We start from the raw sequence: 57,671 nt of genomic DNA, 5'->3' as shown, positions 1-57,671 counted from the left end.
TGGACAATGCATCGCGCAATGCAGGTGAAATGATTAATAAATTGACGGTGGCTTATAATCGTCAACGTCAAGCACAGATTACCACAGAATTGATCGAAATTATTGCGGGCGCTGAAGCGCTTTAAATGGAAAAGGTAAGGATTGATGGCAAAAGCAGTAACCTCAAGTAAAGGAGCAGAAAAAGGTGAAAAAAAGAAACCAGCTGCTCGTTCCGGTGTGAAAAAAGATGCTTCGAAATCTCAAGTGAATGTAAAGATTTCGTCTGCGCCTGCGCGTAGTGCCGCTAAAGATACACCGGTGAAAAAAGAAGAGCGTGCAAAAGGCGCTGTTGGCGAGATCAAGCAGGTTATTGGTGCTGTCGTTGATGTGCAATTTGAAGGGGCATTGCCAAATATTCTCAATGCTTTGGAAACAGAGAATTTAGGCAATCGCTTAGTGTTAGAAGTTGCGCAGCATTTGGGTGAAAATACGGTGCGTACGATTGCGATGGATACGACCGATGGTCTGATGCGGGGACAAAAGGTCGTGGATACAGGTGCACAGATTAGTGTTCCTGTAGGAGAAGCGACATTGGGGCGTATTATGAATGTGATTGGAGAACCCGTGGATAATGTGGGACCAATCGCTTCAACCAAAACGCGTTCTATTCACCAAGAGGCACCTGAATATGTCGAACAATCAACTGTTTCAGAGATTCTTGTCACGGGTATTAAGGTTGTGGATTTGTTAGCCCCTTATTCTAAAGGGGGTAAAATTGGCTTGTTTGGTGGTGCTGGTGTTGGAAAAACCGTTCTCATTATGGAGCTTATCAACAATATTGCAAAGGCACATGGTGGCTATTCCGTCTTTGCTGGTGTGGGAGAACGGACACGTGAGGGAAATGATCTTTATTACGAAATGATCGAAAGCCGCGTGAATGTGAATCCAAAAGAAAACAATGGTTCAACAGAAGGCTCAAAATGTGCGCTTGTTTATGGGCAAATGAATGAACCACCAGGAGCACGTGCGCGTGTGGCTCTTTCAGGATTGACCATTGCAGAAAGCTTCCGTGATGAAGGACAAGATGTTCTCTTCTTTGTGGATAATATTTTCCGGTTTACACAAGCAGGGGCTGAGGTATCTGCTCTTTTAGGTCGTATTCCCTCTGCTGTGGGGTATCAGCCTACTTTGGCAACGGATATGGGGGCTTTGCAAGAACGTATTACCAGTACAAAAATAGGCTCTATTACTTCTGTTCAGGCTATTTATGTTCCGGCTGATGACTTGACAGATCCTGCGCCGGCAACGTCTTTTGCCCATTTGGATGCCACAACCGTTCTTTCGCGCTCTATTGCGGAAAAGGGAATTTATCCAGCCGTGGATCCGCTTGATTCTTTCTCGCGTATGTTGGATCCATTGATTGTGGGGGAAGAGCATTATACGGTTGCTTGTCAAGTGCAAACCATTTTACAACGTTATAGAGCGCTTCAGGATATTATTGCTATTCTTGGAATGGATGAACTTTCTGAAGATGACAAATTGTTGGTGGGACGGGCGCGTAAAATTGAACGTTTCCTTTCGCAACCTTTCCATGTGGCGGAAGCCTTTACGGGTTCGCCAGGAAAACTTGTTCCTTTGGAAGACACAATCAAAGGCTTTAAAGGTCTTTGTGCGGGCGATTATGATGATTTGCCAGAAGCTGCTTTTTATATGGTGGGTTCGATTGATGAAGCCATTGAAAAAGGAAAACGTCTCATGGCAGAGGCTTCTTGAATTAGAAGCTTCTTACTTGAGGAAAAATCTGTCGTGAATATTTGTCGTTAAATAAGGGCAAGTTGTTGAAAAAGATAAGTTGGTAAAGAGGGCGGAGAGTCCTTCAGGGTATTGTGGAGACTTTTGTGGAAAACAATAGAGAAGAGCGTTTTTTGTTTGAGCTTGTTTCGCCTGAAAAGATGGTGTTTTCAGAGCAGGTGGTGTCTGTTGTTCTTCCTTCCGCTTCTGGTGCTTTGACTGTTATGGCACATCATGCACCATTGGTGGCAAGCATTGTGTTGGGGGCTGTTCGTGTTCGCACCTCTGTGGGAGAAAAGCTCTTTGCTGTTTACGGAGGTGTTGCAAATATTACCTTTTCGGGTTGCTCTTTATTGGTCGAGCATGTTGTGGCTGTGGAGCATCTTTCTTTTGATGCCTTAGAACAGCAGATTTTGCAGGTTCAAGCAACATTAGAGGGGGGAACGAGTGATGCGGACAATCCTAAAATCGAGGCTTTTTTCCAACAATTGTCAGCTGATGGTTCTGTGTTGATAGAAGCGTAGCAGGGTATATTAGGAAAAGGTGACATGAGCGGAAAAAGAAGTACGGTTATGTCTGCCAAAAGGGGCGGAAAGCCTTTTCCTCGTCCTGGTCGTGTTTTTGCGGGACCTTTGCCGAAATGTTTTGTTTATATTTTCGCTTCTCTTATTTTGCAATGGGCTTATGGCTTAGGAGCCAATATTGTTCAGTCTAATATTGTCCATCTGACCGGTGATTTTCATGCAACTTTAGCCGAGACGACATGGTTGGTTGCAGCCTATATGGCACCAAATGTCAGTGTGGCGATTATGTTGATCAAAATTCGCTATCAATTTGGTTTGCGTGCTTTTGCTGAACTGTCGATCCTTGGCTTCGTTTTGGTTTGCGCGTTGCAGCTCTTTGTGACCGATTTGCGTTCTGCGCTGATTATTCGCTTTTTTGCTGGGATCGCTGCTGCGCCTTTGGCTTCGCTTGCGTTACTTTATATGATGGAGGCTTTTGCGCCAGCGAAAAAGTTTACTGTTGGTCTTAGTTTGAATTATATGAATGCGGCTTTAGCAGCACCTTTATCGCATTTGATTTCTCCTGATTTGTTGGAAAATGGCGGATTTTCCAGTCTTTCTGCTTTGGAAATGGGGTTGGTTCTCATCAGTTTGGTCTGTATCTATACGTTGCCTCTGACCCCTGTTGTCCGGAGTAAGGTTATTCAAAAGTTAGATTGGATAAGCTATGGTTTGATTGCTCTTGGTCTTGGTCTTAATGCTGTGATTATGTCTGTTGGCATCTTGTATTGGTGGTATGAAACACCGTGGATTGGTTGGGGGCTTGCACTGGCTATTTTCTCTTTGGCTGTTGCTATTATGATTGAGCTTAATAGAGAAAAACCATTGATTGATCTGCGTTGGATTTTCAGTAAAGAAATGATTCAATCTGTTTTTATTTTATTGATTTTTCATGTTTTCTTGTTGGAACGATCCAATTTGCCCTTCGGTTTTTTTAATCTTTTTGGTTTGCTCAATCGCGAGATGGCACCCATGTATTTTGCAGTGACATTGGGGACTCTGTTAGGGGGGGCTGTTTGTGTGTTTTTTTTACGGGCAGGGCGTGAGGATTATTTTTATTTGTTATCTTTGGGTTGTTTGGCTCTTGGCGCTTATTTAGATAGTCGTGTAAACCATTTAACGCGTCCACAAGATATGATGTTGAGCCAAGGATTGGTGAGTTTTAGTTATGCACTTTTTTTGCCTCCTGCGCTTTTTAAAGGGTTTGTGATCGCTGGTGAGCGAGGACCGCGTTATGTTTTGAGTTTTATTGCTGTTTTTTTACTCACACAAGTAACGGGGGGATTGATGGGGTCGGCTTTTTTTGGCAGCCTGCAGTTTTATTTTGCCCATAAGAACTTTGAGTCCTTAACACAAAATATTGTTGTGACTGATCCGCTTATTTCTGGTGAGATGAATACTTTATTTTCGCCTTCTTATGGTGCTTCTGTTGCTCATGGCTTGGGAAGTGATCAGGGGACTTCTCTATTGATAGAGAAATTTAAGTTAACAGCAAATATTTTTGCTTATGATGACGTTTTTCGGCTTTATTTTTATATTTCAATGGTTGTATTCGTTATTTTTCTTGTCACAATGATTGTTAAGTCATGCTCTGTGCGTGCATTAGAAAAAGAGTGATGTCATAGAAGAGGGGTGCAAAAAATGATAAAAGCATTACGGTCAAAGGCTACGATTGTTGCATTCCTGTCAGGTATTATGGGGGTTTTGCTGATTTTGTGGGCTTGGAGACTTCCTCCTTTTGTGAGCAATATTCAAATAACGGATAATGCTTCCATTAAAGGCGATGTTACTTTGGTTAGTTCACAGATCTCTGGGGTGATCGCACGGATTTATGTGCAAGATTATCAACGCGTTGAAAAGGGAATGCTGCTTTTTGAGCTTGATGATTCTCTTTTTCGTCAGCAGCTTGCACGCGCACAGGCTGTTCTCGATTCAAAAAATGCAAAATTGGCCAGTATTGAATTGCAAGCACAGCTTTTGCAGGGTGAAATTAATACAGCAGAAGTCGAATTGGCCCGTTCACGAGCATTCTCCAATGTTGTTCCTGATAAAAAGTTAGGCTTTGGTGATGCGGCAAGTGCTGTTTCTCGTCCTCTTTCACAACTCTTGGCAGCATTGGAAACAAAACGGCAATTGCAAAAACAATTAAATCTTGAACGGCAAAGTTTACAGTCAGAAGTTGCGGGCGCAAAGGTGGGGGTTGAGTTGGCAAAACTCAATCTCGATCATACAAAGATTTTATCGCCTCGAACAGGCTATATTGGATTGGTTGGCGCTAGGGTAGGACAATATGTTATGCCGGGAACGCAATTGGTCTCCGTTATTTCTGATGATATTTGGATTATTGCTAATTATAAAGAAACGCAACTTTCTCAGATGCGTGTGGGACAACCGGTTGTTTTTTCTGTTGATGCATTGAACAACAAAAAGTTAACAGGGCGTGTGGTTCGTTTTGCTCCTGCGACAGGTTCAGAGTTTTCATTGTTAAAAACGGATACGACAATTGGTAATTTTATTAAAATTGCGCAACGTATTTCCGTACGGATTGCTTTAGATCCTGGACAGGAAGGAATCGAAAAACTCATTCCTGGGATGTCTGTAGTTACGTATGTGGACACTTCGCAGCGGGTTGATTCTGGAGGATAAAATTTTGGGTTTTTTCAATTTAATTTTTATACCGTTTTCTTATAGTAAGTGGTTGTTCACTTTAGAAGATTTCGTTTGGTTTGTGATGCTCTATCTTTTAAAGCTCTTAAAACTCTTATTGGTCATGATGTAAAATAATGCTCTAAAAAACATTAAAGCGCATGTCTCTTTAATTCCTTCCATTTCTTTTGAAATAACTCAGTCACAAGAGGATGAGAGGGGGATGGAATAATACGTAAAAGCTTGCTTGTCGTCTCTTACCATGCTGTTCTTTTAGATGTGGTGGTGTGGATTGCATGCGTGCAGTAATCCCTGCTCGATCAAAAGCTGAATGATAGACTGTGGGGTGAAAAATTTATCTTTTGGGCGCGTAAGGTTAGGGGACGTAAAGTATTGTGCTTTATCAGTAATAAAAAAATGCCCGCTTTGAGTCGGGCATTAAAAGGGGGAAGATTGTTGGTATTAGTAATTTTTGCGGATCAGCAAGAAGCTTGCCAAAACGACTCCTGCAGCTAATGCGAGGGTTTTTTTAGGATTTTCTTTCGCTTTTTTCTTTAATTCTGTTGCATGTTCGTTAAGGTGGTAAAGTGCGTGACGCCCCTTTTGTTTCCATGTGTTAAACAGCTCAGAAATGTTTTCAAAGCCATCATTTTGAGAACTCCAATGATTTACGGGGACCAGTTCTCTTTTTAATTGTGCAATACGTTTTTTAATTTTAGCATTTTTAGCGTTGGTTGAAAATAGATGCATTTGTTGACTCCTTCATGTGTTAAATTGTGTGCATGATCGTTGGAATTGTGTTTGGGGTTTTGCTATAACGGCTTAAAAATTGAAAGGTTGCATTGATGATGCGACTTGGGGTGGATTGTGTTTTGGGAGTGAGGTGAAAATTAAGCGTTTGGGTTTAATAAGGCATTTTTTAAATATGCTTGCGTCCATTTCATGATGGGGAGTGTAAAGGGTATAAGGTACAATCTTCTGCAAAGGATAATTTCTTCGTCAAGGCTATCAAGCTCGTTGCGCATTCCCATCTTTATTTCATCAAGGTATCAAGCTGGTCGTTTTATTTTCTTATCCTTGTTTCACAGTTTGGAGACAATTCTTCAAGCATTTTTACTTTTTTTCGTTTTTATCTCCATGGTTGTTTATCTCCATGGTTGCTTGTAGTGTGCAGGGGACATGGCTTTGATTGATGATGAACAGGTTTGAAATGAGAGAAGCTTACGATGTTTTGGTTTTTCAGCAAATTTGTAAAATAAATGATTATAAATCAATATGTTGTCTTGATTTGATGGTATGTTCTGTGTGTTTTTTAACATTTTTAAAAATTGTACTTTGATAAGCGTTATCTGTTGTGTTGTAAAATATTGTTCTTCGATGACGTTGATGTAAGGTATAGGTGTAAAAATACAGTTTTGCCTCTGTCTGATTTTAGTTTCTTTTTGAAGAAACTAAGTGTAAAAGTGTGAATGAGAACAGGAGTGGTGGGACTTTATCCGGGGCATCTGTGAAATGAATCTCTCTTATGAGCTGAATTGCATCAGGGGGTAACAGATGAAGCTTTAAGCAATCTGTTAAGATTGGTGGGTGGTGTTATTTTCGTTTTCGTCTTTTGAGGCGTGGAGGAGGTCGATGTAAATGATGGTTGAGAGTGCAGGTTTTAAAAATTTGAGGACTTGATGAGCGCGACCTATTCTTTGTCGAAACCTCTTGAGCGCCGTCGCTCTGTTGGTGTTTCTGTTGGTGATGTAATGGTTGGGGGGCAGAGCCCAGTTGTTGTACAGTCAATGACCAATACAGATACTGCTGATGTTGATGCAACCGTTTCTCAAGTGGCTGCTCTTTGGCAAGCGGGTTCACAATTGGTTCGGATTACTGTTGATCGTGATGAAGCAGCAGCAGCTGTACCAAAAATACGGGAGCGATTGGAAAGATTAGGTTTTTCTATCCCATTGGTTGGGGATTTTCATTATATTGGCCATAAGCTTTTATCAGAGCATCCAGCGTGTGCTGAGGCACTTGCAAAATATCGCATCAATCCTGGAAATGTAGGTTTTGGCGCAAAAAAAGATCGTCAATTTGCAGAAATTATTGAGATTGCTTGTCGGTATCATAAACCTATTCGCATTGGCGTGAATTGGGGATCTCTTGATAACGCGTTGTTGACACAGCTTATGAATGAAAATGCACAGCAAGAAAATCCCTTATCGGTGGCTGAAGTGATGCGAGAAACTGTTGTGCAGTCGGCTTTGCTTTCGGCGGCTTTAGCAGAAGAGTTGGGGTTGGGACGGGATAAAATTATTCTTTCTGCTAAAGTGAGTGATGTTCAAGATCTTATTGCTGTCTATACCACCTTAGCAGAGCGTTGTGATTATGCTCTTCATTTGGGGTTAACGGAAGCAGGGATGGGGACAAAGGGGGTTGTGGCTTCTTCGGTGGCTTTGGGCATTTTATTACAGCAGGGGATTGGCGATACGATACGAATTTCATTAACGCCTGAACCTGGTGGTGATCGAACACGAGAAGTAAAAGTGGGGCAGGAACTTTTACAAGTGATGGGGTTTCGGCAATTTCTCCCCGTGGTTGCAGCTTGCCCTGGATGTGGGCGTACAACTTCAACGGTCTTTCAGCAATTGGCGCAAAAAATTGAAGCGGATTTACACAAAAATATGCCCGTTTGGCGTGAAAAATATCCTGGGGTTGAAAGTTTGAAGGTGGCTGTGATGGGATGTATCGTCAATGGACCGGGGGAATCAAAACATGCGGATATTGGAATTTCATTGCCTGGCGTGGGTGAAAGCCCAGCGGCTCCTGTTTTTATTGAAGGAAAAAAAGTAAAAACCTTGCGTGGTGATCACATTGCTGAAGAATTCGAAGAGCTTTTGAGTGATTATATTCATACACGCTTTGGGCAGGGTTAAACAATGACACAAGGTTGAAGTAAAGAGCTTGCGTTGTTTTAAAGAAAGGTCTCTTAAGGCATCCCATTTCTCAATAGCGTTTATGAATGCTATAATGGTAAAGTTCTCGTGAAGTGTATAAAACTTATAGAACACCTTTTAAGTTTAATAAAAGAGCGCAAACCGGCAATATCACGCACTTAGTATCACGCACGTGGGAGTCTGTTTCCATATAGTTCTTAATACTTGAGACGGACCATAAGAGGCATTTTTGCTCCACACTTTAACTATTTTTTATTCCCTATGGGATTATTTTATTCCACGTGGGCTCTCCCGCTTGTGACGTGGAAAATGTGGCGTGTAAAAGATTTTGATGCAACATAAACAGCTTTAGAATGAAAGAATCTTACAATATTCAGGATGCTCATTCGATATGCAAAACAATGAATACTTTTTGTAAATATTGTTATGTGCTGCTTTGGCTATGGTGAAAGCTATTGGACCGCTTATGATCTCAAGAAAAACCAGCCGTTATGCATGCTATGAATCAAAAGCCTATGATCGATATCGATGCGTTTGAGTTTTTTGAGAATATTAAGCAAAACTCTATGAATAGTGTGATAGATCCATAGATATTGTTGCTGGTTCTTTGGCGATTCTTGAAGCAGTGAGATATTTGACGCATTTTGAAAAATGTCCAATTATAGAAAAAACATGATTCATTCATTCTTCCGTCATTTTCGAGCATTTTCCGGATATCAAAGTGATAGGACTGGAGATCTGTACGGTGGTTATGGCTTCATTTGTTGTAAAATGTAAGCTTTTGTATTGATCTAAAATGATGTATAGGGGTACCTTTTTTGGGCGTTATTGGGGGAATGCATGACAAATATATTAGCCTTTGGCTTTTTATTTAATGGTATAAGAATTTTAACAGGCGCCTTTATTGTCTTTTATATGCTTGAAAAAGGCTTAACGCTTATTGATATCGGGATCATTAAGTCATTTCAGGCTTTTATTATAATGGTTACCGATATTCCTCTGGGGTATTTTGCCGATCGAAAAAGTTATAAAATATCGATCGTCTTGGCGGCGGCTTTTGCTGCTACATGGCTCTTTCTTATGGGCGTTTCTACAAGTTTTTACGGTTTTCTTTTAGCAGAGTCTTTTAATGCCTTGTCACTGACATTGATTGCGGGGGCTTATAATGCTTTACTTGTGCAATACGCAAAAGCAAAATTGACATCGACTAAAAAAGTGCTGGGATTAAGTTCTCAATATAATTACGTTGGCATGTTTATATTTAGTTTGATTGGCGCCTATTTTGCTGATTATTCGAGCCAATATATATGGTATATTGCGGTATTTTTAATGTTGATGACAACACTCTTTGGTTTGTTTTGTCTTGATGACCTCAAAGGACAGAGAAAACCAAGTCATGGAAATGCTCTTCAGAAAAATTCTCTCATTTGTGAAGCTAAAGAGATGGTCTCTATTTTTGTTAAAGTTCCTTACATTTCTTTATGCTTTTATTTTTCATTGATTTTTTTCAATATATTTTCGCAATATTGGCAGTGGATCTTTAAAGATCATCATATTCATGTCACTTATTTTGATCTTGGTGTGACATTTTCACTGATCTTGCTCTCGCAGCTTCTGGCTAGTTTTCTCTTTACAAAACTCAGTGAGACAATAAATTTTGTTTTATTGCTATTTCTTTCAGTTTCCATGATTTTTACAGTCGCTTTTTTTGAACCAAGAAAAGAAATTGCTGTCATTTTAGTCTGTATGATTTTTTATCTCATTAAGTATACCTATCTTCGTGTGGAAGTTATTCTCCATGATCGTATTAGTGATCATTTCAGGGCTACATATGAGTCTTTCTTGTCAACTGTTGGAAGATTGAGTCTCTTGGTGTTTTTTTACATGAGTGCCTCTATGGTCAATAGGTTTGGCTTTTTCTCTCTCGTTTATATTTTTGCTCTTTATTTATTGATTTACTTATTGGCAGTATTTTTTTTAGAAGAAACACGCAAAAAATTTCAATGAGATTATTATTACACGTGTGTTTTATAAATTCATGTGCTTGTTTTAATGGACCTCTTCAAGGTTTGTCATATCCATTGAATGATGGGACCAATAATATCATGGAGATCAATGGTAAGATTTTTGAAAAAATCTCTTGGAGATTTAACAAAAAGGATGGTGTAGGCTGTGTACAATAGAGCGGAATGTAATAGGGCGGATGACGTTAATTTTTGCGTGTTGCACTAAAGCGAGCTGCTTGTTGGAGAGGGAGTGCTTTGATACCAAAAGGGTGTAAGAGGGCTTCTGCTTTTGTGATGAGGGAATCTCGCTTTTTTTCTGTTTCTTCAATGCCATAAAGGCGAACAAAAGTTGCCTTTTGTGCTGTTTCATCTTTCCCAGCGGTTTTTCCTAAAGTCTGTGTGTTGGCAGTAACATCAAGAAGATCATCCGTTAATTGAAAGGCTAGACCAAGGTAGATTCCAAAAGCCGTCAACTTTGTTAATAATTCTTCTGACGCATTGCCAATGATGGCGCCTGCTTGGCAAGCAAAGCTTATCAGAGAAGCTGTTTTCATGCGTTGTAGGGTGATGATGTCAGTACTTTCTTGTGGTCTTTTTTCTGCTTCAATGTCAAGCATCTGACCACCTATCATACCACAAAGTCCTGATGCTTTTGCAAGTGCTGTGATCAATTTTATTCTCATCTCTGTAGACAGCGCATTGGCTTTATGGGCAATGATTTCAAAGGCAAATGTCAAGAGAGCATTGCCTGCTAGAATTGCTGTTGCTTCATCAAATTCTATGTGGACGGTGGGTTTTCCACGTCGGAGGGTATCGTTATCCATGGCTGGAAGATCATCGTGAATGAGCGAATAACAGTGAACACATTCTAAGGCACATGCAATATCAAGCGAATGCTCTACAGGGATATCAAAAAGTGCAGCACTTTGAATCACAAGAAAAGGTCGCAAGCGTTTTCCACCGTTTAGCACCCCATAGCGCATGGCTTTGATGAGGTTTTCAGGGCGTGCAATTTCACCAGTTTGGATGTGATCACTGAGCAAGGTTCTCAGTCGACTTTCAACGCTTTGACCATGTTTTGCAAGAAGGGTGGTAAATTCGTGCATTCTTGCTTCCTTTGTTTTTACAAAAATGAAATGATGATGTTCAAAAAGAGAGGCTATTGCTTTTTCTTATTTTCATCAATAGGCGTAGGTTGTTATTAAAAATCAATTTCTCTTTATTATGCGTATCTTTACTGTATGCGCAAATCCCTTTTAAAGCTCAATAAGATAATGCCAAATAAAAAATTAAATGTTAGCCTTATGAAAATACTTTCATGGGTGTATAAAACGCATAAATTTTGTGGTGCTTTTGCTCTTCATTTGCTCATTGTGACATCCTTTTTGATAAAAGAAAGGTTATTTTTGCTAAGAGGAAGATCATTTTGACATTGCCTCTTCTTTTTTATCAGTATATAATGCCCTCAAATTTTATGGTGTTTTTAAATGAAGCATTGTCATTTTTGACATTGCTTTTTCTGTTTTAATGGATTTGGAGTGTCTTTTTATGGCTGTACCTAAACGAAAAACCTCTCCAGCGAAGAGGGGCATGCGCCGTTCGGCTGATGCTCTGAAGGCGCCGACTTATATCGAGGATAAAAATTCTGGTGAGTTGCGTCGCCCTCATCACATTGATTTGAAAACGGGAATGTATCGTGGACGTTCCGTTTTAGTGGTTAAGGATTGAGTATTTTATCTCTCTTCTATGCTTAGGTTTCCTTTGATTTCTTGGTGAATGCATGCTCTCGAGTTGTGCATTTGCATTTTAAGATGGCTGTCGAGGTGACCTGGCGTTGCTCTCATGCTATTGATTTGAAAACGGCCTATTGACTTGAAAGCGAAAATGTATCGTGGACGTTCCGTTTTAGGGATTAAGGCTTTAGTCTTTTATCTCTCTGTCTGTGCTGGTTAAGTTTCTTTTGATTTATGGGTGAATGTGCGTTCTTGAGCGTGCATTTTTTGCTATTCCCTAGAATAGAGGGTAAGGTTTTTTCGTAAAAAGATGATTCTATTGGGGTGGGGTGTTTTTTTGTTTTCTTGAGAGACAATAAAGGATGGTTTGTGTGCAGTGTCTTTTAAAGAATGGAGATGATGGTTTGTTTCATGCTTTTCTTGTTCTTTGATGAAGATTACAGCCATCATATAAATAAAACGCTCCAAATCGAATATACTGGTGTTGTACATCTACGCGTTTTTTAAAAATATCTCTCTCAGCGTGCTTTTCAGACCATTTCGCGACAGTACTTCGTGAAGGGTATAATGATAAAGCCCCATGAAAGAATATAAAATTTATTTGCCTTTAAGCTGCATAAAAGTGCAAGCGAGCGCTGTCACACTTTGCGAGCTCGTGGGTGTGCAAATAGCTTTTGACTTTTGAAGCGGTTCATAAGAGATATGCTTTTTTTGTAAAGTTTTTACTCACGCAACCTCTCCGCTTGTAATGGGTAAGCGAGTGTTTTTAATTGATTCAACATGGAATAGGTTGGAAATAAAAGAATCTTACGATAGTCGAGATTTTAATTCAATATAAGACAAAATGATAAATTATCTTTATAAATAAATATCTTGAATTACATGGGATGTGTGAGGGGACATTTGAATGGTTTATGGGAGAGAAGCTTCCTGTATTTAGACTGATGATTGAAGATAAAAATGATATCTTATAATATAATGATGAGTCAATGAGCTCGCTATGAAGTAAAACACATGAAGCGGTGGCGATTGTGATTTGTCGAAAAGTTAGAGTGTTGATTGGTGCTTGAAGAAACTTTATTCTTGAGAATACAGAGGATTATAAAAAAATAAAACCAGCGAAAAGCTGGTTTTATCAAAATATCTTGTTGTTATGAAAGAGTGTATAGAGTGTATTATGCAGCGTAGACAGCTTCGCTGTTTTCAGCTGTTTCTTCTCTTTCAGTTTTAAATTCGCGTTTTGGCTTGTTGGAGAGGTGCATCTCGATGAGATTAATCGCTTCTGTTTCAGAAAGGCTATTAATAACCGCAATTTCGCGGGCCATTCTTTCAAGAGCAGCGGTATAAAGTTGACGCTCAGAGTAGGATTGTTCAGGCTGTAGGTTAGAGCGAAAAAGATCACGGACTACTTCAGCGATACAAATAAGATCTCCTGAGTTGATTTTAGCATCATATTCTTGAGCGCGGCGGGACCACATGGTTCGTTTAACGCGTGCTTTTCCGCGTAAAACTTTTAACGCGCGTTCGACGGAATCTCCAGCAGATAATTTACGCATTCCAACGGAAAGGGCTTTGGCAATAGGGACTTTGACATCCATTTTATCTTTCGCAAAATGAATGACAAAAAGCTTTAATTTATGTCCTGCAACTTCTTGATCTTCAATCGCTATAATTTGTCCTACACCATGCGTGGGGTAGACGATATATTCAGAGGTTGCAAATTCTTTAGTCTTTGAGGACGTTCCATGTTGGGATGCCATAATTTTAGTTTACTCCCTTATGATCAACAAATGCATCGGAAAACAGGTTATAAACCTGAGGGTTGAGTTTTCTTTAACCAAGTATATTTACCAATTAAGTGAGCATAAAAGCCGAGTACTTTTAAATCCAAAAAAAATACATTGCTTTAATAAAAAAGCAAAGAAAAATACTTAGAAAGATGATCATGCTAGAATAACACTAACATCAAACTTCAAAAGAATCAATCATTTCGCTTGGGGATTTTTTATTTTTACAAGAGAAGTCTTTCAATTGTTGAAGGAGAGCACGGTACACTGTATCATTACTCTTCTCCACTTCCTGGATTTTCTGAAAAATACTTTTCTAGTTTATTGGGAACGCCATCCATTTCTTTTGCTTGAGGTAAAGGGTCTTTTTTTGTGGTTAAATTGGGCCATTTGTTTGCATAATGAAGATTAAGTTCTAACCATTTTTCTAGTCCTGGTTCTGTATCAGGTACAATGGCTTCTGCTGGGCATTCTGGCACACAAACACCACAGTCGATGCATTCATCAGGATGAATGACCAACATATTTTCACCTTCATAAAAACAATCGACAGGACAAACTTCAACGCAATCTGTATATTTGCAGTGAATGCAGTTGTCGGTTACTACGTGGGTCAAGATCAAACTCCATTTGTTACTTTAATGCTCTTTAGAAGAAACTGTGTGCGTGTTTTTATGATTGGAGAGTTGATCGCGTAGTACAGCTAATTTCGCAAAAGGTGAATCAGGGTTCAAACGCTTTTCCTTTTGAAAAGGTTTATAATTTGCGCGTTTGTCTTGGGATTTATGGAACTTATGAGAACGTTTTGTTTGTGATGATGCTTCTTGAGGGAAATTTCGATTCGCATTGCCCTCTTTTTGTACAGTACTCTTCGGTTTATTTTTCCATTTATGTCCAGATTTATCTCGTTTTTTTTGTGTGTGATGGTGAAATTGATGCTTATAATGCCATAATAAAATAACTTTATCTTCTGCTTTAGAGAGGGCGGGCTTGGCAAAGTTTCCAATAGGTTCAGCGGCTGGTAAAAAATTGGTTTTATGGGGGGCTGCAATATGAGAGGATAAAGTCTTCAGGGATGAGGTATTTGTTTCTTCGTGTATTGTTTCTGAAATTCTGATTGTTTTCCATAGACTACCAACGCATTCTGCGGGCCGAGCCTCTTGTGTTGTCGCAGCCACAGGAAAAGAGCTTTGCTCTGCAAGAAGATTTTGTTCAAAAACACTATTGCTTATGCTGTATGATTGGTAGCCAAGTCCTTTGAGGATTTCTTCCATATCATTCCCATTGGCTCCAAGAATGGACATCATGGCTGGGGTCACAAAAAAACTTTTACCATCATAGGCACCATCAGGTTTGGAATCACTCCCTTGTTTCCACTGAAGGGCAGGGCGGATGAGATTGGCAAGACGTTCTAAAATATCAACCCGTACGGCACGTTGTCCTAAGATTCGGTAACCGGCTAATTGATAAAATTGACGGTTATAGGTAGGGTCAACAATTAAAGAGGTACGACCAGCAGATAATGCTGTAAAAATTTCACCCAAACCCGTTTGGTTTTGTTCTGCATTTTGAAGGTTCCACAAAAGGGTAATGGCTTGAACCGGAGCGGGCTTAAGCATTCCGGCAACATAGATATGAAAAGCACCAAAACGCACACCTAGACGCCGAAGCACAGCACGGGATTCTTGCGCAAGGTTTTTGACAAGGTCTAAAACTTCGCGGCGGGGTAAAACCCCTAAAGCGTTAACCAGTTGTAAAGCAAGATTGTTGGTTGAATCTGTCAAATTATCGGCATTGCGCAAATCAAATAGGGGCTTTAAAGCCGTTTCAAAATGAAAGGTTACAAAACGCTCTAATCGTTTTATGACGTTATCGCGGGATTCTCCGATGAGTTGTGTGTCTGCTAAAACGATCAGTTTGGGTTTGAAAAAATCTTCTGTCGCAACAAGTTGCCCCACAGGTTGACCAATCCAGCGCACAATGCTATCAGAACTGAGGGTAAAATCACCATTTGCACAAGCACAAAAACGCGTCGCGCGTTTGGAAAACGCAAGAATCAAATTTTCATTCTCTATTGAGCATTGTTGCTCAACTGTTTGATCGGTATTGTTTTTGTTGGCATAAAAACGAAAACCTTCAAATTTACCCCTTCCGTATTTCTCAATGAGAATATCATCCTGAAGAATCTCATTCTGTTGAACAATCTTGCTATCCATGATCATTTTCTTTCTCAGTGTGACACTGGTAAAAGCCTTTTGCGACAACTCCATAATGCTGTTCTTCCTTTAACACGTTTGTTGCGCTTGCTTCAATCATTCTTGTCGTTTTTTGATGTTTCTTTTTGCGTCTTTAAAAACTTAGAGCCTGCTTTTTATTCAGTTTTTATTCAGTTGGGATGTTTTATATTTGTAGATTACACTTATTAGTTGTAATGTAAAGCTGAAAGCGTAAAAAGCATAAACAGATTCTCTAAAATTAAAAGGAAATGGAATCGGTCATCAAAAAAGTAGCATGTGTTTTGTTTGATCACTTTTTTTTTGCCGTTTTGTCATGAAAAGTGAAGAGAAAGTTTTTTTCAAATATTTCATAGGCTAAAAGGCATATTGTAGGGGCATTTTGCAGGTGAAATTATGTCTTATGACAAGAAGTTTTACCATGATCATGAAAAAAACAATTGCGATTATAAATTTACACGCTAAAGTAGTGAGACAAAAGTGGACAACTTTCGCGTTCTTTTTTAAGAAATAACAATGATGTCGTTACCAAATCAATTTTGATAATTTTAATCGCAAGGGGTTATTATGGGTAATCTTTCAAATGCTGTTTATAAAAGCAGCAAAAATTATAGCGATGCAGACAAAAGCTTAGGACGGAATATGATGCGTTCTGCTATGCAAGCACCTTATCTTGAACGACAAAAAGAGCATGATTTGGCTCTGCGATGGAAAGATAAACGCGATGATGATGCCATGCATCAAATTGCCGCAGCTCATATGCGCCTGGTGATTGCTATTGCGAACCGTTTTAAACGTTTCAAAATGCCCTTAGGGGATTTGGTACAAGAAGGGTATGTGGGACTGTTGGAAGCTGCTGCGCGTTTTGAACCTGATCGTGAAGTGCGTTTTTCAACTTATGCAACATGGTGGATACGGGCTTCTATTCAAGATTATATTTTGCGAAACTGGTCAATTGTTCGAGGGGGAACTAGTTCTTCGCAAAAAGCACTTTTCTTTAATTTGCGGCGTTTGCGCGCAAAATTGGTGCAAGATGATAGTGCTTTGTCAAAACAGGATATTTTTCGTACAATCGCTGAAAAGCTCGGTGTTTCCGTACGCGATGTTGAAACAATGGATTTTCGTTTTTCCAGTTCGGATAATTCCTTGAGCGTTTCTGTTTCTGAGAACAGTGACAATCCCATTGCGAAGATGGATGTTTTGGTTGATGAGAGCCCTCTTCCTGATGCTTTAATTGAGCAAGTGATTGATGGTCAACGACGTACGCAATGGCTTTATGATGCGTTACAAATTCTCAACGAACGGGAGCTGGAAATTATTCGCTTTCGTCGTTTAAATGAAGAGGGAGCTACTCTAGAAGTTTTGGGTGAAAAATTAGGAATTTCGAAAGAACGCGTGCGTCAAATTGAAGCACGGGCTTTACAGAAATTACGTTCTGCTCTCCTTACGGTTCATTCAGAAGATGCTTACGATATATAAGCCATGAAAGACTTTGTGAGGGGGTAGGTGCGGGGGCGTAGGGCGTGATGAAGCTGGTTGAGGGATTGCTCGCTTTATCAAGCCATACGCCTCCTTCTGGGGTGCATTGAACCGTTCTTCATGAGCAGAAGAAGATTGGGGGGTGATGTTTGTTTGAGAAGATCTATGCAGAAATTGCGCTCTATTCTCTTTGACACATTCATTTTAGAAGATCTTTAAGATATAGAAGCCATGAAAGACTTTGTGAGGGGGGGGGTAGCTGCCGGGGCGTAGGGCATGGTAAGGCTGGTTGCATTTGCCAATAGGCTTGAGGAGGGCGCGATTAAAGACAGACAAAGAATCAAGATTGCCAGATGAAAAAGAAAACTTATTCGGTGATAATTTTTACTTTTGTACCAGCATGTAACGTTTGTTGAGTTGGTGAGAGGGCATTGAGAATCCGAAAGAGTTTCTCTTTGTTTGGTGTGTGTTGCATTTTATGGGCAAGGTTTGCAACATTTTCTCCTTGTTTAACGCGGACAATACTGATCTTTAATGGTTTCAATTTTTTTAACTCTAAAGTTGAAAGAGGGTGAAAACTTTGGACCGTTTTTTGGGCAATTTCTGCAAAATTTTGAGAATTATAGGGCGCTGCCGTCAGAAAACGAAAAATATGATTATTAAACAGAATGACAACCACATCAAATTGCCATTGCTCGTAAGTCGCACGGGCTTGTGCTGCAAGTAAATTTTGGCTTAAGTGTTCTTGATGGGGGGCGGCTTGAATTGTGAGGGGGTGGATAGATGATGGGTCTAGACCGATAATCCCCCCGCTTTTTAAATAATCACTTGCAGACATTCTTGCTGGACGGGGAATGGCATCAAAGCGAATCGCAATTTTATTGGGACCACTCGCCCAAACGGTTTGTGCGGAATGTTCTATTGTAAAATTATTGGGAATAGAAAAAGCGATACGCCATTGCGGATGAATAAATTCATTGCCACGTACAAACCCTGTGTAAAAGCTTCCTCCAAAAGTCATGCCATCAATGCTTTTGAGAAAAGAATCACGATCAGTATTTCCACTATTTTGTTGATTGATTTTACGGGCTTTTTTTATCGCAAGTCGAATGCGTTGAGGGGTGGTGGGGTGAGAGGCTAGAAAGTCTAAGGAGGCATTTGAGGTGCCAGAAATATTCTGAAACGCACTATAGGCTTCCATTGTTTGAAGAAAGCGCGGGGAAGCAAAGGGATCATATCCTGCTTGTTGGAGCATTTCGAGGGCAAGGGAATCAGCTTCTAGCTCTTGATTGCGGGAAAATTGTGCAAGTTGTTGCTTGTTGTGTACGGGATTGTGATTTTTGCCCATAGTAGAAAAAAGACGAGGAGACATATGATGTGTCATCTTCTTTAATTGGGCTTCTTTTTGTAGGCGTAAAATGCCATGATTAGCTCTGATATGGGCCATCTCATGGGCTAAAATGGCCGCAACTTCTGAAGAATCATTGGCGAGTGCTAGCATACCACGGGTGATGTAGATCGAGCCATTGGGGAGTGCAAATGCATTGACATTTTCTGAGTTTAAAATTGTGACAGAATAGCTTTGAGGAGAATGGTGGGAGGCAATGGTTAGTTTACGAATAATTTTTGCTAAAAAGCGTTCAAGTGTTGCATCATGATAAGCGCCACCATACATTTGCAAAATACGGGGGTGTTGCAGAGCGCTTAATGTGACATAGATATTATGATTGTCAGTATGTTTGATTATTTCAGAAGAACTGGAAGAGAGCCTATCATTTTGAGAAAGAGGGATGTGACAAGCTGAAAGGAGAAGCATTAAACTGATGAAAGTTGCTTTATAAGGCAGAGAGCGAAAAAGAAAATTTCGTTGAAAAATGGCGTGTATTGGATCGCGAGGCAGGTTATTTCTGCGGTGTAATATGGCAAATTTCATGTGTATCTTTATATCGTGTGTTTTTTTAAGAGAAGCTTTAAGGATTCGTTTGGCTATATCACGGTTATCGTTTATAAAAAAAAGGCAAAATATGGCATGACAACATTTACGATATTGTTAAATGGAGATCTTTTTATCACTGATCGTTTGCTTAATCAAATTCAAAACAGTCGGGTGATTGCTGCAGATGGTGGGATGCGTCATGCGGCAGTACTTAACGTGATGCCTGAGTTGTGGTTAGGGGATTTTGATTCATCTGATCAGACTCTGATCGACAAATATAGTCATGTTCCGCGTGAGGTTTTTCCCTCTGATAAAGATATGACAGATAGTGCTTTGGCTTGTGAAAGAGCGCTACAAAAGGGGGCTAAAAAGCTGATTTTGTGCGGGGCTTTGGGAGGGGAGCGAAGTGATCATAGCCTTTCTCATATGACGCAAGCATTGATGATGGCTGAGAAAGGCATTTCAGTGTTGTTGACAAGCGGTTTGGAAGAAGGTTGGCCGGTTGTGCCTAAACTTGCGTTGTATGATTTGCCTCAAGAGTGTTTGTTTAGTCTTATCGGTTTTTCTGACTTACAAGGCTTAACGCTTGAAGGGGTAAAATGGCCAATTTGTGATAAAAATGTGTCATTTGGCTCTTCTTTAACACTTTCTAACCGTATTTGTGGAACCTTTTCTTGCCATTTAGGTTCTGGAAAAGCTATATTGTTAGCGTCTGTGCCTATTCCGTAAAGCTCTTCCAATATATTTTGAATAAGGCAGGGGGGGGCTGAGTGATTAAGTGCCGACATAACTGATATATTATGTATTGATCTTGAGAAGGAAAGGTTTTGCTATGTTCAAATCAATTTTAAAAGTAGCCGTCGTTTCTGCGATTGGTTTCAGTTCGGTGGCTTGTACGACAACTGATGAACGCGTTGCGCGTTACGGTGTAGGGGGAGCAGCAATCGGGGCCTTGGCTGGAACAGCTATTGCTGGAAGTACACCTGGAGCAGCGCTTACTGGTGCGGCATTTGGTGCTTTGGCTGGAACCATAACGGGTGAGGCTGTAAATCAAAGAAGACAACAAAGACAAGCTTCACAATTGTGCACATATCGCTCTCGCAGAGGACATGTTTACCAAGCACCTTGTGCGCAAAGAGTCCCAGTACGTCAATTATGTACTTATCGTGATGCAAGAGGGGTGATGTATCAAGCACCTTGTCCGCTCCGCGTTCGTTAATGGCGGTGCCATTGCTGCGGCTTGACCGCATTTCCCTAGCCTTTGGGATAACGCCTTTGCTCAACCAAGCCTGTTTATCGGTTGAGCAGGGAGCGCGTATTGCGTTGGTAGGCCGTAATGGTTGTGGAAAATCAACCCTGTTAAAGATTGCCGCAGGAATATTAGAGCCTCATGGTGGCGAAATTTTTCGCCACCCTCGCGTAACACTTCGTTATGTCGCTCAAAATCCGGATTGTTCAGGTTTTGAGGATATTAATGCTTATATGGAAGCAGGATTGGATCAGACATCTGATGTTCAGTGGATCAATATGCTTCGCACAAATTTAGGGTTTTCGGGCGCGGAAAAATTAGAAACGCTTTCGGGCGGTGAAAAGAGGCGTGTTTCATTATTACGGGCCATTGCAGCAAAGCCGGATATTTTGTTCTTAGATGAACCAACCAATCATCTTGATTTACCAACCATTGAATGGTTGGAAGGCGTGTTGTTTTCTTTGCGTTCGGCGATTGTGGTGATTTCTCATGATCGACGATTTTTAGAAAATGTCACGCGTTCAACGGTATGGCTTGATCGTGGGACAACCAAAAGACTGGAAAAGCATTTTTCAGAATTTGAGAATTGGCGCGATAAAACACTGGAAGAAGAAGCACTCGAGCAGCATAAATTGGGGCGTCAAATTGTCCGTGAAGAGCAATGGTTGCGTTATGGGGTAACAGCACGGCGTAAGCGTAATGTACGGCGCTTGAGCGAATTAAAAAACTTAAGACAGCGTCATCAAACCTATCAGGGGCAGCCTGGAAGTGCACTGTTGACAGCAGCAAAAACTCATGATTCTGGTCAATTGGTGCTCGAAGCAAAAAAAATTTCAAAATCCTATGGGGATCGCGTTATCGTGAAAGATTTTTCTTTACGCATTCAGAGGGGGGATCGAATTGGTTTGGTAGGACCTAATGGGATTGGAAAGACAACGCTTCTTTCCGCATTGATTGGGCAAAAAACCGTGGATAGTGGGACGGTGAGGCATGGTTATAACCTCTCCATGGCATTGCTTGATCAGCAACGTATTCTCAATGAAGAAGAAACTTTGGCGCACTATTTAACGGGGGGAAGGGGCGATACTCTTGTGATCAATGGACAAGAACGGCATGTGGTTTCTTATATGAAAGACTTTTTATTTTTGCCGGAACAAGCGCGCACCCCCCTTAAAGAATTTTCGGGAGGAGAAAGAGCACGACTCATGCTTGCACGCCTTCTTTCTCGTCCGGCAAACTTTTTAATTCTTGATGAACCAACCAATGATTTGGATATGGAAACTTTGGATTTGTTGCAAGAATTTATCGCTGATTTTGCGGGAACTGTGTTGTTGGTAAGCCATGACAGAGATTTTTTAGATCGTACTGTAACGCATATGTTGGCACCGGAGGGCGATGGTCATTGGGTTTTATATGCGGGCGGCTATAGTGATATGATGGCGCAAAATAAACAGGCTTTGACATTTCAACGTAAAGAAATAGAATTATCGCACCGTAAAATATCTGCAAAATCTTGCGCAGGGGTGGGCGGAAAATATGCTTCATCAAAAGATTCTAGTTTGGATAGTGCGGGAGAGAAAAAAACACGAAGAAAATTGTCTTATAAGCAGGTTTATGCATTGGAAAAATTGCCTGAAGAAATCGCTGTTTTGCAAAATGAAATAAAAAAAATTGAACAAGAGCTCTCTGACCCAACTCTTTATTGCAATGATAAAGAACGTTTTGAGCGTTTATCAACAGCGTTGGAAAAAAAGAAAATGATTTGCACACAAAAGCAAGAAGAATGGCTAGAACTTGAAATTTTACGCGAAGAAATAGAAGTTTATTCACATTAATGTTTCTCATCATCTCTCAGCATTTATAAGAGATTCCTATTGTTTCATCGCTTTCTGTAGAGCACTTGGACATATTAAAGAATAACCACAGTGTCTTATGAATGCATAAAGAGCCGATTGTAGAAAAATACTTTTGACAGCGGTTCAAAGTCATAGGGCTGATTAATGGGATTTGGAAGCAAGCTTGACTGTATATGTTTGGCTTTTTTGCACAATTCTTGATAAAAGAGATCTTGATAAAGAAAAAATTATTGGTGCGGTGCGTTTTTCAAAATGCTCTGTATGCAAGCAGGGCAATACACTCACACGCTTTGCCAGTTCCCAATGTTGCTATCACCCGTGGCTCTTGAGCGCATTTATAAAAAGCATTCTCTTGTCTTTACCTTATATTCTAACCAAGCACCCACGCTTATGAAGAAACAAGCAAATGAGCCTCATTGATTCTCATGTGAGAAGCGTTGTGATGCGAAAAAGCGTAAGGTATTCGATGTTACGGGTTAAGGTTAAAAATGATGATATGTCAGGACAAATCAACGTGTTATTGTAACATTTCTAGGAGGAGAAAATGATGGCAATTAAAACAAAGCGAACAATTTCCACATTGATTGGTTTAGAAGATGCCGCTTCATTGTCTGCTTATTACTTGCGGAATGCGAATTATCTGCGCCCTTTTGAACCGTTGAGAACTGATGATTACCACAGCCTAACAGCTTGGGAAACACGCGCCGATGCATTTGCTTATGAAAGCGCACAAGGGCAAGCCTATCGATATGCCGTACGACTCAAAAATGAAAACACAATCATCGGTGTTGTGAACTTTACAAATGTGGTTCGTGGTGTTTTTCAAGCCTGTCATCTTGGCTTTTCTCTTGATGAGAAAAAACAAGGCAAAGGCCTTATGTTTGAGAGTTTATCGGCTCTTATACGCCATATCTTTCAAGTCTATCACCTGCATAGAGTGATGGCAAATTATAGACCTGAGAACATAAAAAGCAAACTTTTATTAAAGCGCCTTCATTTTGAAAAAGAAGGCTATGCCAAAGATTATTTGATGATTTCTGGAAAATGGAGAGATCATATTCTAACCTCTCGAATCAATGACCTTTATGAGCCCGTCAATAGATTTGAATAAAAGATTTTAATAAAGCTAGGGCCTTTTTACCAGATGTCTAAATATGCCCAACTTTTCACAATCTTAACAAGATGAAGATCCTTAAATCTCTCTTCTGTAAACAGTTTAGGACCTTTGTTTAGTGAATTTCAGCTGCTGACCCCTTTAAATGTTTTTCATCCTAGATAATGAATTGATTGATCATCTTATTCATTGTTTTGCAATTTGAATAAAAGTCTTCAATAGCGCAAGATTCTCTCTATTTTACACCTGTTTTTAGGTTGAAGGACTCAAAAACGCTTTGCTGGCATGTATGAGTGGGGTTGGCTTACAAGGGAGATCCGTATAGATAAAATACCCTCCCTATGGATACAAACGCCCCTGTGGATAGAAATAATTGAAGGATAAGACGTAAAAATGCGCTTTTCATGAATTCTTTCACTTTTTATGAATTCTTTCAAATGTGAGGGCTGTTAAAATGTTACGCATCCTGTGAAGTCGTCTCGTCACAGGTTACATAAATTTTTGTTATTTTGCATAAACTGCTCACGGTGGGCAGAATTTTTGTGCATTCACGCGTTTTTTTCCATTTTCTTAAGAAAAATTCCAATGTTATCAATGTTGTTAATTCATTCCAAGCGCATTTTTATAAAGTTCAATGATGGCTTCTTCTTCCATTCGTTCGTGCTCTTCTTTTTTACGCAACCGTATAATGCTTCGAACAGCTTTGCTATCAAACCCAGAGCCTTTAAGTTCCGTGTAGACGTCTTTAATATCATCGGAAATGGTTTTTTTTTCTTCTTCTAGTCGTTCAATTCGTTCGATAAAAGAGCGTAATTGATTGACGGATATAGCGTGTGTTTGATCGGTTACTGTATCATTCATTGTATTTTCTCCAGGTTATATGTTGTACGTTATTTTTTCGATGACCAATTTATGTCGAAAAAGCTTGAAAAATAAAAAATCAATCAAGTACCACAGTTTTTTTACAAATTGACTTTAAATATTTTGTAAAGTTTTTAAGATATATGTATTGATAAAAGGGCTATAAAAAGAAAAATATAAAAATATGTGTTCTAGATTTGAAAGGCTTTTGAAAAAACAATTGAAAAAAAAGATGTATGATTTGTTTTGAGAATTGACATTATAGAGGAAGTTTTGTGATTTTGAAAAAACAATATTGGGCATTTCAGAAAAGATTAAAGGTTTTTCTCGTGAGCATTTTGCTCTTATTTCCCCTTGTTGTTTTTGCAAAGGCTGACTTTAGGGTGTGTAACACAACCCAACAGTCTGTAGGGGTTGCTCTTGGGTATCGTACGTTTTCAGGGTGGGTGAGCGAAGGCTGGTGGGTGGTTCCCGTGACAGAATGTAAAACTTTAATCGAAGGACCTCTTGCTTCGCGGTTTTATTATTTTTATGCAGAAGGAGCACAAAAAAAAGGAAGCTGGGCAGGTTCTGTCACCATGTGTGTGCAAGATAGCCAATTTACTATTCAAGGGGTTCATGATTGTTTCCCTCGAGGATATCAAAAGGCTGAGTTTAAGGAAATCGATACCGGTAATCAAACCAGTTGGATGGTACAGTTGACGGATGATTCTTTGTTCAACAATTCAGTTTCCTCTTCTCTTTCAGGAAATTCTCCACCGTGAAACGAGCCCGTAAAGTAAAAATTATTGCGACTCTTGGTCCTTCTTCTTTTTCTTGTGTAATGATTGAGAAGCTTTTTAGGGCAGGAGCAGATGTTTTTCGCCTTAATATGAGTCATACGGATCGTGACACATTGGGCGATTTGGTCAAGTCGATACGGGAGGTTGAAAAAACGGTTCAACGGCCCATCGGTATTTTGGTGGATCTTCAGGGACCAAAACTGCGTATTGGTCATTTTGCCAAAGGTCAAGAAGATTTGCGTGTCGGGCAAAGCTTTACATTAGATCATCGCGATGTGGCTGGTGATGCACGGCGTGTTTTTTTCCCCCATGAGGATGTCTTTTTGGCACTTAAACCAGGGGATCGGTTGTTGATTGATGATGGAAGGGTGGAACTGCGCGCTGAAGTGTGTGATGATCATTTTGTTCAGTGTCGCGTGGTTGCTGGAACCCGTATTTCTGATCGAAAAGGTGTGAGTTTTCCTGATACAGTTTTGCCTTTTGATTCGATGACCTCAAAAGATAAGGCTGATCTTCAGGCGCTGTTACAGCAGCCTGTTGATTGGGTTGCCCTTTCTTTTATTCAGCGTCCAGAAGATATTATAGCGGTGCGCAGATTGACAAAAAGCAAGGTGTCTTTGATGGCTAAAATCGAAAAGCCTCAAGCCTTGGAACATATAGAAAAGATTATTGAAGTCTCTGATGGTATTATGATTGCGCGCGGAGATCTCGGGGTGGAAATGCCTCTGGAAAGAGTTCCTGCACTTCAGATGGAGTTGATCAAAGCTTGCCGTTTAGCCGGAAAACCGGTGGTGGTGGCGACACAAATGCTCGAATCAATGATCACATCTCCTGTGCCAACGCGTGCAGAAGTATCCGATGTTGCTACAGCGGTTTATGCTGGAACAGATGCCGTGATGTTGTCGGCTGAATCTGCTTCTGGTCGTTATCCGGAAGAAGCGGTGCTTATGATGGATAAAATCGCGCGGCAAATTGAACAAGATCATACTTATGCTGCTCAGGTTGGAGCACAACATCCTGCACCGGAAACGACAGGGACAGATGCGATTTCTCTTGCAGCGCGTCAGATTGCTGAAACACTTTCACTCTCCGCGATCGTTGCCTATACGGCTTCAGGAACAACAGGGGTGCGCGCCTCTCGTGAACGTCCCAATAGACCGATTATTGCTTTATCGCCCATTGTGGAAACAGCGCGGCGTTTGGCTCTCATTTGGGGGCTTCATTGTGTGGTGACTGATGATGCAAAGAATTTAGAGGATATGGTTGATCGTGCAGCTACCATTGCCTTTCAGGAAGGTTTTTGCCAAGGGGGAGATCGCTTCCTTGTGACAGCCGGTGTTCCCCTTGGAACGCCTGGCGCAACAAACCTTTTGCGTATTGTTTCTGTCTCTCAAGATGGAACGAAGGGGATTTGATCCGTTTACGCATGTGTTTTTTCATACGCCTTTAAACAGGCTTCAGGAACAACAGGGGAGCGCTTCTCGTGAACGTCCCAATAGACCGATTTCGCTTTGATCTTCCCTTGTGGAAACAGCGCGGCGTTTGGCTCTCATTTGGGGGCTTCATTCGTGTGGTGACTGATGATGCAAAGAATTTAGAGGATATGGTTGATCGTGCAGCTACCATTGCCTTTCAGGAAGGTTTTTGCCAAGGGGGAGATCGCTTCCTTGTGACAGCCGGTGTTCCCCTTGGAACGCCTGGCGCAACAAACCTTTTGCGTATTGTTTCTGTCTCTCAAGATGGAACGAAGGGGATTTGATCCGTTTACGCATGTGTTTTTTCATACGCCTTTAAACAGGCTTCAGGAACAACAGGGGTGCGCGCCTCTCGTGAACGTCCCAATAGACCGATTATTGCTTTATCGCCCATTGTGGAAACAGCGCGGCGTTTGGCTCTCATTTGGGGGCTTCATTCGTGTGGTGACTGATGATGCAAAGAATTTAGAGGATATGGTTGATCGTGCAGCTACCATTGCCTTTCAGGAAGGTTTTTGCCAAGGGGGAGATCGCTTCCTTGTGACAGCCGGTGTTCCCCTTGGAACGCCTGGCGCAACAAACCTTTTGCGTATTGCTTCTGTCTCTCAAGATGGAACGAAGGGGATTTGATCCGTTTACGCATGTGTTTTTTCATACGCCTTTAAACAGGCTTCAGGAACAACAGGGGTGCGCGCTTCTCGTGAACGTCCCAATAGACCGATTTCGCTTTGATCTTCCATTGTGGAAATAGTATGGTCGTATGGGGTTTGGGTATTAGATTTTGGGGTTGGGATGCGGTGATGTTGTAATTTTATCGTTCGTTTTGAAGATGGTTGCCTATGGTGGAAGATTTTTTCTATCATCTTTTTAGATCTGTTTCAGATCGTTTTATTGATGTCTTATAAGCGAGAGATTCATTGATCATGAAGATGCATCCTTTTGCTGTTTGAATGAGAACTTTAAAATTTTTCTCACTTTAAGCTTTTGTGAATGGATGAAACTTTTGCAAGCAGAATTGAATAAAATTATGCGTCCTCAAAAATCATGAAGGTCAGGCATGAGAATAAAGTGATCGATGAATGTGTTCTAAAAAATAGGCTGTTTATGTGTCGTTTTTATGTAAAAGCAGTTGGCTTTATGCATTATGATTTTTTTACAATAGCGTTGGTTTTGGTCGTTTGTTGTGCAAGATATTTCATTGGAAGCGCAGTGGTATAAAGCGGATCCTTTGATCTATGAAATGTTTGTGTGTCAGTGAAATATTTAAGGTTTTTTTTGATCAGACTTTAAGCCAATTCCATGAGAGCCATGCGTGATCAGTTATTGGAATCCTCTTGATAAAAAATCGAATTGTTTATGCGTATGCATTTTTTAGAGTTTTTTGTTCTGTTGGGCGCGGAAGGTAAGTTAAATCGGCTTGCTGAGTGCGCGATGATGCATGTTTAAAAGTCTTCCTGTTCTTGTTCTTGAATGTTTTTGCTGTTTTGATCATCTTTGAGCAATTGGTTGGTGAGTTTTTCAATGCGGTGTGTGGTGTCACGCATAATTCTTCCCATGGCGCGCTCCTTTTCATTGTGGAGTCGTAAAAGAGCATCGTAGCTTTCTTGTAATTTTTTATTTTCTCGTTTTATTTCTTCCATTTCATCGATAATCATTATGCCCGCCATGACCGATAAACGATGGTCGCCAATTTCTCCAAAATTTTTCTTTAGATGAGTGATATATTGATCCAATTGTGCTGCAAGCGCAATAAGATGACTTTCTTGTCCTTTATTACAAGCCATGCGATAATTCTTACCATCAATGGTAACGGAAACTGTTTCCATACATTCAAACCTTTATCTATCAATGACGATACGAATCGTTTCCATTGCTTTAATAAGACGTTTGGAAACTTCTTTGTTAACAGATTCTAAGCGTTCAATTTGGGCTTCAGCTTTGTCAAGTGCTTGGGCAAGATGGCTGCGGTCAGCATTCATTCGTTGAATTTCTTCTTCCCATTCGTTATTTTTATCAATAACGGCGTTGCGGTTTATTATGGTGATCTCTAAGGTTCTAAGTGCTTTTTCTAGGTGTTCTAGAGCATCTTGCAGAACCGTAGTCTCTTGGTTCATTGCTTTTGTCCTTTGGGTAATTGTATCCTTTATCAATGCGTTATGCAAAAACGAATCACTTACATTCTTATAATATGTCTCTCTCATTTTTAAGTATGTAGGATATTTTAGCAAGCAAAGCAGGGGATGGATATAAATTAAAAGCTGGATTTTTTGCGCGTATTGGCATAAATGACATGGTTGTACAGGATGCGTGAGGGGAATGTGTTATTAATGTTATGGAAGTGGTGACAAAAGTCTCACGCTGATGGGTAAAAGAGTATTTCTTAAGGAACTTTAAGACAATACGGAAAAAACAACAGAATAATGTATTAAAAAAAATGGTCGATCATTCATGACAAACACCCTCCAACAGAATCAGATGGCTAATGCTATCCGTTTTCTAGCTATTGATGCGATTGAAAAAGCCAATTCTGGTCATCCGGGCTTGCCAATGGGAGCCGCTGATATTGCGACGGTTCTTTATACACAATTCCTTGCTCATGATCCCAAAAATCCTCGTTGGCCTAACCGTGATCGTTTTGTCTTATCAGCAGGGCATGGATCGATGTTGCTTTATGCTCTGCTGTATCTTTCAGGTTATGAAGATATCTGTATTGAGGATCTTAAAAATTTTCGCCAATTAGGAGCAAAGCTTGCAGGACATCCAGAATATGGGCATGCAGCAGGAATTGAAACAACCACTGGACCTCTCGGACAAGGGTTGGCGAATGCCGTGGGAATGGCTCTTGCAGAACGGTTGCAAAATGCTCGTTTTGGCGATCTTATCAACCATTACACTTATGCATTGGTGGGGGATGGATGCCTGATGGAAGGCATTTCGCAAGAAGCACTTTCCTTAGCTGGGCATTTAAAACTTCACAAGCTTATCGTGTTGTGGGATGATAATAATATTTCTATCGATGGAGAAATTTCTCTTGCGGATAGTACAGATCAGTGCGCGCGTTTTAAAGCATCGGGTTGGAATACACTCAAAGTCGATGGACATAGCCAAACAGCCATTGCACATGCCATTGAAGAGGCGAAAAATTCTGATAAACCAACTTTAATCGCTTGTAAAACAACAATCGGTTTTGGAGCACCGAATAAAGCGGGAAGCAATAAAGTTCATGGAGCTCCTCTAGGTGTGCGAGAAATTGCTGAGACCCGTATCGCCTTGGGGTGGGAGGCAGAGCCTTTCGTTATTCCAGCCGATATTCTCGATAATTGGCGTTTAGCAGGGCTTAATGCCGCTAAAAGGCGACAAAAATGGGAAGAAAAATTGGCGGATCTTCCTGTCTCAGAACGGCTGGAATTTGAAAGATTGATGCGTGGTGATCTCGTGGGGGGATTTGATAGCGCTGTCGATGCTTATAAACAGAAACTTGTTGAAGAGTCTCCTGTTGTAGCTACGCGTAAAGCTTCGGAAATGGCTTTGGAAGTGATCAATGAGGTCGTTCATGAGACCATTGGTGGTTCTGCTGATTTGACCGGCTCTAATAATACAAAAAGCAGCCAGATGAAGAGTATCACGGCAGATGATTTTTCAGGGCGCTATCTCCATTATGGCATTCGTGAACATGCCATGGGCGCTATCATGAATGGGCTTGCTCTCCATGGAGGCTTTATTCCTTACGGGGGAACATTTTTATGCTTTTCTGACTATATGCGTCCTGCCATGCGTTTGTCTTCTCTTATGGGGTTGCGGGTGGTTTATGTCATGACCCATGATTCTATTGGGCTTGGTGAAGATGGACCGACCCATCAACCCGTGGAACATTTAGCTTGCTTGCGCGCTATGCCTAATCATCTGGTGTTCCGCCCTGCTGATGCTATGGAAACCGTTGAGTGTTGGCAATTGGCTTTGAAAGCACGCGGGACGCCTTCTACCTTGGCTTTGAGCCGACAAAATCTGCCGCTACTGCGTCAAGAGTATGAAGAAGAAAATCTCTGTACGCTTGGGGCTTATGAATTGTTAACAGCCAGTGATGAGGCGCAAGTGACTTTGTTTGCTTCCGGTTCAGAATTGCAAATTGCGGTCAAAGCACGTGAAGTCTTAGAAGAAAAAGGCATCCCAACCCGTGTGGTTTCTGTGCCTTGTTTTGAACTCTTTTCTCAACAGTCTCGCTCCTATCAACGGGCTCTCATTGGCGATGCGCCGATTAAAATCGCGATTGAAGCTGCTGTTGCTCAAGGATGGGACCGTTTTATTGGCTGTGACGGGGTGTTTATTGGTATGGAGAGCTTTGGGGCAAGTGGAACAATTGATGACCTTTATACACATTTTGGTCTTACTTCTGAAAATGTCGTTGCGACTGTTGAAAGAGAGCTGGAAAAGATCGAAGAGGAAAAGACAAAATGACAGCTTGTATTGTCATGCGTGGGGGTGTCTGTAAGGTATCACACTCTGCACGGTGTTGTGGATAGTGTTGTGCATTATTGTGGATAAGTGATTGATTGATCGAGATACTGGTGTCTTGGGAATTCATAGTTTGGGATTGGAAAATGCCCATTTGTTGTGTTTTAAATGTTATGCTTTTAAAAATTAGATGAGGAAACATGTGAAATGACAGTTCGTGTTGCAATTAATGGGTTTGGTCGTATTGGACGCAATATTTTACGTGCTCTTATAGAAAGTGGACGAAAAGATATTGAAGTGGTTGCAATTAATGATTTAGGATCGGTGGAAACAAACGCCCATTTATTGCGCTATGATTCAGTTCATGGGCGTTTTTCTGGGGACGTTAAGGTAGTGGGGGATGCCATTGATGTGGGGAGTGGTTTAATAAAGGTATGCGCTGAGCGTGATCCTGTACAATTGCCTTGGAAAGATTTAGATATCGATATTGCGTTGGAATGTACGGGCATTTTTACGGCGCGTGATAAAGCAAAGGCGCATTTGGAAGCGGGGGCAAAGCGTGTGCTTGTTTCTGCGCCTTCTGAAGGAGCCGATCTTACCGTGGTGTACGGGGTTAATCATCAATCTTTAAATAAAGAGCATCGCGTTGTTTCAAATGCTTCTTGTACAACCAATTGCTTAGCCCCTGTTGCACAAGTTTTGCACAACACGGTGGGTATCGAAAATGGATTCATGACAACAATCCATTCTTATACGGGTGATCAACCTGTGTTGGATACCATGCATCGTGATCTTTATCGGGCGCGTGCGTCCGCTCTTTCGATGATTCCTACTTCAACCGGGGCAGCAAAAGCTGTGGGATTGGTTTTGCCAGAATTAAAGGGATTGCTTGATGGAGTGTCCATTCGTGTTCCAACCCCTAATGTTTCTGTAGTAGATTTGACATTTACTGCTAAGCGTTCCACAACAATTGAAGAAATTAATACGGCTATTGCGACTGCTGCACGCGGTTCCTTAAAGGGAATTTTGGACACTACGCAAGAAAAGCTTGTGAGTTGTGATTTTAATCATAATCCTCATTCAGCCATTTTCCATAATGATCAAACCAAAGTGATTGATGGTAAGCTCTGTCGTGTTCTGGTTTGGTATGATAATGAATGGGGCTTTTCTAACCGTATGAGTGATACGGCTGTGGCTTTTGCCAAGACAATATAAATACTCTAAGAAGGACCCTCGGGTCCTTTTCCTTTATGAGGAAAAGCCTCGTTTTTGTACAAATTAAGGCGCATTCTTTTGAGAAAAATAGAGAGAAGTTGTCGCTTTTATGCGCTAGAGAGAAGATGCTGTTAAGGATTGATGGTGTTTTTTTAAGTGCAAGGCAGTATATGATTTTAAAAGCCGCTTGAAAGAGTAAACTTTGAAAAAGGAACATCTGAACGAGATAACGTTTGAAAAAACGTCAGAAGATGAAAAATGTAAACACTTTTTCATAGAAGTAAAGAAGCGTTTTAGTAGAAATAAAATTGAGCCAATGCATTTGTTTGCAACAATGGATTATGAAGATTAAGAACAATGAGAGGCTTTTGTACACTTGATGATGGAGGCTTTGAATTTTCAAGTAGAGGGGAGAGAAGGGTGGTTTTTCGTGGGTTTCTTTTATGAAAAAATAAAGATGTGGCATACACAAGCAAAGTAGGGGCATGCAAAAGCAAAGAAGAGATTTTAGAGGAAAGAAAATTAAGCAGGTTTGTTTGATGCGTTTTTATTTGAAACAATGGAAAGTGAAGAGGAAACAGTGATGGTGTTTCGTACGCTTGATGATGTTGATGTTTTGGGCAAACGTGTTCTTGTGCGCGTGGATTTTAATGTTCCTATGGCATTGGGTAAAGTTTGTGATGAGACGCGTCTTGTTCGCCATAAAGAAACACTCGTTGAGCTGCAAAAGCGTGGCGCTAAGCTTATTTTGCTTTCTCATTGTGGTCGCCCTAAAGGAAAGATCGAGCCGGAATTTTCACTCCGTCCTGTTGTGTCAGTGCTGGAAAAAATCATTAATCAGCCGGTTGCTTTTGTTCCTGACTGTATGGGTTCGGCGGTGCAGGTGGCGGTGGAGGCATTGCAAAACGGGGGTGTTTTACTACTCGAAAATATTCGTTTTTATGCCGATGAGGAAAAGAATGATTGTTCTTTTGCCGAAGCTTTGGCCCATAATGGGGATCTTTATGTCAATGATGCTTTTTCGGTTTCTCATCGTGCTCATGCTTCAGTGGAGGGAATAACGCATTTGTTGCCCTCTTATGCGGGGCGATCGCTGCAAGGTGAGTTGCAGGCTTTAGAAAAAGGGCTTGGAAATCCAACGCGTCCTGTCGTTGCACTGGTGGGAGGGGCAAAAGTTTCCAGTAAGCTTTTTGTTCTCAATCATTTGGTGGAAAAAGTCGACTCCTTGGTGATTGGGGGTGGGATGGCCAATAGTTTTTTAGCTGCGCAAGGTATTCATGTGGGGAAGTCACTGTGTGAACACGAATTGATGGAAACGGTCAAAAAAATCATTAAAAAAGCGCAAGAATGTCACTGTAAACTTCTACTCCCTGTGGATGCTATCGTTGGATTTCGCTTTGAAAAAAATGCGCCGCATCGTCTTTATGATATTGGCGATATTCCTGAGGATGGTATGATATTGGATATTGGAACGCGCTCTATTGCTCATATCAAGAGCGCAATAGATAAGGCTGCTACCCTTGTGTGGAATGGACCCCTTGGTGTTTTTGAGATGTCTCCTTTTGATAAAGGAACAATTGCTGTTGCACGACATGCCGCAGAACGCAGTTTGACGGGCAAGTTGGTTTCAATTGCGGGAGGAGGCGATACGGTTTTTGCTCTTAATCATGCTGGTGTTGCTAATGATTTTACTTATCTCTCAACTGCAGGAGGGGCTTTTTTGGAATGGATGGAAGGGAAGGTTCTGCCTGGGATTCTCGCCCTTATGCAGCCTTAAAGGGATTATGCGAAAAGCAGCTTTAAAGCTGTGTGTCATTTGTGTAGGGTGTGTTCAAGCGTATGGCGCACTGTTGGAAGACTTTGAGACAAGATGAAATTTTAAGACAAAATAGAGAAAATAAAGAGGAATTTTTTTATGATGGAACGGCTTGAAGATATTGCACTTTCTCTTGTGCAGGCAGGTAAAGGTATTTTGGCAGCAGATGAAAGTACGGCGACAATAGGCAAGCGGTTTGAAAGCATTGGGGTTGAATCCAATGAAGATAGACGCCGTGCTTACCGTGAAATGCTTTTTAGTACAAAAGAAGCTATGGAAAGTGCTATTTCTGGAGTGATTTTATTTGATGAAACCATTCGACAAAAAGCATCAACAGGGCAAATGTTGACGGATCTTATTCGGGATGCTGGCGCTTTGCCAGGAATTAAAGTTGATACGGGTGCGAAACCCTTAGCTGCTTTTCCCCAAGAGACAATTACCGAAGGGTTGGATGGTCTTCGTGAACGGTTAAAAGACTATTATACTTTGGGCGCACGTTTTGCTAAGTGGCGGGCGGTGATTGCCATTAATGCAGATACCTTACCAACAAGAGGCGCTATCAATCAAAATGCACACGCTCTCGCGCGTTATGCTGCTTTATGTCAGGAACTCAATATTGTGCCGATTGTGGAGCCGGAGGTGCTGATGGATGGACCGTCGTGCGGGCATTCCATTGCGCGTTGCTTTGAGGTGACACAAGCTGTTTTACACACTGTCTTTAAAGAATTGTTTGAAGCCCGTGTTGTTTTAGAGGCGATGATTTTAAAACCCAATATGGTGATTGATGGCAAGGATGCGCGCAAGGCTGGTGTTGAAGAGGTGGCTGAAAAGACTGTTCGTGTGCTTAAACAAACTGTCCCTTCTGCTGTTCCAGGAATTGCTTTTCTCTCTGGTGGGCAGTCAGATCAGGAAGCAACGGCGCATTTATCAGCCATGAATAGTTTGGGTGCATTGCCTTGGAAATTGACCTTTTCCTATGGACGTGCTTTGCAAGCGGCTGCTTTAAAAGCATGGGCTGGAAAAGATGAAAATATTGCTGTTGCGCAAAAGGCATTTCATCATCGTGTGCGGATGAACCATCTTGCGGCTTTAGGACAATGGACAAAGAGCCAAGAAAAAGTGAGCGCTTGAATTGCTATAGACTTGAATTCCCATAAGGGGATGCAGTGATTGTCCTTGATGTGAACGCTTTGCTAGCCAAGAGGGCAATCAAAATGCATAAGCTCTTGCGCATTATGCTCTTTGATAAAGAATATAGTTCTTTTTTTGGGTTTAACAATTTCAAGATTGGATTGTGCCGATTGTAGAGCCGGAAGTGCTGATGGATGGACCATCGTGTCAGCATTCCATTGCGCGTTGTGTGTGAGGGGACATGTGCCGTTTGGCAAATTTTTATAACACTATTTGAAGCTCGTGTTGTTTTAGAGGGGATGATTTTAAAACCCAATAGGGGCATTGATGGCAAGGATGCGCGCAAGGCTGGTGTTGAAGAGGTGGCTGAAAAGACTGTTCGTGTGCTTAAACAAACTGTCCCTTCCACTGTTCTTAAGAATTGCTTTTCTTGTCTTGCGGGCAGTCAGATTAGGAAGCAACGGCGCATTTTTCTGCCCCATTTATTCACGATCAATGCTTTGGGTGCATTGCCTTGGAAATTGACCTTTTCTTGATCGACGTGCTTTGCAAGCGGCTGCTTTAAAAGCATGGGCTGGAAAAGATGAAAATATTGCTGTTGCGCAAAAGGCATTTCATCATCGTGTGCGGATGAACCATCTTGTGGCTTTAGGACAATGGACAAAGAGCAGGGGACAAAAGAGCAGGGGACAAAAGAGCCAAGAAAAAGTGAGCGCTTGAAGTACAAGCTCTATGCCTAAATGCGGAAAGATTTTGCATGTTTCTGCGTGATTGGGAAAACCTCATCATGATAAAAATGATGGGGGTATTTTAGGCTTGAAAGCTTTCTCAGAGCGTTTTCTCCTTGGATATTTTATAAAGTCTTTATGAATTGCATCGAGAGATAAGATTGCGGGAGAGGTGCGATTGTAAGAAGGGGAGATGGTGCTTTAAAGGAAATTCGTGAATGCGCAGTATCTTCGTTGTGTTATGGTTCGTGAGGTGGACTCTTATTTTTTGAAGTGAAAATCATAAAGTTGGTACTATCTTAAGAAGAGTTTGATATTGTGATATTTTCTCTTTATTCATGTTATTATTGCTTGTCATCAGCACAATCCATTTGAGTGCAATCTCAAAAGTTGGGTAAGCGGGTCGATTGAAGAGTTGTGATTTCTGATTGGATTAGACATATAGCTTATGAAGCTTTTGTGCTTCAGGATAGCTTCTTCTTCAAGGGGGTGTCTTTTTATTAACGAGCGGATTTAGTTGCTTTTGCTAACAAAAATAGATTTGTATTTCAATAAAACACCTCTTTTTTCATTAAAATGAATAAATTTTTCTTGTATTTTGTTATGATATCATTATAGAAAATTAATCTCGTAGCATTTTGGCTTTAAAATCGAGGGGGGGAGTTGTGGACAGCATATCTTCTAAGAATACAAGCATCAAAAAAATCGATACGCAGAGCAGAGCGTTTCTGCAATTATGATGCGAAAATTTTGCCATATCGTACGTGGGATATTCGCTGGAATATTCGGAGTGTTTTTTTTCATAATTTTTCTTATCTTATTCAACATGCGTGGACTGGTTCATGCCGTACTAAGCTTCTTTACGGGAGCGAGTGGACTCACGTGCTTTTTCTTTTTTGTCGGATACTACTTACAACGCCGCGAAGCAACAGCAGATGAAGCCGCTATATCGTTCACACTACTCATAGCAATTGGTGAAGGCGTTTTTTCTATTTGCTGCATGTCTGCTATGTGGGGGTATGATGCTCTCTTATACCGTTTAGCACCTGAAGGGTATGTTCTTATTCTCCCTGAATAAAGAGAGCGCACTTTGGTTGTGTATAAATCAAAATGAGAGGTGGACAGTCTCTCAAATTCTTAAGAATTGTTCTCAAAAATCATGACATTAGAGCTGCATTTAATGAAGGGACTATAACAAACCTTGGTCTTTAAGCACAATGGAAATCTTGTAGAGCGGAAGTCTTGTAGGGTGGACTCACTGCGTCCTTGACCTTAAGACACCCAAACGGCTTGTTTTGTCTTTTTCACGCGGCTTATGAAGTCATGATATAAGGGGAAAGCTTCTTAGGGGGGCTCAATGGTATGTTACCGTGTGCTAAATGGAAAAATGAGAAAGCATCTTTATGCAATATAATCCAATTATGATTTTGTGATTTAAATATAAAGGGTTCAAAGCCTTCTACAAAACTGATACGCTATAAGGGGAAAAAGCACCTATATTTAGCCACTAAGGCGTATTTTAGGTGCTCTTGATAGAGCTATATCACAAAATGATTTTTGAATTAAAAAAAAACGCAACCATCACGATTTATAAGGGGTTGAGACCGATCTATTTCTGTTGGATGCGTTTTTAAATCACTCTTTAAAGTGCACTCCATTACAGCACAAAAAAAGCCTCATAACTCTAATGAGGCAATCGTTTGGTTTAAAATCTTTGTACCTCACGAGGATGAGGTTTTTACATACCAATATTGCCAAAACGATTTTTGAACTTAGAAAGGCGACCGCCACGGTCTACAAGTGTCTGGGACCCACCTGTCCATGCTGGATGTGTTCTTGGATCAATATCTAGATTGAGCGTATCCCCTTCTTTTCCCCAAGTGGAGCGCGTTGTATATTGAGTTCCATCCGTCATAACAACGGTAATTTTGTGATAGTTAGGATGAATATTCGCTTTCATGCGTCAAACCTTTTACGTTTACAGAATGAAAGAACACTTACTCGATTTTTTAAGTGCGCTTCCTTTGTCTTTTTGATACATTGATTAAAGTATCTATTCCTATAGCTGAGCACGCATTAAAAAACAAGTGTTCAAGATACATCATTTTGTCAAGTTTTATAAATCCTTTAATAGTTTTATAAATCCTTTAATATAGTGAGCGAAGTTTTATGAAATTATATCGTCATTCAGAAAAATCTACAAAATCCTCTCTTGAGAAATCTTCCTTTTCTTCACTTGCCATTTTTGTTCCTTATCTTTTGCGCTATCGTTGGTTGTTTATCTTTGCCTTTCTTGCTTTGTCTGTTGCAGCTCTTGTTACATTAGCTTTACCCATAGCGATCCGCCAAATGTTTGATCATGGATTTTCTCGCTCAAGCCATGGACATATCAATTTTTACTTTGGCATTTTGTTTTTATTAGCCTTGATTCTCGCATTTTCTTCAGCTTGCCGTTATTATTGTGTCATCACCTTGGGAGAACGGATTGTTGCCGATTTACGGCGGGATGTGTTTATCCATATTATGAAACTTTCGCCAGCTTTTTTTGATCGGTCGCATTCAGGTGAGATTGTTTCAAGACTTCTAACAGATACGACACAAATAAAATTGGCCGTTGGTTCAACCGCCTCTACCGCTTTGCGTCAGTTGATTATCGTGATCGGGGCTGTCGTGATGATGGTGATCACCAATGCTAAATTATCTTTGCTGGTTCTGGCTGCTATTCCTGTTGTGGCAATTCCTTTGGTGGCTTTTGGACGCAGGGTACGTACACGCACACGCGCGGCGCAAGATCGTGTCGCCGATGCTAATGCTGTTGCAACAGAACAGGTTAGCGCTATTCGTACGGTACAAGCTTTTACCGCTGAAAAATTTGTTGCGACACGTTTTTCACGGATGATAGAACGCGCCTTTCAGACAGCACGGGCTTCTGTAATTTTGCGTTCCTTTTTTACTGGTTTTGCGATTTTTTTGGTTTTTAGCAGTGTGGTGGCTGTTTTGTGGATTGGATCGCATGATGTTTTGAATGGGACGATGACAGGGGGGACATTAGGGCAATTTGTCCTTTATGCCGTTTTTGGAGCTTCAACCTTTGCCCAATTATCAGAACTGGGGGCAGAACTCATTCAAGCAGCAGGTGCGGCTGAACGATTGGCCGAATTGTTGCAGGAAAAACCTATGATTTTAGCACCTAAAAATCCTTTATCATTGGAGCGCCCTGTTCGAGGCGAACTTATTTTTGATCATGTTGATTTTACCTATCCTTCTCGACCTCAAGAGAAGATTTTACGCTCGCTTTCCTTTTCTATCAAAGCCGGTGAAACAGTTGCTTTTGTTGGTGCTTCAGGAGCGGGGAAAAGTACCATTTTTTCTTTAATCCTGCGTTTTTATGACCCAACAAGTGGAAAAATTCGGCTGGATGGTCTGGAAATTGATCGCCTTTCTCTGCAAGATTTACGTGGTGCAATCTCTTATGTTCCGCAAGATGTTGCTATTTTTGATGGTACATTGCGCGATAATATTGTTTTTGGAACTGAAAATGCCCTGGAAGAGGAAATTATTGCGGCTGCTAAAGCAGCCAATGCCTTTGAATTTATTGAAAATTTGCCTGATGGCTTGGATACAGAAGTGGGAGAACGCGGTACCATGCTTTCTGGAGGGCAAAAACAGCGCATTGGTATTGCACGGGCGATTTTAAGAAATGCACCGCTCTTGCTGCTTGATGAAGCGACATCTGCTTTAGATGCAAAAAGTGAAAAACTCGTGCAAGAAGCCTTAGAAGGTTTGATGCAAAACCGTACAACATTGGTGATTGCGCACCGTTTGGCAACCATTTTAAAAGCGGATCGTATTCTCGTGATGGATAAAGGCGCCCTTGTGGAAGAAGGAACCCATGCCGAACTTGTGGCAAAAAATGGTGTTTATGCTTATCTTGCAAAATTGCAATTTTCACCTGAATAAGGGCTCTTAATACAAGAGCAGTAACTGGGGGAAATACCATTTTTATAAGCAGAGGATGATCATTTAAGGGCTCATGGGAAAAAGAGAGGCAAGAATTAAGATAAAAAAGAGGGGCAAAAATTGAGGCGTTTTTCTTTTTGAATTCTGGTTGTGCTTTTTTATGCTTGAAAGGGAGCATCTTTATAAAAATGCTTTCTTTATGTAGAATATAAAACGATGCCAAGTTAATATTTATTAATTGACAACGCATTAATTTATATAGATAATTCAACCTTATTCATATCGAATGAGAGTCCCGAATATCGTAAGATTCTCTCATTTCAAATCTGTTTATCTTGAATCAATTAACATCACTTGCTTGCACGTCATAAGCGGGAGGAGTGTGTGGATCAAATGTGTATAAGAAAAGACTAAAAATGGTTCTTATGAACGCTCTCAAATGCCAAGAGCTGTATCGCAACACCCACGGGCTGGTAAAGTGTGTGATGGTGCCGGTTTGCTTCTTCATAAACGTAAAGATGGAGGTGCTCAATGGATTTATCGTTATACCCTTCACGGGCGCCGTCGTGAAATGGGATTGGGTGCGCTTTGAGACATGTCTCTTTAAAACAAGCCCGTGAATTGGCAACTGGGTGGCGTTCTGTTTTGCGTGAAGGGCGTGACCCCATTAAAGAACGTGAAAAACAAAAGCGTGAGGCAATAAGCAATCTCCATTATTTAAAAGATATTGCTTTGGATACTTTTGAAAGCCGTAAAGCTGAATTAAAAAGAGATGGGAAAAATGGAGATTGGTTTTCGCCTTTACAACTTCATATTCTCCCTAAATTAGGATGTTTGCCCATTTCAGAAATTACACAAACAGAGATACGTGATACCTTTGCTCCCATTTGGCATACAAAAGCAGCAACAGCTAATAGAGCTCTTAGTCGTCTTAATATTTGTCTCAAACATGTGGCTGCTTTGGGATTAAATGTTGATTTACAAGCAGTAGAAAAAGCACGCGCTCTCTTAGGTAAACAACTCTATAAAACCATTAATAGACCAGCTATGAATTGAAGGGAATCGCTCTCTTTATAACTGTCTTCACGTTGATTTATAAGGATAATTCATTGTTTTCCACGTTGGATGAGAGCTTCTAAAATCATAGGATTTTCTTATTTTAAACCTATGATGGTGAATCAATTAAAATCATGTCTCTTGCATGTAAAAAGTAGGGAAGTCTGTATGGCGTAAAACACTTGAGAAAGAACAATGCTTCTTATGAATCCTCTCAAGTTTTAAGGGTTGTAGCAACATTGGAGGGTGGCAAAATGTGTGATGGTGCCGGCTTATGGAAAAAGAGCCGATAAATGGGCTGAGAAATGCTTTTTATCGATTTTACAAAACAGAGCTAAGAGAGCACGCAGCCATGTTTTGCTGTGTTAGGCTTTTGAGTACTTTGAACCACTCTATCGGGGAAGTTCATTTTAAGAGTTATAAAGCTTTTCTTTAAAGCGTATAAAGCACAAGAGCAGTATAATTAAAATACGAATTGTTTGTATTTATCAATATTATTATCTATATTTTGTATGCTATTTTTGTTAACGCAGAATATATAGAAAACTTTGAATCCGTTATATACATATTGATACAATATCGAGGAGCCGATAAGAGAGCTGTGTGAAATGTCGGTGAGGAGAAAAAGGAGCGAGGATGGGTAATTACGATACTTTCATAGTTATAGTAGGAATATTTATAGCAGGGGGCATAATCTGTAGTCTTTGGTTAGCAAATCATCAAAAAAAGCAATTAAGTGAACAACTTGAGAAATGTGAGAAATTACTGCAGCTGAAAGATCGAGAGTGCGCGATATATCGAAATATTATTGCACAATGGGAACAAAAGCTTTTTCAAAAAACTCAAAGAATACCGAAAGAATGGATTAAACAATGGGATGAAGAAGTAAGATATTGGGAAAGGAGTATATTAGGGATAAAAAAAATTGGGCACATTTCTGAATCTAAAGAACAGCAGCATCCAATGATACGAGATATTTGTGCTCAAGGATATGCAGATACGTTTTTTCTCTATGAAAAGGCGATGGAAGTGGAATTTACTGCTGAGCACATCGAAAGAATAAATGAATTAATGAAGCGTCCAATTTTTAAGGAAACTTATCCTAAAGTTGTGCGATTGATGAGAAAGAACAGGATAATTATTGAAAAGTTTGTAGATCCTCTGACGAGAAAAAAGCGCTATAAGCCTACAATGCTGTTGTTTCATTGGTGGTTATATATGATTGATGATATGATTACAGCGGAATATAAACAGCAACAAAAAGATAAGGCTTCAGGGCTCTATCGTGACTTAGCATCTCTGGAAATTTGGTTTGAAGATATACCTAAATATACAGAATATGAAACGCTAAAAAAGATACTGCGAGGATTTGGGACCATGCCTGGTGACTGTGATGTACTATGCGTTTGTAAAAGAGAACTTTTATCATTATTGTATGATGTTTCCAGTGATTATAAGGCGGCGAGAGAGACTTTTATTTACTATAAGCAGCTTATTGATACGGTGAAAGAAGGATATATGGCCTTTGAGGAAAATTGTCGTTACTCCACGGTTGAAAAGGCAATGAAGGCTTGTAGAAAGAGAGATAAAGAAGAGAAAAAAGACCTAGTAGTCCTTAATGAAAAGATACCGACATTTGAAGAAGCTTATAAATTAGGCATTAAAGAATGGATGAAATCATCAAATGAGAAATGCGATAACCGGTTGATTTTTTGGGAGCAGCTTACCAGACAAACAAAATTAAAAGCTATCTTCGGTGAAGAGAAGGTAAAGAAATTGGAAGAGGCTATCGAAAAAGATCAAAAACAGTTCGAGAATGAAATACAGGAAGCGGTTCTTGCAAATAGATATTTGAATTACAATAAATCTTACGCCTATTTGATAAATACGTTGGAATAATGCTTGAAAGAAGGAGAGGTCGGTAACAGTTATATATTAGTATATTAATGGAAATTTGCATAATGGCGTATTTTTGTGAAGAGCAGTGAAACGCAATGAAAGGTATAGGCGGCAGCTCTTAAAAAAGAGGGGTGTTTTTAGAGTCGATTTTTTTTCGGCAGTGTAAGGGTGATTTCTTAAAAAGGGTAGGGGAGGTTTTTGCAGCAGGTGTATTTATTGTTTTTGAGAGCGTTTTGTTGTGATGGTGATTTTTGTTTTCTGGTTTGTTTGTAGGGGAACTGAGGGGAACAACAGTGTCAATAATATTGGCTAGGCTGTCATTGTATCTTTAGGTTTTTTGGGGGGCTTGATCGTTGGTGATTGTTTTGTGAACCCTTTGTATGCGGGGTGTTCTATTGCAAATTTGCAGGTTGTCTTCCCAATAGCCATCAGTTCTTCCAGCCGCAACATAGGCTAAATCAAGGGATGCTGCGCCAAAACGGCGAAGTCCAGCAACTTCCATCATCATATTGCGTAATTCAATAAGGTAGGTTCCATGACCTGGGCGTCCAAAATGAGGCATGCCGGTGGCAATGACACAATCTTCTAATCTTTTCCGTGCGGAAACGCGGCAGCGCCGGTCGTTGAAAAAAGCACCACTGCCCCGTTCTGCGGTAAAGAGCTCATCATTCACGGGGTTGTAAATGACAGCTGCAACGATTTTGCCTTGGCTTTCTAAAGCAATGGAAACAGCAAAAAAAGGAATGCCATGGAGAAAATTTGTGGTGCCATCTAAAGGGTCAACAATAAAACGATGTTGTGAATCCTCTCCAATGATTTCCTCAGACTCTTCCATCAGAAAACCGAATTTGGGGCGCACTTTGCTTAGTTAATTGAAAATAATTTTTTCTACTTTGCGATCGGTTTGGTTGACGTAATCTGGTGGTTTTAAGATTTTTTTTTGAGAGCTAAATGCCTTTTTTGAGAACTTTTTCTAGTTTGGTGCGAATGTGTTCATTGCCGGCGAGGATATTTTTTTTGCGGAAGATATCATCCCCCCCTTCTTTATCGGTGACAAAACCACCGGCTTCGCGAACCATTAAGATTCCAGCAGCCATATCCCAAATTTGCAGGTTGTCTTCCCAATAGCCATCAGTTCTTCCAGCAGCAACATAGGCTAAATCAAGGGATGCTGCGCCAAAACGGCGAAGTCCAGCAACTTCCATCATCATATTGCGTAATTCAATAAGGTAGGTTCCATGACCTGGGCGTCCAAAATGAGGCATGCCGGTGGCAATGACACAATCTTCTAATCTTTTCCGTGCGGAAACGCGGCAGCGCCGGTCGTTGAAAAAAGCACCACTGCCCCGTTCTGCGGTAAAGAGCTCATCACTTACCGGATTGTAAATGACACCCGCAACGATTTTGCCTTGGCTTTCTAAAGCAATGGAAACAGCAAAAAAAGGAATGCCATGGAGAAAATTTGTGGTACCATCTAAAGGGTCAACAATAAAACGATGTTGTGAATCCTCTCCAATGATTTCCTCAGACTCTTCCATCAGAAAACCGAATTTGGGGCGTGCTTTGCTCAGTTCAGTGAAAATAATTTTTTCTGCTTTACGGTCTGCTTGACTGACGTAATCGGCTGGTCCTTTTAAGGACACTTGCAAATTTTGCACTTCACCGTAATCACGCACCAACGAGCGTCCTGCTTTCATGGCAGCTTGCACCATGACATTCATGATTGCAGAATGGGCCATCTTGTTATTCCTTTATTTATCTTTTTCATTTGCACGACGCAAATAGATCAACTCGTTGGTGTCGACAATGATACGCTCACCGGCATTCATAAAAGGGGGCACAAGAATACGAATCCCGTTTTCAAGAATGGCGGGTTTATAAGAGGAGGTCACCGTTTGTCCTTTAAGAGCTGGATCAGCTTCCACAATCGTGACAGCAACTTGATCAGGTAGGGAGATGCCGATAGGCTTTTCTTGATAAAGTTCAACTGTGACAGTCATCCCATCTTGCAAGAAAGCAGCGCGTTCACCAACAAAGTCTTTTTGCAATTCCAATTGTTCATAAGACTCTGAATCCATAAAGACCAAAGCATCCCCTTGTTGATAAAGAAAGGTAAAATCTTTTTGTTCAAGGCGGACCCTTTCAACCGTTTCAGCGGCACGAAAGCGTTCATTGAGTTTTGTACCATCCAGTAAATTTTTCAGTTCAACTTGATTAAATGCACCACCTTTTCCAGGCTTTACAGCGTTGCATTTGACGGCAACCCACAAACTTCCTTGATGCTCTATCACATTCCCGGGGCGAATTTCATTACCATTAATTTTCATCGTTTCTGTCCAATTCTCTTCTTGCAAAAAGAGTTCTCTTACTTTGTCCTTACGGCGCTTTTCTTTGCTGCCTTAACAGTGAACTCTTTTGTTGTTTTTAGGTTCAAAATTTCTTGTTTGTTTTGCGGTTCCCTCATGGTCTTTGTGTGCTTTTCATCTGTCTTACCATGGATTTTCTCATGGGGTTTTCTCATAAGTTTTCTTATGAGCTTTGCAGAGAAAAGCTTAAGGACAAAAAGGACCTTGATGTATTCTTGCTTTTCAGTTCTTTGCAAGACCATAAAAAGTGCCAAGACGCAAGCTTTTTAAAAATTTGCACAAAATTTTTTGAGATTTTTGAGGATTTGGGGGAAATTTATCCCGTTGTGTTGTAAAATCTCATTGAGACGGATGATAGAAATTTTGTAAATCTATGAGGCGTTGTTTTATGAGAATGACGCGTGGATATTGTGTGGGGAAACTTGTCCGAATAATCTTGTGAAATCAACCCCATGAAACGGAAAGCGGAGTTTCGTTCTGAGAAGCCTGATTGCTGAGAAATTGGATCGAGAAAGGGCTTTGTGTCCTTTAAAGGTGTATGAGGTAAGAACAGAGAGCGTGTAGGCTCTATGAGTGTGTTGCGCGTTATAGAGAATGTGGTGCGCTCGTGCGTGGTGTTAGCTTGCATTCTCATCCATGATAAGCTGTAGAATGGCTTTTTGTTTTATCGAGGTGAGCGTTCTAAATCTTTTGAGCAACAGGTATTCTTCAGTATTCGAAATAACTTCATCGTGATGGTGTGGAGGCTGTTGTTTTGTGATGATATCCGCATAAAAAAAGGAAATCGGAACATTCAAAATATCGGAAATTTGCATTAACCGCCCCGCGCTGACACGATTTAAGCCTTTTTCGTATTTTTGAATTTGTTGAAAGCTTACACCTAGAGCATGCCCTAAAGTTGTTTGAGACATTTTTAGCATTTGTCGTCTCAAGCGAATTTTTTTGCCAACAAAAAGATCAATATTAAGATTTTGAGATTGCATTTTACCCTCCCGCCGGTTGCGAGCGCCCTCGCACGAGTATTCCGGGAGTCAAAAATACTGACCTCGAATCAGCTTTTTTGCTTTTAGTGCTAGAGCGCACCTGGACATAGCAAAAACTCCCGGAATTCCGGGATACCCACAGAGTGGGACAAATTAATGTACGAGGTTTCGGGTTTTTGAATCCCTATTGGTCGTTGCGTATGCGACCAAAACACCTTTTAACTCATAAAGTAATTTCAGCAGATTGGCAATAAAAAACAGTTTTTTGAATAAGAAGCGGTGTGTTTTTTTATGAAAGTAATATAAAGCATTCATATCGAGGGAGTATGGCTTTGAACAACGCGTATCGCATTATCGAGAGTGTGGTGCGCTCGTGCGTGGTGTTAGCTTGCATTCTCATCCATGGTAAGCTGTAGAATGGCTCTTTGTTTTATCGAAGTGAGTGTTCTAAATCTTTTGAGCAACAGGTATTCTTCAGTATTCGAAATAACTTCATCGTGATGGTGTGGAGGCTGTTGTTTTGTGATGATATCCGCATAAAAAAAGGAAATCGGAACATTCAAAATATCGGAAATTTGCATTAACCGCCCTGCGCTGACACGATTTAAGCCTTTTTCGTATTTTTGAATTTGTTGGAAGCTTATTCCTAAAGCGTTTCCTAAAGTTGTTTGAGACATCTTTAGTATTTGTCGTCTTAAGCGAATTCTTTTGCCGACCAGAAGATCAATATTAAGATTGTTGGTTTGCATTTTACCCTCCCGCCGGTTGCGAGCGCCCTCGCATAGTATTCCGGGAGTTAAAAACACTGAGTCCGAGTCAGCATTTTGCTTTTAGTGCGGACAAGCACCTGGACATAGCAAAATCTCCCGGAATTCCGGGATACCCACAAAGTGGGTTTATTTTTACGCTAGGGTTTTAGGATTTTCAGTTCCCTATTGGTCGTTGCGTAGGCGACCAAAACACCTTTTAACTCATAAAGGAATTTCAGCAGATTGGCAATAAAAAACAGTTTTTTTAACCAGAGGTGGTGTTTTTCTCATGAAAGAAATAAACCCTCTATATCGAGGGAGTATGGCTTTGAACAACGCGTATCGCATTATCGAGAGTGTGGTGTGCACTATCACATGAGGTTAGATTACATTGTCCCCGCCAAGTGCGAGCGTCCTTTTATGCGTATTCCGGGAGCTTGAAAATACTGAAACCTAATCAGCCTTTTTTGCTTTTAGTACGGACAAGCACTTGGACAGAGCAAAATCTCCCGGAATTTCTATCAACTTTATCTCTTTGAAGCAAAGAATAGCATTTTTCTCAAGCGTTTTTATAAAAATAAAAATGTGTTTTATGAATTTTCTTAAGGGTTAAAGGATTCTACAATATTGAGGATTGGCAAAGCCTATGATGGTGCGTGTTCGTATTTTTATGAAGTAAAGAAGGGGCATGAAGTAAAGAAGGGATAGAGGGGGAGCATTCTTTTAAGATCAGGGGCTTTTTGCCTTCTTTAGCCGCTAGAGCATGGCGTTGTTGGTATAGAGCATGGCGCTGTTCTTGTGCCTGCTGCCTTCTGTGTCTTGAAGTATCATTTTGTTTATTCTTTTGATAAAGCCTTTTTGAGAGAAATTTGTGCTAAGCAAAATTTAAGTTTGTTAAGTGCTTTTTAAAAAACAGGAAGGAGCTTTATGGCTTCTGTTTGCGCCTTTTCTTGTTGTTTTTTGTCCATACCTTGGAGCATTATTTCAAGATCAGGGGCTTGCATTTTTGCCTCCTTTGCAAGAAGATACCATGCTGCTGCCATGATCGTATCGCCTTTTGTTCCGATACCGTCTCGATAAAGTCTTGCAAGGGAAATTTGTGCTGGGGGGACCATGTGGGTGGCATTGTGAAGCAGCAAATGAAAAGCACGGTCAAAATCTTTTTCTCCTCCACGTCCCTGTATAAGCCATTGTGCTAAATGAAGTTGCGCTTGTAAGTGGTTGTTTTGGGCTGCAACTTCCAGCAGTCTACGGGCATTACGCTCATCCTTTGGTCGATGTAAAGTGCCTAAGGAGAGAATTTTTGCCGCTGCAAAAGCAGCTTCTGCATCCCCAAGAGCAGCCCCTTTTAAGTGCCATTTTAAAGCTTGCTCGATGGCTTCATTTTCACGGCTTTGAGAAGAGACACCAGGAAGATTTTGTTTTTCCTGTGAGGCTTTATAAAGAAGAAGTTGTCCATAATAAAAATAGGCTTCCTTAACACCTGCCTTGACAGATTTTTGAATATACTGTTCACCAAGTTCTTGATTTTGTTTTACAAAATGTCCATCAAACAACATAAGCCCATAGCGAAGTTGGGCTTGGGGTTCCCCTTGTTTTGCTGCGCGTTCAAACCATAAAGCAGCCCGCGCCCCGTCAACAGGAACAGCGCATCCTTCCATATAAATTCGGGCAAGAAGCGTTTGCGCAAAAGGATCATTTTTTTCAGCACGGCGGAGAGCTTCTTGAAAAGCTTTTAAATAATAGCCTTGAATGTAATAGTCATAAGCTTGGTCATAGTCTCCAGCTTTTAAGGGCTGAAAAGGTTCTTCTGGGTTTGAAGATTCTTGAATTGTATTGAAAGAGTGTTCAAAATCTGAGAGTTCATCAGTGTTTCCAGCAGAATTTAAAACAGAACTTGCAAGCCCTATCATTCCTAGGATAAGCAGTTGAACACTTCTTTTGATCATCAATTTCTCCTTCTCATTACCAAACAGAATTTTCACATTTTTTTTTCATCATTACAAGCCGAATCCCATTGCTCTCTTATTTTTCATTTCCGTTAAGAGAGGTTTCGGTCCCTTTATAAAGATAGCATTAACGTTGATCAGAACCACACTGTTTTAAACAGTGCTATTTTAAACACCTTTAAACAACGATAATGAAAGAATGATCCAGAGAGACTACCTTCTCTTGTCAAGACTTTATCACCCTAAAATAAAAAAGCGTCTATGATGAGGCTACTTTTTAAAATATGTGACGAATTGCTTATGAAAAATGCGAAATGTTGAGAAAAAGAGAGCGTGTCGGAGCACTTGTTAGATCCGTTAAAATGAGGTGCAAATTTCTTTATCTTTTGCAAAAAATTTTAAGTCTTTATGTTCGAAATAGAGAGAATGTCCATCTTCAAAGAGCGGGTTTATTTATTCTGATAAATACGTAGATAATAACTTGGTTCTCCCGACCAATCATACTGAAGCACAGAAATTATATGTTCATCATCCTTTGGTGTTCGTGTGTAAAACAATCCCACACCCATGTTTTGCTGCTTTTGGGGTTGATCTGTATAAATCACATTCTATCCCGTTCGCCGCAACAGATCGATAAATAAAGGCGTAAAGTTGTCTATTGTATCACTTTGATAAGAGGAGAAGTGTGGTTGGATTGATTGGTAAAGATCTTTTGACATCGTTAGAAAAATCGTATACTTTTAAATCCGCCACCCTCTTCTCCGCCACAAGATTTTCATCAACATAATTTGATACATAGTTCCCTGGAGAGGCACAACCAGCCACTAACAAAAGTTGTGACAGAAATAAATATTTTGACATCTTCATTCCCCCCCTCTATCATTTTTCTTTTTTCTGACTCGTTTTTTCTTAAGAAAGTTCTTGCACAAGATAAGACAAGAACCTTTTCTATCGTTATACTATCACGTATCGGTATCTTAGAAAGTATTTATTTATCAATATTTACACATTATTAAAAAAACTGCCATCATCTTTCATGGTATTTAAAACTTATGCTTAACAGACAAAGTCAAATGATTGCATGGGGTGCTCCTGCAGATTGATCCAATAAATTTTCAAGCGCTGCTCTTTGCGGGGATGTTTGTGATGTATGCAGATGCACAGAGTCTGTAGGGTAAACAGAGCCTGTCGTATTCACGTGATATTAAAAGCTTTCATTGGGTTCAGAGAATAATTGTAAAATGGCTCTTTGTTTTATCGAAGTGAGCGTTCTAAATCTTTTAAGCAGCAGATATTCTTCTGTGTTCGAGATGATTTCATCGTGAGAGGAGAGGGCATGTTGTTTTGTGATGATATCTGCATAAAAAAAGGAAATCGGCACAGTCAAAATATCGGAAATTTCCTTTAATCGCCCCGCGCTTACGCGATTTAAGCCTTTTTCATATTTTTGAATTTGTTGGAAGCTTATTCCTAAAGCGTGCCCTAAAGTTGTTTGAGACATCTTTAGCCTTTTTCGTCTTAAGCGAATTCTTTTGCCGACCAGAAGATCAATATTAAGAGTGTTGGTTTGCATTGTCCCCACCGGTTGCGAGCGCCCTCGCATAAGTATTCCGGGAGTCTAAAAACACTGAACTCGAATCAGCATTTTGCTTTTAGTGCTAAAGAGCACCTGGACATAGCAAAATCTCCCGGAATTCCGGGACACCCACAGAGTGGGACAAATTAATGTATCGAGCTTTCGGGTTTTTAGATCCCTATTGGTCGTTGCGTATGCGACCAAGACACCTTTTAACTCATAAAGTAATTTCATGAGGTTGGCAATAAAAAATAGTTTTTAATGAGAGTCCGTGTGGTTTTGATGCAAGTAATTTTGATGCAAGTAATAAAGCATAACTATTTTTCTTACTGGAGATTGTTTGCGCGGGTAAATGATATAGTGTGTTTTCTTTGCCAATGAAAATGTCGTTAATTAAGCTTGTTGGTTTGCATTGTTCCCCACCAAGTGCGCACCTTCTCATGCGTATTCCGGGAGTCAAAAATACTGAACTCAAATCAGCATTTTGCTTTTAGTGCGGACAAGCACCTGGACAGAGCAAAATCTCCCGGAATTTCAGGACACCCGAAAAGTAGGTCAATTCATGTTTGAGTTTTCAGGCTTTAGAGCTTTCTTTCTTGTTGTGTATGCAATCAAAACATCTCTCAATTCATAAAGTAATTTTTAGGGGAATGGTAATAAAAAAGAGCGTTTCTTAACGTATAGGGTTTGTAAAGCGAAAGGCAGCGTGTTTTTTGATGCAAGCAATATAAGGCGTTCACAAAAGGGGTGACTTTGAATAGAGCGTAGTGTGCGCTATCGCATGATTTTAGCTTGCATTCTCATCAGAGAGTAACTGCAAAATGGCTTTCTTTTTTATCGTGGTCAAAACTCTAAATTTTTTGAGCAGTTGGTATTCTTCTGTGTTCGAGATGATTTCATCATGGTGGGGCTGTCGTTTTGGCATGATATCCGCATAAAAAAAGGAAACTGGAACATTAAGAATATCGGAAATTTCCTTTAATCGCCCCGCGCTTACGCGATTTAAGCCTTTTTCATATTTTTGAATTTGTTGGAAGCTTATTCCTAAAGCGTTTCCTAAAGTTGTTTGAGACATCTTTAGTATTTGTCGTCTTAAGCGAATTCTTTTGCCGACCAGAAGATCAATATTAAGATTGTTGGTTTGCATTTTACCCTCCCGCCGGTTGCGAGCGCCCTCGCATAGTATTCCGGGAGTTAAAAACACTGAGTCCGAGTCAGCATTTTGCTTTTAGTGCGGACAAGCACCTGGACAGAGCAAAATCTCCCGGAATTCCGGGACACCCACAGAGTGGGTTTATTTTTATGTATCGGACTTAGGGTTTTTAATCCCTATTGGTCGTTGCGTATGCGACCAAAATACCTTTTAACTCATAAAGTAATTTCATGAGGTTGGCAATAAAAAATAGTTTTTAATGAGAGTCCGTGTGGTTTTGATGCAAGTAATTTTGATGCAAGTAATAAAGCATAACTATTTTTCTTTTCTTACTGGAGATTGTTTGCGCGGGTAAATGATATAGTGTGTTTTCTTTGCCAATGAAAATGTCGTTAATTAAGCTTGTTGGTTTGCATTGTTCCCCACCAAGTGCGCACCTTCTCATGCGTATTCCGGGAGTCAAAAATACTGAACTCAAATCAGCATTTTGCTTTTAGTGCGGACAAGCACCTGGACAGAGCAAAATCTCCCGGAATTTCAGGACACCCGCAAAGCGGGATCAATTCATGTTTAGGTTTCAGGCTTTAGAGCCCTCTTGATCGTTGCATATGCGACCAAGAGACCTTTTGATTCATAAAGGAATTTGAGACAATTTACAATAAAAGATAGTTTTTTAATGAGAGCCTATCCGCCTTTTAATCTCTCTGAAACGATAACCAAAATCATGATATCAGAGCCGTGCTTATCAAAAGGTCTAAAATGATTTTTTTCACGGTAATGAATTCACAAGCGGTTTCTTTATTAAAATTTGTACCATCGCTTGGCTATTGAACAAGAGCAGGGGGCGACTGTTTCTTTGTCTTTAAAGAACGTGGGGGGCTATGAGATGCGGTGGAGTGCCATGGTTTTTTTGGGGGGGCGTGCGTTTTAAAAACTAAAGATAAGTGTTATTCAAATAGAACTTAATGCACAAGGAATGGCATCTTGACTAAAAGGGACCTCCGCTTCTTTTAAGCGCTTAATAAGTTTGGGAAATGTCTCTTGTACGTGTTTTTCAAAAGAAAGGTAGTAAACTCCATTAACATCTGAAGGTATTTCAATGCCTTCTTTGTATAAAATAGCTATTTTATCAAAAGGAAGTATGGAGATTAACATTCCCATCTCGAGAACAACATTTTGTCGCGCGCGGAATTGTGCTTTTGTTTCACCGTCAGATATAGCATAGCCTTTATCATCGGGCGTCAGCAGTACAATGCCAAATTCTATAGAACCTTTACAAATTTCTCTTTTCAAAGTTTCAATAATGGGTAAGCCATTCCCGCCAGTATTTTGTAAGATGTATGGTTTAAGCTCAAGCTTGAGAAGAGCATTTTCAAGGTCCTTTAAGGCATAACGATCATGACCATGAACGATAAAAACTTTTTTATTTGAGGTATTGGAAGCCGTTTTGGGGGAAGGAGTCGCTGATTTTGTTTCTATATATTGAACTAAATCTTCTATTAACTTTTGTTTTGTGTTTTCTTTGCCTTGAAAGTTGATTGTTCCTGTACTTTCGTACCAATTAATAATTCCTCCATCGCAGGTTTTGATCTGATATCCTCCAGAAGAATTAAGTGATAGAGACTTAATTTCTTTGATTTTATATCCACACTTGCAAACTATGTTTTGAAGATCTTCAAACGTTCCTCTGTATTTCATTTTTTATGTCCCCTGCATATTTCCATCATTCGTTGTTGGTATGCATTAACCAATATCAACAATGATGAGTTTCCCCAATCATAATGGCTTCTTTTTATAAGACATTGAACTAGAAAGTTTTGATGATTCTTCTCTATATGTTATGTAAAAAAAACGCTAGCTTTTTCATCTCATTTGATAGAATTGTGGAAAGAAAAACACATTTTTATCCCCTTTAATCTGTTGTTGTGTATTCTATATAAGTAATATGGTGGCGGGTGTTCGGATTTTTATTAACACTTAATTTATGAATTCCCCTCCCACATTACAAGGGGGTGTTTTCACATTTTTCTTGCATTGTTTTTAGGAGGGGTAAGGGGGTGTCGTTCCCCAAAATAACTTCTTCTACAGCAATGAATTCACATCCAGTCTTTAAGGCTTCATCAAAGGTTGCGAAATCGCTTCCGGCTTGGATAATGGCAGGGGTTTCCATAATCTCTGCCCACCACGCAGCTAATTGGAGATTGCGGGGATGCGCCTGGGGTTTTTTATCAGCTCCTAATTTGCCAAACAGAAGATAGTCAACACCTGTTTCTGCTACAAGCATGGCACTATGACGATTGCGTAGATTGCCAAAGCCTAAGATTTTTTGTTCCTTTTGCTGATTTTTAAAGCTTTCAAGTGCGTTAAAATCATCTTCTATGTGCAAACCATCAGCCTTTATGCGTCCCGCAATGCGGCTGTCATCAGCGATAAGAAGAGCAGCGTCATTGTTTTGAATATCTTCTGCGTAAATTTGTGCTTGTTTTTGTAAAAAAGAGCTATCATCTTTTTGCTTTTCAGAATCGTAAAGAATGACGCATGCAAAAGACTTTGTTTGCAAAATGGGACGCAAAAAGCCGTGTGGAATATTGCGTCGAATATCGAGGGTTAAAACCAATTGGGGAAAAAGAGGCGGTTCAATCGGTTTATTTGTTTGTTGTGTCATGCCATATCCCTGATTTTTATAAAAAAATGATTCTTAAAAGTTAAAGTTTTATCCTATTCATGCTTGTTTGCGATGAGGGTAAACACTATTTTTCCATGATTTCAAGGGGAGACGTGTGGGAGTGCATTGATATGAAATACAAGATGTTTGAAATACCAAGCTGTTGTTGAGCATAATACACAACCTTTTCGTCGTCATACACGCATGGGTGTTTTTCATTCTTTTGCCTTAAAAAAAATAACACTTAAAAAGAAACTTGACTCTTAAAAGTGAAAGTTTCATCATATCCTCTTTGTGATGAGCGTAACGACTTTTTTATGTGACTTAGGGGCTTTGTGACGTGTGGGAGTCCATTGATGAAATATCAAGCCGTTGTTGATCATAATATGCAGCCTTTTCGTCGTGATACACGTATTGATGTGTTTCGTTCTTTAGCCTTATTGACGATTTTCATCAACCATATTCCCGGAACGCTCTATGAACATATGACCCATAAAAATTTTGGTTTTTCTGATTCTGCAGAGATTTTTGTTTTGCTTTCAGGCATTTCGCTGGGGTTAAGTTTTCATGGGCGGTTACAGCAGAAGCCTTTTGCTTTTATTATCCGAAAATATTGGCAGAGGGCTTTGCAGCTCTACGGAGCGTATCTTTTGACCACTTTTGTTACGTTAAGCCTGTTTTTAGGAGCTTTTTTCTTATGGCGAACAGAAAAGCTGTTAACGATGAATAATGTGGAGCTCTTTTTTACAGAGCCTGTTATCGCACTTTTAAGCACTTTAAGTTTTGGGCATCAATTGGGCTATAATAATATTCTGCCACTTTATATCGTTTTGATGTTTTTTGCACCTTTCATCCTTTATTTGAGTTGTAAACAGACAACATGGCTGCTTTGGGGCTCGTTTATACTCTATCTTACTTGCGGACTGTATAAAATTGCGCCTCCTTCTTATCCTATAGAGGGAAAGTGGTTTTTAAACCCTCTTTCTTGGCAATTCTTATTTGTCATAGGCTTGACTAGCACTTTAGCACTCAAACAAGGTAAAACAATCGCTTTTCAGTCTTTTTGGCTGGTTTGTGCGGTAGGGTATCTCTTGTTGGCACTGTTATGGGTTCGCTTAAATTGGTGGGGCATTTTGGGATGGCTCGGCTGGTCTTCTCCGTTGATCAACTTTAATAAAACCTTTTTAAGCTTGCCGCGTTTGCTCCATGTTCTTGCATTATCCTTCCTCATTCTATGCTTACCACGCGTCAATAAATGGTTTTATGTTTCAGAGAAACATCCTTTAGCAATCTTAGGAAAACATAGTTTACCGGTCTTTGTAACGGGAACCATTTTTGCGATGTTTGGACAAATTGTAAAAACAGTGATGACAGGAACGTTTTTTTCCGATAGCCTCTTAATGATAACGGGCATCGCTCTGCAATTTGGGGTTGCCTATTATTGTGAAAGACGGCGGTCTTTACAGGAGGCTTTTGCAAGAAAACTGATCCGCTTATAAGAAAAACGCGCTCCCGCGGTCCTTGTGTGGCTGCGTTAACCTTAGTATAAAAAGCGCATTGCACAAAAAAATTAAAAGAGGTAGTCATTTCAAAAAAAGCATTCTATACAGTAACAAAAGAAACTTTTTAAGACTCTGTTCGTTGAGTGGTGTGGTTTTGTGCTGATATTTGGAGTATAAAAGCGTGAGCGTACATAAACGTCCCTATGATGAACCTATTATCATGATTGAGCATAATGCTTTTAATCGTCTTTATGAAGAGACAATGGCGCTGATTGAAAAAACAGCAGCCTATATCGATTCAGAAGGGAAAGTCGTTGCGCGTTCCCTTTCGACAGAAATTTCTGCACTCTATGCAAAAGAAGCAATGTATTTAAGTACACGACTTATGCAAATTGCCTCTCAACTTCTCCTTCTCCGGGCAGAGCGCGAAGGGGAAATGTCATCAGAACAAATAAAAAAAGAAATCGTGAAAGTCTCCCTTCATACACCGACCTTAGAATTTGAAACCGCTCATTGGGACGAACTCCCAGAAATTTTCCGCCAATTTGTTGCTCATTCACTGCGTTTAGAAGCACGTATCAAGTATATGCGCGCAGGGTGGGAGACGGCTGCTTCCTGTGACTTGAGTGATGAAAATCCAGTAGGAAAACAAATCGAATTGCTGAAAACTGCCTTTGGGCGTTCTTAGAGGATATTTTCTTACTTTGCGCAAAGGAGAAATGTCATCCGAACAAATAAAAAAAGAAATCGTAAAAGTCTCCCTTCATACACCGACCTTAGAATTTGAAATCGCTCATTGGGACGAACTCCCAGAAATTTTCCGCCAATTTGTTGCTCATTCACTCTCGTTTGAGAGGCACGCATCAAGTATATGCGCGCAGGGTGGGAGACGGCTGCTTCCTGTGACTTGAGTGATGAAAATCTGCTGGCAAAACAAATCGAATTGCTGAAAACAGTCGGTGGTTGGGGATATTTTTTGGGCTTTTTTTGTGTGATATTTCGAGCGGTATATTTGTTGTCGTGACTAAAATTTCGCGACTAAGACTAATCTGAAGAGTTTTTTCTGCTTAGCTTCTCTTTGAGTGTGGAAAAATATCTTGAGTTTATGACAGAGAGGGGAGCATTGATTTCGAATGATGGTGTGGAGTATGGGCTGCGGCTGATTTTGTGGGGAATAGGCTTCAGTTTGTTGTCGCTGGAACGCTTTCTTTTGATATTGTGTGATTTTATCTTAGCTATGAGAATGATCAGGCTATCCGGATATTAGCCAAGCTCTTGGACATCAATTTATCTTATTATACCGTAAAATATCCTCAAAATATCCTCGTTTAAGGCAGAGATATAAGGCACATAGCTGTGATGTATTCAGTATTTAAAATTACAGTACGTATGTGTTGAGGACAGGGCTTATCCTTAGCGCCTATGAAGGGGGCACAGAAGTGGTCAACAGTAAGAAGCCATCGAGCGTCATTGTTTTTATAAGATAACGCTGGTAGGAATCTTCGTCCTTTGAGAGGAGGGGAGGAGGGAAAGCTCTATAATTTATGCCTCATAAAATTGCTGGAAAATGTGTGTTATAATAAACGCCCCAAACGGAATATACTGGTGTTGCTAATTTGCGCGCTTGCTTTAAAGAAATATTTCTTAACGCCTCACATCCCCTTTTCGTGACGATCGTCCGTGAATGGTATAAGGGTAAATCATTTCCCTATGAAGTAGTGTATAAAATTCTCCATAAAGTGTCTAAAAGCCATTGAGTTTCCCATTTTTGTGCTTTCCATAAAAGAGAAAACCAGCCCTGTCATACATTTTGTTAACCTCTCATGTTGTTACAGAGCTTTATATTTGAAATGGTTCATAAGAAGTATGTCCTTTCTTGTACAGTTTCGCGCTCCATGGCTCTTCCGCTTATGGTGTGCAAGGGAATGGTTTTGATAGATACACCATAAAGCAGGTTGGGAATGAGAGGATCTTTCGATATTTGGGGCTGTCATTCAACATAAAGAATGCTAGGGTATTCTTGTCAATCAATGCGTTT

46 protein-coding genes and 5 pseudogenes (1 of these 51 only partly in view) are annotated in these 57,671 nt (G+C 40.3%); 28 read left to right on the top strand and 23 right to left on the bottom strand.

The genetic code is table 11. The features are described 5' to 3' along the window. From D1093_RS00580 to D1093_RS00560, 5 genes are all read left to right on the top strand, one after another. Positions 1–125: the 3' portion of a F0F1 ATP synthase subunit gamma gene (locus D1093_RS00580; protein WP_005774932.1), read on the top strand. 802 nt of this gene lie to the left of the window's left edge; 125 of the gene's 927 nt are visible here — the last part of the coding sequence; its start codon lies beyond the left edge, outside the window; it ends in the stop codon at positions 123–125. A gap of 19 nt (positions 126–144) precedes the next feature. Then, positions 145–1,752, top strand: coding sequence for a F0F1 ATP synthase subunit beta (gene atpD, locus D1093_RS00575; RefSeq protein WP_005774931.1), 1,608 nt, complete (start codon positions 145–147; stop codon positions 1,750–1,752). Between the two features lie 125 nt (positions 1,753–1,877). Continuing rightward, complete coding sequence (gene atpC, locus D1093_RS00570) at positions 1,878–2,294, top strand: ATP synthase F1 subunit epsilon (protein WP_005774930.1); 417 nt, start codon at positions 1,878–1,880, stop codon at positions 2,292–2,294. 24 nt (positions 2,295–2,318) lie between these two features. Beyond that, positions 2,319–3,950 carry an MFS transporter gene (locus D1093_RS00565; protein ID WP_120099920.1) on the top strand — a complete coding sequence of 544 codons (1,632 nt, stop codon included), beginning with the start codon at positions 2,319–2,321 and terminating at the stop codon, positions 3,948–3,950. Between the two features lie 24 nt (positions 3,951–3,974). Next, a complete protein-coding gene (locus D1093_RS00560; protein WP_078674196.1) occupies positions 3,975–4,979 on the top strand; it encodes an HlyD family secretion protein in 1,005 nt (334 codons plus the stop codon). A gap of 462 nt (positions 4,980–5,441) precedes the next feature. Here D1093_RS00560 and D1093_RS00555 read toward each other — a convergent pair whose 3' ends face one another. Beyond that, on the bottom strand, positions 5,442–5,729 hold the full coding sequence (locus D1093_RS00555) for a hypothetical protein (protein WP_120099918.1): 288 nt from the start codon (positions 5,727–5,729) through the stop codon (positions 5,442–5,444). 929 nt (positions 5,730–6,658) lie between these two features. Between D1093_RS00555 and ispG the strand changes: the two genes are divergently transcribed. Then, positions 6,659–7,900, top strand: a complete 1,242-nt coding sequence (gene ispG, locus D1093_RS00550) for a flavodoxin-dependent (E)-4-hydroxy-3-methylbut-2-enyl-diphosphate synthase (protein WP_120099917.1) — start codon at positions 6,659–6,661, stop codon at positions 7,898–7,900. 861 nt (positions 7,901–8,761) lie between these two features. Further along, positions 8,762–9,928, top strand: a complete 1,167-nt coding sequence (locus tag D1093_RS00545; RefSeq protein WP_120099916.1) for an MFS transporter — start codon at positions 8,762–8,764, stop codon at positions 9,926–9,928. A 202-nt stretch (positions 9,929–10,130) separates the two neighbouring features. On the opposite strand, the gene D1093_RS00540 is transcribed toward D1093_RS00545, so the two are convergent. Continuing rightward, the gene (locus D1093_RS00540) at positions 10,131–11,033 is read right to left on the bottom strand and encodes a polyprenyl synthetase family protein (protein ID WP_120099915.1); all 903 of its coding nucleotides are present in this window, start codon (positions 11,031–11,033) and stop codon (positions 10,131–10,133) included. A 442-nt stretch (positions 11,034–11,475) separates the two neighbouring features. On the opposite strand from D1093_RS00540, the gene rpmF reads away from it, so the two are divergent. Next, positions 11,476–11,655, top strand: a complete 180-nt coding sequence (gene rpmF / locus D1093_RS00535; RefSeq protein WP_005774555.1) for a 50S ribosomal protein L32 — start codon at positions 11,476–11,478, stop codon at positions 11,653–11,655. Positions 11,656–12,835: 1,180 nt separating this feature from the next. Here the strand turns inward: rpmF and D1093_RS00530 are convergent. From D1093_RS00530 to D1093_RS00520, 3 genes are all read right to left on the bottom strand, one after another. Then, entirely contained in the window at positions 12,836–13,420 is a 585-nt protein-coding gene (locus D1093_RS00530; protein ID WP_005774557.1) for a CarD family transcriptional regulator, read from the bottom strand. 302 nt (positions 13,421–13,722) lie between these two features. After that, complete coding sequence (gene fdxA / locus D1093_RS00525) at positions 13,723–14,064, bottom strand: ferredoxin FdxA (protein WP_012232471.1); 342 nt, start codon at positions 14,062–14,064, stop codon at positions 13,723–13,725. Positions 14,065–14,085: 21 nt separating this feature from the next. Next, positions 14,086–15,669 (bottom strand): hypothetical protein, encoded by a 1,584-nt coding sequence (locus D1093_RS00520; RefSeq protein WP_174767411.1) that lies wholly within the window; start codon positions 15,667–15,669, stop codon positions 14,086–14,088. Between the two features lie 579 nt (positions 15,670–16,248). On the opposite strand from D1093_RS00520, the gene D1093_RS00515 reads away from it, so the two are divergent. Beyond that, the gene (locus tag D1093_RS00515) at positions 16,249–17,160 is read left to right on the top strand and encodes an RNA polymerase factor sigma-32 (RefSeq protein WP_005774560.1); all 912 of its coding nucleotides are present in this window, start codon (positions 16,249–16,251) and stop codon (positions 17,158–17,160) included. A 367-nt stretch (positions 17,161–17,527) separates the two neighbouring features. Here the strand turns inward: D1093_RS00515 and D1093_RS00510 are convergent, their stop codons facing one another. Next, positions 17,528–19,093, bottom strand: a complete 1,566-nt coding sequence (locus D1093_RS00510; protein WP_174767391.1) for a M48 family metalloprotease — start codon at positions 19,091–19,093, stop codon at positions 17,528–17,530. A 96-nt stretch (positions 19,094–19,189) separates the two neighbouring features. On the opposite strand from D1093_RS00510, the gene D1093_RS00505 reads away from it, so the two are divergent. The 4 genes from D1093_RS00505 to rimJ all read left to right on the top strand — a co-directional run bounded on the left by D1093_RS00505 (position 19,190) and on the right by rimJ (position 23,312). Beyond that, a complete protein-coding gene (locus D1093_RS00505) occupies positions 19,190–19,825 on the top strand; it encodes a thiamine diphosphokinase (protein WP_005774924.1) in 636 nt (211 codons plus the stop codon). A 103-nt stretch (positions 19,826–19,928) separates the two neighbouring features. Next, positions 19,929–20,315: a hypothetical protein gene (locus D1093_RS00500; protein ID WP_120099912.1), complete on the top strand. Its 387-nt coding sequence runs from the start codon at positions 19,929–19,931 to the stop codon at positions 20,313–20,315. Further along, a complete protein-coding gene (locus D1093_RS00495) occupies positions 20,315–22,180 on the top strand; it encodes an ABC-F family ATP-binding cassette domain-containing protein (protein WP_005774921.1) in 1,866 nt (621 codons plus the stop codon). Before D1093_RS00500 ends, D1093_RS00495 begins: the two co-directional genes overlap by 1 nt. A 568-nt stretch (positions 22,181–22,748) precedes the next feature. Beyond that, positions 22,749–23,312: a ribosomal protein S5-alanine N-acetyltransferase gene (gene rimJ / locus D1093_RS00490; RefSeq protein ID WP_026500906.1), complete on the top strand. Its 564-nt coding sequence runs from the start codon at positions 22,749–22,751 to the stop codon at positions 23,310–23,312. A 603-nt stretch (positions 23,313–23,915) separates the two neighbouring features. Here the strand turns inward: rimJ and D1093_RS00485 are convergent. After that, positions 23,916–24,176 (bottom strand): DUF2312 domain-containing protein, encoded by a 261-nt coding sequence (locus D1093_RS00485; RefSeq protein WP_005774567.1) that lies wholly within the window; start codon positions 24,174–24,176, stop codon positions 23,916–23,918. Positions 24,177–24,451: 275 nt separating this feature from the next. Between D1093_RS00485 and D1093_RS00480 the strand changes: the two genes are divergently transcribed. From D1093_RS00480 to D1093_RS00465, 4 genes and pseudogenes are all read left to right on the top strand, one after another. Beyond that, the gene (locus D1093_RS00480) at positions 24,452–24,940 is read left to right on the top strand and encodes a DUF1036 domain-containing protein (protein WP_120099910.1); all 489 of its coding nucleotides are present in this window, start codon (positions 24,452–24,454) and stop codon (positions 24,938–24,940) included. Next, the gene (gene pyk / locus D1093_RS00475) at positions 24,937–26,373 is read left to right on the top strand and encodes a pyruvate kinase (protein WP_120099909.1); all 1,437 of its coding nucleotides are present in this window, start codon (positions 24,937–24,939) and stop codon (positions 26,371–26,373) included. Before D1093_RS00480 ends, pyk begins: the two co-directional genes overlap by 4 nt. Before the next feature lie 39 nt (positions 26,374–26,412). After that, positions 26,413–26,717, top strand: a pseudogene (locus tag D1093_RS00470) (pyruvate kinase alpha/beta domain-containing protein); the annotation flags it as partial. Between the two features lie 39 nt (positions 26,718–26,756). After that, positions 26,757–27,063: pseudogene (locus D1093_RS00465) on the top strand (pyruvate kinase alpha/beta domain-containing protein); the annotation flags it as partial. Positions 27,064–27,068: 5 nt separating this feature from the next. On the opposite strand, the gene D1093_RS00460 reads toward D1093_RS00465, so the two are convergent. The 3 genes from D1093_RS00460 to D1093_RS00450 form a co-directional block, all read right to left on the bottom strand. Beyond that, positions 27,069–27,296, bottom strand: coding sequence for a hypothetical protein (locus D1093_RS00460; protein ID WP_120099908.1), 228 nt, complete (start codon positions 27,294–27,296; stop codon positions 27,069–27,071). A 579-nt stretch (positions 27,297–27,875) separates the two neighbouring features. Continuing rightward, entirely contained in the window at positions 27,876–28,259 is a 384-nt protein-coding gene (locus D1093_RS00455) for a cell division protein ZapA (protein ID WP_120099907.1), read from the bottom strand. A gap of 12 nt (positions 28,260–28,271) precedes the next feature. Then, positions 28,272–28,547, bottom strand: a complete 276-nt coding sequence (locus tag D1093_RS00450) for a DUF4164 domain-containing protein (RefSeq protein ID WP_039760787.1) — start codon at positions 28,545–28,547, stop codon at positions 28,272–28,274. 334 nt (positions 28,548–28,881) lie between these two features. Here D1093_RS00450 and tkt point away from each other — a divergent pair, with 334 nt between their 5' ends. From tkt to D1093_RS00430, 4 genes are all read left to right on the top strand, one after another. Then, positions 28,882–30,888, top strand: coding sequence for a transketolase (gene tkt, locus D1093_RS00445; RefSeq protein ID WP_120099906.1), 2,007 nt, complete (start codon positions 28,882–28,884; stop codon positions 30,886–30,888). A 204-nt stretch (positions 30,889–31,092) separates the two neighbouring features. Further along, the gene (gene gap / locus D1093_RS00440; protein ID WP_120099905.1) at positions 31,093–32,100 is read left to right on the top strand and encodes a type I glyceraldehyde-3-phosphate dehydrogenase; all 1,008 of its coding nucleotides are present in this window, start codon (positions 31,093–31,095) and stop codon (positions 32,098–32,100) included. A gap of 583 nt (positions 32,101–32,683) precedes the next feature. After that, on the top strand, positions 32,684–33,877 hold the full coding sequence (locus D1093_RS00435) for a phosphoglycerate kinase (RefSeq protein ID WP_120102259.1): 1,194 nt from the start codon (positions 32,684–32,686) through the stop codon (positions 33,875–33,877). 138 nt (positions 33,878–34,015) lie between these two features. Continuing rightward, complete coding sequence (locus D1093_RS00430; RefSeq protein WP_120099904.1) at positions 34,016–35,047, top strand: class I fructose-bisphosphate aldolase; 1,032 nt, start codon at positions 34,016–34,018, stop codon at positions 35,045–35,047. A gap of 62 nt (positions 35,048–35,109) precedes the next feature. On the opposite strand, the gene D1093_RS09890 is transcribed toward D1093_RS00430, so the two are convergent. Beyond that, positions 35,110–35,250 (bottom strand): hypothetical protein, encoded by a 141-nt coding sequence (locus D1093_RS09890; protein ID WP_167309077.1) that lies wholly within the window; start codon positions 35,248–35,250, stop codon positions 35,110–35,112. Here D1093_RS09890 and D1093_RS00425 point away from each other — a divergent pair. Together D1093_RS00425 and D1093_RS00420 are read left to right on the top strand one after the other, a co-directional pair. Beyond that, positions 35,208–35,767: pseudogene (locus D1093_RS00425) on the top strand (class I fructose-bisphosphate aldolase); the annotation flags it as partial. The gene D1093_RS09890 and the pseudogene D1093_RS00425 overlap by 43 nt on opposite strands. Before the next feature lie 798 nt (positions 35,768–36,565). After that, on the top strand, positions 36,566–36,853 hold the full coding sequence (locus D1093_RS00420; protein ID WP_120102257.1) for a hypothetical protein: 288 nt from the start codon (positions 36,566–36,568) through the stop codon (positions 36,851–36,853). Positions 36,854–37,513: 660 nt separating this feature from the next. Here the strand turns inward: D1093_RS00420 and rpmE are convergent. Then, positions 37,514–37,735 (bottom strand): 50S ribosomal protein L31, encoded by a 222-nt coding sequence (gene rpmE, locus D1093_RS00415; protein ID WP_005774581.1) that lies wholly within the window; start codon positions 37,733–37,735, stop codon positions 37,514–37,516. A 209-nt stretch (positions 37,736–37,944) separates the two neighbouring features. Between rpmE and D1093_RS00410 the strand changes: the two genes are divergently transcribed. The 3 genes and pseudogenes from D1093_RS00410 (at position 37,945) to D1093_RS00400 (ending at position 42,690) form a co-directional block, all read left to right on the top strand. After that, the gene (locus D1093_RS00410; protein ID WP_120099903.1) at positions 37,945–39,735 is read left to right on the top strand and encodes an ABC transporter transmembrane domain-containing protein; all 1,791 of its coding nucleotides are present in this window, start codon (positions 37,945–37,947) and stop codon (positions 39,733–39,735) included. Positions 39,736–40,160: 425 nt separating this feature from the next. Then, positions 40,161–40,788 (top strand): annotated as a pseudogene (locus D1093_RS00405) (tyrosine-type recombinase/integrase); the annotation flags it as partial. A 639-nt stretch (positions 40,789–41,427) separates the two neighbouring features. After that, positions 41,428–42,690 (top strand): hypothetical protein, encoded by a 1,263-nt coding sequence (locus tag D1093_RS00400; protein ID WP_120099902.1) that lies wholly within the window; start codon positions 41,428–41,430, stop codon positions 42,688–42,690. Between the two features lie 364 nt (positions 42,691–43,054). Here D1093_RS00400 and D1093_RS00395 read toward each other — a convergent pair. The 11 genes and pseudogenes from D1093_RS00395 to D1093_RS00335 all read right to left on the bottom strand — a co-directional run. Beyond that, positions 43,055–43,615 (bottom strand): annotated as a pseudogene (locus D1093_RS00395) (inositol monophosphatase family protein); the annotation flags it as partial. A 22-nt stretch (positions 43,616–43,637) separates the two neighbouring features. Then, positions 43,638–44,429, bottom strand: coding sequence for an inositol monophosphatase family protein (locus tag D1093_RS00390; RefSeq protein ID WP_120099901.1), 792 nt, complete (start codon positions 44,427–44,429; stop codon positions 43,638–43,640). Between the two features lie 12 nt (positions 44,430–44,441). After that, entirely contained in the window at positions 44,442–45,017 is a 576-nt protein-coding gene (gene efp, locus D1093_RS00385) for an elongation factor P (protein WP_012232455.1), read from the bottom strand. Between the two features lie 656 nt (positions 45,018–45,673). Next, on the bottom strand, positions 45,674–46,039 hold the full coding sequence (locus D1093_RS00380) for a helix-turn-helix domain-containing protein (protein ID WP_120099899.1): 366 nt from the start codon (positions 46,037–46,039) through the stop codon (positions 45,674–45,676). Positions 46,040–46,422: 383 nt separating this feature from the next. Next, positions 46,423–46,788 carry a helix-turn-helix domain-containing protein gene (locus D1093_RS00375; RefSeq protein WP_120099898.1) on the bottom strand — a complete coding sequence of 122 codons (366 nt, stop codon included), beginning with the start codon at positions 46,786–46,788 and terminating at the stop codon, positions 46,423–46,425. 905 nt (positions 46,789–47,693) lie between these two features. After that, positions 47,694–48,737, bottom strand: coding sequence for a tetratricopeptide repeat protein (locus D1093_RS00365; protein WP_120099897.1), 1,044 nt, complete (start codon positions 48,735–48,737; stop codon positions 47,694–47,696). Positions 48,738–49,400: 663 nt separating this feature from the next. Beyond that, positions 49,401–49,598, bottom strand: a complete 198-nt coding sequence (locus tag D1093_RS10510) for a hypothetical protein (protein ID WP_342212226.1) — start codon at positions 49,596–49,598, stop codon at positions 49,401–49,403. A gap of 343 nt (positions 49,599–49,941) precedes the next feature. Beyond that, complete coding sequence (locus D1093_RS00350) at positions 49,942–50,340, bottom strand: helix-turn-helix domain-containing protein (protein ID WP_120099895.1); 399 nt, start codon at positions 50,338–50,340, stop codon at positions 49,942–49,944. Between the two features lie 760 nt (positions 50,341–51,100). Next, entirely contained in the window at positions 51,101–51,460 is a 360-nt protein-coding gene (locus D1093_RS00345) for a helix-turn-helix domain-containing protein (protein WP_120099894.1), read from the bottom strand. Positions 51,461–52,417: 957 nt separating this feature from the next. Further along, positions 52,418–53,164 (bottom strand): TIR domain-containing protein, encoded by a 747-nt coding sequence (locus tag D1093_RS00340; protein WP_120099893.1) that lies wholly within the window; start codon positions 53,162–53,164, stop codon positions 52,418–52,420. 304 nt (positions 53,165–53,468) lie between these two features. Continuing rightward, a complete protein-coding gene (locus tag D1093_RS00335; RefSeq protein WP_120099892.1) occupies positions 53,469–54,131 on the bottom strand; it encodes a thiamine phosphate synthase in 663 nt (220 codons plus the stop codon). A gap of 356 nt (positions 54,132–54,487) precedes the next feature. On the opposite strand from D1093_RS00335, the gene D1093_RS00330 reads away from it, so the two are divergent. Together D1093_RS00330 and D1093_RS00325 are read left to right on the top strand one after the other, a co-directional pair. After that, the gene (locus tag D1093_RS00330; protein WP_120099891.1) at positions 54,488–55,630 is read left to right on the top strand and encodes an OpgC family protein; all 1,143 of its coding nucleotides are present in this window, start codon (positions 54,488–54,490) and stop codon (positions 55,628–55,630) included. Positions 55,631–55,814: 184 nt separating this feature from the next. Then, positions 55,815–56,321, top strand: a complete 507-nt coding sequence (locus D1093_RS00325; RefSeq protein ID WP_120099890.1) for a DUF1465 family protein — start codon at positions 55,815–55,817, stop codon at positions 56,319–56,321. Positions 56,322–57,671: the final 1,350 nt, after the last annotated feature.

Source organism: Bartonella kosoyi, from assembly GCF_003606325.2.
Classification (GTDB): Bacteria; Pseudomonadota; Alphaproteobacteria; order Rhizobiales; family Rhizobiaceae; genus Bartonella; species Bartonella kosoyi.
The sequence above is the reverse complement of the archived record's forward strand: the minus strand, read 5'-3'. Positions and strand labels throughout refer to the sequence as shown.

Bases quoted from the DNA above. Each gene is read 5' to 3' on its own strand.
- atpD (WP_005774931.1), top strand. From the start codon at position 145: ATGGCAAAAGCAGTAACCTCAAGTAAAGGAGCAGAAAAAGGTGAAAAA.
- D1093_RS00565 (WP_120099920.1), top strand. From the start codon at position 2,319: ATGAGCGGAAAAAGAAGTACGGTTATGTCTGCCAAAAGGGGCGGAAAG.
- D1093_RS00560 (WP_078674196.1), top strand. From the start codon at position 3,975: ATGATAAAAGCATTACGGTCAAAGGCTACGATTGTTGCATTCCTGTCA.
- D1093_RS00555 (WP_120099918.1), bottom strand. From the start codon at position 5,729: ATGCATCTATTTTCAACCAACGCTAAAAATGCTAAAATTAAAAAACGT.
- ispG (WP_120099917.1), top strand. From the start codon at position 6,659: ATGAGCGCGACCTATTCTTTGTCGAAACCTCTTGAGCGCCGTCGCTCT.
- D1093_RS00545 (WP_120099916.1), top strand. From the start codon at position 8,762: ATGACAAATATATTAGCCTTTGGCTTTTTATTTAATGGTATAAGAATT.
- D1093_RS00540 (WP_120099915.1), bottom strand. From the start codon at position 11,033: ATGCACGAATTTACCACCCTTCTTGCAAAACATGGTCAAAGCGTTGAA.
- rpmF (WP_005774555.1), top strand. From the start codon at position 11,476: ATGGCTGTACCTAAACGAAAAACCTCTCCAGCGAAGAGGGGCATGCGC.
- D1093_RS00530 (WP_005774557.1), bottom strand. From the start codon at position 13,420: ATGGCATCCCAACATGGAACGTCCTCAAAGACTAAAGAATTTGCAACC.
- D1093_RS00520 (WP_174767411.1), bottom strand. From the start codon at position 15,669: ATGATCATGGATAGCAAGATTGTTCAACAGAATGAGATTCTTCAGGAT.
- D1093_RS00515 (WP_005774560.1), top strand. From the start codon at position 16,249: ATGGGTAATCTTTCAAATGCTGTTTATAAAAGCAGCAAAAATTATAGC.
- D1093_RS00510 (WP_174767391.1), bottom strand. From the start codon at position 19,093: ATGAAATTTGCCATATTACACCGCAGAAATAACCTGCCTCGCGATCCA.
- D1093_RS00505 (WP_005774924.1), top strand. From the start codon at position 19,190: ATGACAACATTTACGATATTGTTAAATGGAGATCTTTTTATCACTGAT.
- D1093_RS00500 (WP_120099912.1), top strand. From the start codon at position 19,929: ATGTTCAAATCAATTTTAAAAGTAGCCGTCGTTTCTGCGATTGGTTTC.
- D1093_RS00495 (WP_005774921.1), top strand. From the start codon at position 20,315: ATGGCGGTGCCATTGCTGCGGCTTGACCGCATTTCCCTAGCCTTTGGG.
- rimJ (WP_026500906.1), top strand. From the start codon at position 22,749: ATGGCAATTAAAACAAAGCGAACAATTTCCACATTGATTGGTTTAGAA.
- D1093_RS00485 (WP_005774567.1), bottom strand. From the start codon at position 24,176: ATGAATGATACAGTAACCGATCAAACACACGCTATATCCGTCAATCAA.
- D1093_RS00460 (WP_120099908.1), bottom strand. From the start codon at position 27,296: ATGATAGAAAAAATCTTCCACCATAGGCAACCATCTTCAAAACGAACG.
- D1093_RS00455 (WP_120099907.1), bottom strand. From the start codon at position 28,259: ATGGAAACAGTTTCCGTTACCATTGATGGTAAGAATTATCGCATGGCT.
- D1093_RS00450 (WP_039760787.1), bottom strand. From the start codon at position 28,547: ATGAACCAAGAGACTACGGTTCTGCAAGATGCTCTAGAACACCTAGAA.
- tkt (WP_120099906.1), top strand. From the start codon at position 28,882: ATGACAAACACCCTCCAACAGAATCAGATGGCTAATGCTATCCGTTTT.
- gap (WP_120099905.1), top strand. From the start codon at position 31,093: ATGACAGTTCGTGTTGCAATTAATGGGTTTGGTCGTATTGGACGCAAT.
- D1093_RS00435 (WP_120102259.1), top strand. From the start codon at position 32,684: ATGGTGTTTCGTACGCTTGATGATGTTGATGTTTTGGGCAAACGTGTT.
- D1093_RS00430 (WP_120099904.1), top strand. From the start codon at position 34,016: ATGATGGAACGGCTTGAAGATATTGCACTTTCTCTTGTGCAGGCAGGT.
- D1093_RS09890 (WP_167309077.1), bottom strand. From the start codon at position 35,250: ATGGTCCATCCATCAGCACTTCCGGCTCTACAATCGGCACAATCCAAT.
- rpmE (WP_005774581.1), bottom strand. From the start codon at position 37,735: ATGAAAGCGAATATTCATCCTAACTATCACAAAATTACCGTTGTTATG.
- D1093_RS00410 (WP_120099903.1), top strand. From the start codon at position 37,945: ATGAAATTATATCGTCATTCAGAAAAATCTACAAAATCCTCTCTTGAG.
- D1093_RS00400 (WP_120099902.1), top strand. From the start codon at position 41,428: ATGGGTAATTACGATACTTTCATAGTTATAGTAGGAATATTTATAGCA.
- D1093_RS00390 (WP_120099901.1), bottom strand. From the start codon at position 44,429: ATGGCCCATTCTGCAATCATGAATGTCATGGTGCAAGCTGCCATGAAA.
- efp (WP_012232455.1), bottom strand. From the start codon at position 45,017: ATGAAAATTAATGGTAATGAAATTCGCCCCGGGAATGTGATAGAGCAT.
- D1093_RS00380 (WP_120099899.1), bottom strand. From the start codon at position 46,039: ATGCAATCTCAAAATCTTAATATTGATCTTTTTGTTGGCAAAAAAATT.
- D1093_RS00375 (WP_120099898.1), bottom strand. From the start codon at position 46,788: ATGCAAACCAACAATCTTAATATTGATCTTCTGGTCGGCAAAAGAATT.
- D1093_RS00365 (WP_120099897.1), bottom strand. From the start codon at position 48,737: ATGATCAAAAGAAGTGTTCAACTGCTTATCCTAGGAATGATAGGGCTT.
- D1093_RS10510 (WP_342212226.1), bottom strand. From the start codon at position 49,598: ATGTCAAAATATTTATTTCTGTCACAACTTTTGTTAGTGGCTGGTTGT.
- D1093_RS00350 (WP_120099895.1), bottom strand. From the start codon at position 50,340: ATGCGAGGGCGCTCGCAACCGGTGGGGACAATGCAAACCAACACTCTT.
- D1093_RS00345 (WP_120099894.1), bottom strand. From the start codon at position 51,460: ATGCAAACCAACAATCTTAATATTGATCTTCTGGTCGGCAAAAGAATT.
- D1093_RS00340 (WP_120099893.1), bottom strand. From the start codon at position 53,164: ATGAAATACAGAGGAACGTTTGAAGATCTTCAAAACATAGTTTGCAAG.
- D1093_RS00335 (WP_120099892.1), bottom strand. From the start codon at position 54,131: ATGACACAACAAACAAATAAACCGATTGAACCGCCTCTTTTTCCCCAA.
- D1093_RS00330 (WP_120099891.1), top strand. From the start codon at position 54,488: ATGAAATATCAAGCCGTTGTTGATCATAATATGCAGCCTTTTCGTCGT.